Annotated in this window: 56 protein-coding genes and 1 pseudogene (1 of these 57 only partly in view); 25 read left to right on the top strand and 32 right to left on the bottom strand. The window is 63.4% G+C overall.

The features are described 5' to 3' along the window. Positions 1-731, top strand: partial view of a sensor histidine kinase gene (locus tag EA473_RS04635; RefSeq protein ID WP_124194499.1) — the 3' portion only. Its footprint begins 460 nt before the window's first position; the window shows 731 of its 1,191 coding nt (coding positions 461-1,191); its start codon lies beyond the left edge, outside the window; the stop codon is at positions 729-731. 17 nt (positions 732-748) lie between these two features. Here EA473_RS04635 and EA473_RS04630 read toward each other — a convergent pair whose 3' ends face one another. Next, positions 749-1,657, bottom strand: coding sequence for a cation diffusion facilitator family transporter (locus EA473_RS04630; RefSeq protein ID WP_124194498.1), 909 nt, complete (start codon positions 1,655-1,657; stop codon positions 749-751). A gap of 292 nt (positions 1,658-1,949) precedes the next feature. Here EA473_RS04630 and EA473_RS04625 point away from each other — a divergent pair, with 292 nt between their 5' ends. Together EA473_RS04625 and EA473_RS04620 are read left to right on the top strand one after the other, a co-directional pair. Then, positions 1,950-2,378 (top strand): fluoride efflux transporter FluC, encoded by a 429-nt coding sequence (locus tag EA473_RS04625; RefSeq protein ID WP_124194497.1) that lies wholly within the window; start codon positions 1,950-1,952, stop codon positions 2,376-2,378. Positions 2,379-2,548: 170 nt separating this feature from the next. After that, entirely contained in the window at positions 2,549-2,977 is a 429-nt protein-coding gene (locus tag EA473_RS04620; protein WP_124194749.1) for a fluoride efflux transporter FluC, read from the top strand. A gap of 106 nt (positions 2,978-3,083) precedes the next feature. Here the strand turns inward: EA473_RS04620 and EA473_RS04615 are convergent, their stop codons facing one another. From EA473_RS04615 to EA473_RS22170, 3 genes are all read right to left on the bottom strand, one after another. Continuing rightward, positions 3,084-3,524: a universal stress protein gene (locus EA473_RS04615; protein ID WP_124194496.1), complete on the bottom strand. Its 441-nt coding sequence runs from the start codon at positions 3,522-3,524 to the stop codon at positions 3,084-3,086. Positions 3,525-3,586: 62 nt separating this feature from the next. After that, positions 3,587-4,621: a magnesium transporter gene (gene mgtE, locus EA473_RS04610; RefSeq protein WP_124194495.1), complete on the bottom strand. Its 1,035-nt coding sequence runs from the start codon at positions 4,619-4,621 to the stop codon at positions 3,587-3,589. Further along, positions 4,608-4,775 carry a hypothetical protein gene (locus EA473_RS22170; protein ID WP_165875203.1) on the bottom strand — a complete coding sequence of 56 codons (168 nt, stop codon included), beginning with the start codon at positions 4,773-4,775 and terminating at the stop codon, positions 4,608-4,610. Before EA473_RS22170 ends, mgtE begins: the two co-directional genes overlap by 14 nt. Positions 4,776-4,976: 201 nt before the next feature. On the opposite strand from EA473_RS22170, the gene EA473_RS04605 reads away from it, so the two are divergent. The 3 genes from EA473_RS04605 (at position 4,977) to EA473_RS04595 (ending at position 7,175) form a co-directional block, all read left to right on the top strand. Further along, positions 4,977-5,549, top strand: a complete 573-nt coding sequence (locus tag EA473_RS04605; RefSeq protein WP_124194494.1) for a magnesium transporter — start codon at positions 4,977-4,979, stop codon at positions 5,547-5,549. Next, the gene (locus EA473_RS04600; RefSeq protein WP_124194493.1) at positions 5,549-6,127 is read left to right on the top strand and encodes a magnesium transporter; all 579 of its coding nucleotides are present in this window, start codon (positions 5,549-5,551) and stop codon (positions 6,125-6,127) included. The genes EA473_RS04605 and EA473_RS04600 overlap by 1 nt, the downstream gene beginning before the upstream one ends. A gap of 196 nt (positions 6,128-6,323) precedes the next feature. After that, positions 6,324-7,175, top strand: coding sequence for a proline dehydrogenase family protein (locus EA473_RS04595; RefSeq protein ID WP_124194492.1), 852 nt, complete (start codon positions 6,324-6,326; stop codon positions 7,173-7,175). 179 nt (positions 7,176-7,354) lie between these two features. On the opposite strand, the gene EA473_RS04590 is transcribed toward EA473_RS04595, so the two are convergent. From EA473_RS04590 to EA473_RS04575, 4 genes are all read right to left on the bottom strand, one after another. Continuing rightward, entirely contained in the window at positions 7,355-8,371 is a 1,017-nt protein-coding gene (locus tag EA473_RS04590; protein ID WP_124194491.1) for a GNAT family N-acetyltransferase, read from the bottom strand. A 169-nt stretch (positions 8,372-8,540) separates the two neighbouring features. Further along, complete coding sequence (locus EA473_RS04585; protein ID WP_243645183.1) at positions 8,541-9,809, bottom strand: antibiotic ABC transporter permease; 1,269 nt, start codon at positions 9,807-9,809, stop codon at positions 8,541-8,543. Next, on the bottom strand, positions 9,802-11,019 hold the full coding sequence (locus tag EA473_RS04580; protein WP_124194490.1) for a carboxylate--amine ligase: 1,218 nt from the start codon (positions 11,017-11,019) through the stop codon (positions 9,802-9,804). Before EA473_RS04580 ends, EA473_RS04585 begins: the two co-directional genes overlap by 8 nt. A 106-nt stretch (positions 11,020-11,125) precedes the next feature. Then, positions 11,126-12,334, bottom strand: coding sequence for a potassium channel family protein (locus EA473_RS04575; RefSeq protein WP_124194489.1), 1,209 nt, complete (start codon positions 12,332-12,334; stop codon positions 11,126-11,128). A gap of 112 nt (positions 12,335-12,446) precedes the next feature. On the opposite strand from EA473_RS04575, the gene serS reads away from it, so the two are divergent. Next, on the top strand, positions 12,447-13,826 hold the full coding sequence (gene serS / locus EA473_RS04570; RefSeq protein WP_124194747.1) for a serine--tRNA ligase: 1,380 nt from the start codon (positions 12,447-12,449) through the stop codon (positions 13,824-13,826). A 46-nt stretch (positions 13,827-13,872) separates the two neighbouring features. Here the strand turns inward: serS and EA473_RS04565 are convergent, their stop codons facing one another. The 5 genes from EA473_RS04565 to EA473_RS04545 form a co-directional block, all read right to left on the bottom strand. Further along, the gene (locus tag EA473_RS04565; RefSeq protein WP_124194488.1) at positions 13,873-14,397 is read right to left on the bottom strand and encodes a hypothetical protein; all 525 of its coding nucleotides are present in this window, start codon (positions 14,395-14,397) and stop codon (positions 13,873-13,875) included. 150 nt (positions 14,398-14,547) lie between these two features. Beyond that, a complete protein-coding gene (gene cofG / locus EA473_RS04560) occupies positions 14,548-15,732 on the bottom strand; it encodes a 7,8-didemethyl-8-hydroxy-5-deazariboflavin synthase subunit CofG (RefSeq protein WP_124194487.1) in 1,185 nt (394 codons plus the stop codon). An 88-nt stretch (positions 15,733-15,820) separates the two neighbouring features. Beyond that, positions 15,821-16,465, bottom strand: coding sequence for a class I SAM-dependent methyltransferase (locus EA473_RS04555; RefSeq protein ID WP_124194486.1), 645 nt, complete (start codon positions 16,463-16,465; stop codon positions 15,821-15,823). Between the two features lie 178 nt (positions 16,466-16,643). Next, positions 16,644-16,901 (bottom strand): hypothetical protein, encoded by a 258-nt coding sequence (locus tag EA473_RS04550; RefSeq protein ID WP_124194485.1) that lies wholly within the window; start codon positions 16,899-16,901, stop codon positions 16,644-16,646. A 552-nt stretch (positions 16,902-17,453) separates the two neighbouring features. Continuing rightward, positions 17,454-18,170, bottom strand: a complete 717-nt coding sequence (locus tag EA473_RS04545; protein ID WP_124194484.1) for a hypothetical protein — start codon at positions 18,168-18,170, stop codon at positions 17,454-17,456. A gap of 198 nt (positions 18,171-18,368) precedes the next feature. Between EA473_RS04545 and EA473_RS04540 the strand changes: the two genes are divergently transcribed. Beyond that, positions 18,369-19,100: a DUF7117 family protein gene (locus EA473_RS04540; protein ID WP_124194483.1), complete on the top strand. Its 732-nt coding sequence runs from the start codon at positions 18,369-18,371 to the stop codon at positions 19,098-19,100. Positions 19,101-19,112: 12 nt separating this feature from the next. Here the strand turns inward: EA473_RS04540 and EA473_RS04535 are convergent, their stop codons facing one another. Further along, entirely contained in the window at positions 19,113-20,006 is an 894-nt protein-coding gene (locus EA473_RS04535; protein WP_124194482.1) for a bifunctional methylenetetrahydrofolate dehydrogenase/methenyltetrahydrofolate cyclohydrolase, read from the bottom strand. Between the two features lie 258 nt (positions 20,007-20,264). Here EA473_RS04535 and glyA point away from each other — a divergent pair, with 258 nt between their 5' ends. Both glyA and EA473_RS04525 read left to right on the top strand, forming a co-directional pair. Continuing rightward, on the top strand, positions 20,265-21,515 hold the full coding sequence (gene glyA, locus EA473_RS04530) for a serine hydroxymethyltransferase (protein ID WP_124194481.1): 1,251 nt from the start codon (positions 20,265-20,267) through the stop codon (positions 21,513-21,515). A gap of 371 nt (positions 21,516-21,886) precedes the next feature. Then, the gene (locus tag EA473_RS04525) at positions 21,887-24,049 is read left to right on the top strand and encodes a hypothetical protein (RefSeq protein ID WP_124194480.1); all 2,163 of its coding nucleotides are present in this window, start codon (positions 21,887-21,889) and stop codon (positions 24,047-24,049) included. 2 nt (positions 24,050-24,051) lie between these two features. On the opposite strand, the gene EA473_RS22165 is transcribed toward EA473_RS04525, so the two are convergent. Continuing rightward, positions 24,052-24,192: a hypothetical protein gene (locus EA473_RS22165; RefSeq protein ID WP_165875202.1), complete on the bottom strand. Its 141-nt coding sequence runs from the start codon at positions 24,190-24,192 to the stop codon at positions 24,052-24,054. A gap of 382 nt (positions 24,193-24,574) precedes the next feature. On the opposite strand from EA473_RS22165, the gene tbsP reads away from it, so the two are divergent. The 7 genes from tbsP to hflX all read left to right on the top strand — a co-directional run bounded on the left by tbsP (position 24,575) and on the right by hflX (position 30,618). Further along, positions 24,575-25,393, top strand: a complete 819-nt coding sequence (gene tbsP / locus EA473_RS04520) for a transcriptional regulator TbsP (protein ID WP_124194479.1) — start codon at positions 24,575-24,577, stop codon at positions 25,391-25,393. A gap of 255 nt (positions 25,394-25,648) precedes the next feature. Beyond that, positions 25,649-26,353: an RNase P subunit p30 family protein gene (locus EA473_RS04515; protein ID WP_124194478.1), complete on the top strand. Its 705-nt coding sequence runs from the start codon at positions 25,649-25,651 to the stop codon at positions 26,351-26,353. Beyond that, entirely contained in the window at positions 26,337-26,999 is a 663-nt protein-coding gene (locus tag EA473_RS04510) for a class I SAM-dependent methyltransferase (RefSeq protein WP_124194477.1), read from the top strand. The genes EA473_RS04515 and EA473_RS04510 overlap by 17 nt, the downstream gene beginning before the upstream one ends. Before the next feature lie 4 nt (positions 27,000-27,003). Then, positions 27,004-27,489, top strand: a complete 486-nt coding sequence (locus EA473_RS04505) for an Rpp14/Pop5 family protein (RefSeq protein ID WP_124194476.1) — start codon at positions 27,004-27,006, stop codon at positions 27,487-27,489. A 4-nt stretch (positions 27,490-27,493) separates the two neighbouring features. Beyond that, on the top strand, positions 27,494-28,255 hold the full coding sequence (psmA, locus tag EA473_RS04500; protein WP_124194475.1) for an archaeal proteasome endopeptidase complex subunit alpha: 762 nt from the start codon (positions 27,494-27,496) through the stop codon (positions 28,253-28,255). 107 nt (positions 28,256-28,362) lie between these two features. Continuing rightward, positions 28,363-29,088 (top strand): ribosome assembly factor SBDS, encoded by a 726-nt coding sequence (locus EA473_RS04495; RefSeq protein ID WP_124194474.1) that lies wholly within the window; start codon positions 28,363-28,365, stop codon positions 29,086-29,088. A gap of 228 nt (positions 29,089-29,316) precedes the next feature. Then, complete coding sequence (gene hflX / locus EA473_RS04490; protein WP_124194473.1) at positions 29,317-30,618, top strand: GTPase HflX; 1,302 nt, start codon at positions 29,317-29,319, stop codon at positions 30,616-30,618. A 16-nt stretch (positions 30,619-30,634) separates the two neighbouring features. On the opposite strand, the gene EA473_RS04485 is transcribed toward hflX, so the two are convergent. The 3 genes from EA473_RS04485 to EA473_RS04475 all read right to left on the bottom strand — a co-directional run bounded on the left by EA473_RS04485 (position 30,635) and on the right by EA473_RS04475 (position 33,484). After that, positions 30,635-31,738 (bottom strand): threonine synthase, encoded by a 1,104-nt coding sequence (locus tag EA473_RS04485; protein WP_124194472.1) that lies wholly within the window; start codon positions 31,736-31,738, stop codon positions 30,635-30,637. Position 31,739: 1 nt separating this feature from the next. Continuing rightward, positions 31,740-32,696, bottom strand: a complete 957-nt coding sequence (locus tag EA473_RS04480) for a succinylglutamate desuccinylase/aspartoacylase family protein (protein WP_124194471.1) — start codon at positions 32,694-32,696, stop codon at positions 31,740-31,742. A gap of 188 nt (positions 32,697-32,884) precedes the next feature. Next, positions 32,885-33,484 carry a riboflavin synthase gene (locus EA473_RS04475; RefSeq protein ID WP_124194470.1) on the bottom strand — a complete coding sequence of 200 codons (600 nt, stop codon included), beginning with the start codon at positions 33,482-33,484 and terminating at the stop codon, positions 32,885-32,887. A gap of 123 nt (positions 33,485-33,607) precedes the next feature. Here EA473_RS04475 and EA473_RS04470 point away from each other — a divergent pair, with 123 nt between their 5' ends. Both EA473_RS04470 and EA473_RS04465 read left to right on the top strand, forming a co-directional pair. Then, entirely contained in the window at positions 33,608-33,862 is a 255-nt protein-coding gene (locus EA473_RS04470; protein WP_124194469.1) for a DUF7533 family protein, read from the top strand. A gap of 174 nt (positions 33,863-34,036) precedes the next feature. Then, positions 34,037-35,128: a hypothetical protein gene (locus EA473_RS04465; RefSeq protein ID WP_124194468.1), complete on the top strand. Its 1,092-nt coding sequence runs from the start codon at positions 34,037-34,039 to the stop codon at positions 35,126-35,128. Between the two features lie 414 nt (positions 35,129-35,542). Here EA473_RS04465 and EA473_RS04460 read toward each other — a convergent pair whose 3' ends face one another. From EA473_RS04460 to EA473_RS22705, 4 genes are all read right to left on the bottom strand, one after another. Beyond that, positions 35,543-36,712, bottom strand: a complete 1,170-nt coding sequence (locus tag EA473_RS04460) for a M24 family metallopeptidase (protein WP_124194467.1) — start codon at positions 36,710-36,712, stop codon at positions 35,543-35,545. A gap of 16 nt (positions 36,713-36,728) precedes the next feature. Continuing rightward, positions 36,729-38,597, bottom strand: a complete 1,869-nt coding sequence (locus tag EA473_RS04455) for a UvrD-helicase domain-containing protein (protein ID WP_124194466.1) — start codon at positions 38,595-38,597, stop codon at positions 36,729-36,731. 302 nt (positions 38,598-38,899) lie between these two features. Continuing rightward, the gene (locus tag EA473_RS23355) at positions 38,900-39,058 is read right to left on the bottom strand and encodes a DUF7563 family protein (RefSeq protein WP_449289210.1); all 159 of its coding nucleotides are present in this window, start codon (positions 39,056-39,058) and stop codon (positions 38,900-38,902) included. A gap of 180 nt (positions 39,059-39,238) precedes the next feature. After that, complete coding sequence (locus EA473_RS22705) at positions 39,239-39,424, bottom strand: HVO_0416 family zinc finger protein (protein WP_124194465.1); 186 nt, start codon at positions 39,422-39,424, stop codon at positions 39,239-39,241. Between the two features lie 158 nt (positions 39,425-39,582). Between EA473_RS22705 and ubaA the strand changes: the two genes are divergently transcribed. After that, on the top strand, positions 39,583-40,434 hold the full coding sequence (gene ubaA, locus EA473_RS04445) for an SAMP-activating enzyme E1 (protein ID WP_124194464.1): 852 nt from the start codon (positions 39,583-39,585) through the stop codon (positions 40,432-40,434). Between the two features lie 551 nt (positions 40,435-40,985). Here ubaA and engB read toward each other — a convergent pair. Next, the gene (gene engB, locus EA473_RS04440) at positions 40,986-41,603 is read right to left on the bottom strand and encodes a GTP-binding protein EngB (RefSeq protein WP_124194463.1); all 618 of its coding nucleotides are present in this window, start codon (positions 41,601-41,603) and stop codon (positions 40,986-40,988) included. A 133-nt stretch (positions 41,604-41,736) separates the two neighbouring features. Here engB and EA473_RS04435 point away from each other — a divergent pair, with 133 nt between their 5' ends. Next, entirely contained in the window at positions 41,737-43,041 is a 1,305-nt protein-coding gene (locus EA473_RS04435; protein ID WP_124194462.1) for a TIGR00341 family protein, read from the top strand. Between the two features lie 112 nt (positions 43,042-43,153). On the opposite strand, the gene EA473_RS04430 is transcribed toward EA473_RS04435, so the two are convergent. Then, positions 43,154-43,459 carry a hypothetical protein gene (locus tag EA473_RS04430; protein WP_124194461.1) on the bottom strand — a complete coding sequence of 102 codons (306 nt, stop codon included), beginning with the start codon at positions 43,457-43,459 and terminating at the stop codon, positions 43,154-43,156. 656 nt (positions 43,460-44,115) lie between these two features. On the opposite strand from EA473_RS04430, the gene EA473_RS04425 reads away from it, so the two are divergent. Further along, a complete protein-coding gene (locus tag EA473_RS04425; protein ID WP_124194460.1) occupies positions 44,116-44,448 on the top strand; it encodes a hypothetical protein in 333 nt (110 codons plus the stop codon). 73 nt (positions 44,449-44,521) lie between these two features. Here the strand turns inward: EA473_RS04425 and EA473_RS04420 are convergent, their stop codons facing one another. Both EA473_RS04420 and EA473_RS04415 read right to left on the bottom strand, forming a co-directional pair. Further along, the gene (locus EA473_RS04420) at positions 44,522-44,854 is read right to left on the bottom strand and encodes a DUF7521 family protein (RefSeq protein ID WP_124194459.1); all 333 of its coding nucleotides are present in this window, start codon (positions 44,852-44,854) and stop codon (positions 44,522-44,524) included. A 1-nt stretch (position 44,855) separates the two neighbouring features. Beyond that, positions 44,856-45,197 (bottom strand): winged helix-turn-helix domain-containing protein, encoded by a 342-nt coding sequence (locus EA473_RS04415; RefSeq protein ID WP_124194458.1) that lies wholly within the window; start codon positions 45,195-45,197, stop codon positions 44,856-44,858. A gap of 105 nt (positions 45,198-45,302) precedes the next feature. On the opposite strand from EA473_RS04415, the gene EA473_RS04410 reads away from it, so the two are divergent. Beyond that, positions 45,303-47,393, top strand: coding sequence for a serine hydrolase domain-containing protein (locus tag EA473_RS04410; RefSeq protein ID WP_124194457.1), 2,091 nt, complete (start codon positions 45,303-45,305; stop codon positions 47,391-47,393). 80 nt (positions 47,394-47,473) lie between these two features. Here the strand turns inward: EA473_RS04410 and EA473_RS04405 are convergent, their stop codons facing one another. The 6 genes from EA473_RS04405 to EA473_RS23190 form a co-directional block, all read right to left on the bottom strand. Beyond that, a complete protein-coding gene (locus EA473_RS04405) occupies positions 47,474-49,159 on the bottom strand; it encodes an aldehyde ferredoxin oxidoreductase family protein (RefSeq protein WP_124194456.1) in 1,686 nt (561 codons plus the stop codon). A gap of 144 nt (positions 49,160-49,303) precedes the next feature. Continuing rightward, positions 49,304-49,879 carry an anthranilate synthase component II gene (locus EA473_RS04400; protein WP_124194455.1) on the bottom strand — a complete coding sequence of 192 codons (576 nt, stop codon included), beginning with the start codon at positions 49,877-49,879 and terminating at the stop codon, positions 49,304-49,306. Beyond that, positions 49,876-51,381, bottom strand: a complete 1,506-nt coding sequence (gene pabB / locus EA473_RS04395; protein ID WP_124194454.1) for an aminodeoxychorismate synthase, component I — start codon at positions 51,379-51,381, stop codon at positions 49,876-49,878. The genes EA473_RS04400 and pabB overlap by 4 nt, the downstream gene beginning before the upstream one ends. Beyond that, positions 51,368-51,655 carry a hypothetical protein gene (locus EA473_RS04390; RefSeq protein ID WP_124194453.1) on the bottom strand — a complete coding sequence of 96 codons (288 nt, stop codon included), beginning with the start codon at positions 51,653-51,655 and terminating at the stop codon, positions 51,368-51,370. Before EA473_RS04390 ends, pabB begins: the two co-directional genes overlap by 14 nt. A gap of 163 nt (positions 51,656-51,818) precedes the next feature. Beyond that, positions 51,819-51,971, bottom strand: a complete 153-nt coding sequence (locus EA473_RS23195) for a hypothetical protein (protein WP_207890140.1) — start codon at positions 51,969-51,971, stop codon at positions 51,819-51,821. Continuing rightward, entirely contained in the window at positions 51,971-52,219 is a 249-nt protein-coding gene (locus EA473_RS23190) for a glycosyltransferase (RefSeq protein ID WP_394341295.1), read from the bottom strand. The genes EA473_RS23195 and EA473_RS23190 overlap by 1 nt, the downstream gene beginning before the upstream one ends. A gap of 290 nt (positions 52,220-52,509) precedes the next feature. On the opposite strand from EA473_RS23190, the gene EA473_RS04375 reads away from it, so the two are divergent. Both EA473_RS04375 and EA473_RS04370 read left to right on the top strand, forming a co-directional pair. After that, positions 52,510-55,800: a hypothetical protein gene (locus EA473_RS04375; protein WP_124194452.1), complete on the top strand. Its 3,291-nt coding sequence runs from the start codon at positions 52,510-52,512 to the stop codon at positions 55,798-55,800. Positions 55,801-55,882: 82 nt separating this feature from the next. Beyond that, positions 55,883-56,073: pseudogene (locus EA473_RS04370) on the top strand (IS4 family transposase); the annotation flags it as partial.

The raw sequence follows: 56,073 nt of genomic DNA, 5'->3' as shown, positions 1-56,073 counted from the left end.
ACGAACGCGCACTCCTGTTGTACCTGAACGATCTCCTGCGACACGAAGTGCTCAACAGCGCCCAGATCGTCGGAGGCCACGCCTCGTTGTTACTCAACGGCGACAGGGACGAACAGACGCGTCGCCGCCTCGAGACGATCGAGCGGGAAAGCGACGCGCTCACGTCGGTCATCGAGGACGTCCGCCTGATGCTCGAGGCAAACGAGCGACCGGATCGGATGGCGACCATCGATCTCTCCGAACTACTCCGGACGGAGGTTACGGCGGCTCGAGACACACACGACGACGCCGAGATCGACGCTACCGTTCCGGACGGCATCACCGTCCGTGGCAACGCCGGAATCAAGCGGATCTTCTCGAACCTGCTCGAGAACGCGATCGTCCACAACGACGGGACAGTGCGCGTCGAACTGACCGCGGAGACGGCGTCCGACACCGTCGTCGTCACGGTCACCGACGACGGCTCAGGCATTCCGACGGAGTGGCAAGAGACGCTCTTCCAGCGAAAATCACGCCACCACGGGCTCGGACTCTACCTCGTGCGAGTCCTGACGGAGAGATACGGCGGCACCGTCGAACTCACCGATACCGGTCCGCAGGGAACGATAGTGACCGTGACGCTACCCCTGGCGTCCGATCGGTCGGCCGACCGAAACGCCGACACGTCGACCGACGTCGGTTCCGAGACCGACGATGCGTCGAACCCGCTGGAATCCCAGAGTGTGACGTAGCGACCCCAGCGTGCGAATCACGATCCGTCCGGTTGCTCTTTCCACTCGCCGATTCCGGACGGATCGAGGTGAACGTGTGCGTCCCCGACGTCTTCGATCGCCCGTAACCGATCGACGAGGTCGGACTCGACGTCGTGGGCGCGACGAAGCGGGATGTCGCCGTCGATCTCGACGTGAACCTCGACCTCGAGGACGGGGCCGTCGTAGAAGACCGTCAGATCGTGGACCCCCTCGACGTCGGGGTGGTCCCGCAGCGTTCGTGCGATCTCGTCGCGCTGTTCGGCGTCCGCCGCCGCACCGATGAGGTAGTCGACGTTCTCGCGGCCGATCTCGACGCCCTGATAGATGACGAGCACACTGACGAGTCCGCCGGCGAGAGGATCCAGGATCGGATGGCCGAGCAGGACCCCGATGACGCCGACGACCGCGGCGAGCGAGGTGTAGATGTCGTTGAGACAGTCCGTCGCGAGCGCCTCGAGGGCAGTCGAATCGAGCGTCTCGTTGACCCGCGTGGTGTACCAGTAGACGAGATACATGTCCACGATCGCGAACGCGAGAGCGCCGAACAGTAACGGACTGAACACGACCTCGACGCCGACGACGAGCCCCTGTGCGGATTCGTACAGCAGATTCAGGCCGAGCAACGCGATGACCGCGCCGACGAACAGCGCCGTCAGGGGTTCGATCCGGTCGTGGCCGTGCGGGTGGGTGTCATCGGGTTCGTCGAACGAACTCCGTCCCCAGACGAGGACGACGATGCTCGCCACGAGGTCGGCAACGGAGTGTGCCGCGTCCGCGAGCAGGGCGACGCTCCCGAAGGCGAGCCCCACGGCTCCCTCGACGACGATCTTCACCGCGTTCCCGAGGACGTTCACCCAGGAGGCTCGAGTGAATCCGCCTTTCCCCGCTTCGACGCGGTCGTCCATACGGCGATTAGATCCAGTCTAAACTTGGATCTTTTCCTTTTTCTTCCGAAATCCTCATGGCGATTCCCCGAGAAGGCGGCCGTATCCGGGCGAGGGGCCCGCCCGACTCGACTGCCGACTTCGACTCGGCGGATCGGTCACCGGCTCGGTTCGAGAGGCCACACGCCTCCCGGGCTCTGATACGGTTTACTGTACGTCATTGCCGGCGCACCCGCGATCCGGGCGGCGGGTGCGTCGGTAAACAGGGACAGTAATCCGTATGAAACGGCCGAGGCTCCCGTGACTTTCAGCCATGGTAGACGACCACCTCCTCGCCCGACTCGAGACGCTCGCCCTGATCGCCATCGGGGGCTTCGCCGGAGTGAACCTCCGTTTCTTCGCGATCGAGCTCGTGCCCGAGATTCCGGCCATCCTCCTCGTCAACGTCCTCGGCAGCTTCGCGCTCGGTTTTCTCGTCTACGAGGCCCAGTACACGGGACTCGTCGACCGAACCTCACGGATCGTGTTCACGACCGGGTTTCTCTCCTCGCTGACCACGTACAGCACGTTCGCCGTTCAGACGGCGGTCACCGCTGGTCCGTCCGAACCGGTCCTCCTGATCACCATCGTCGCGGCCAACTACGGGCTCGGGTTCGCCAGCGTCCTCGCGAGTCGGTCGGTCGCCCGCCGAATCGCCGGCGGGGTGGAGCCGTCGGCGAGTGCCGGGGGTGAGACGGCGTGATCGCCGCGGGATCGATCGGGTCGCTCGAGAGCCTTCTCATCGCCCTTCCCACACTTGGCGAGAGCCTTCTCATCGCCCTTCCCACACTTGGCGAGAGCCTTCTCATCGCCCTTCCCACACTTGGCGAGAGCCTTCTCATCGCCCTTCCCACACTTGGCGAGAGCCTTCTCATCGTCCTCCCCGCGCTCGTCGGGAACCTTCTCGTCACCCTTCCCGCGCTCGTCGAGAGCGTCACTCTCGAGCCCGAACCCGCCCACCTCGTCGGAGTCGGCGGCGCGATCGGTGCCGTACTCCGCCACGGCGTCTTTCTCGCGCTCTCGAGCGATCGATTCCCGTGGCCGACGCTCGTGGTGAACGTGATCGGGAGTTTCGTCTTCGCCGTGGCGATCTTTGCGGGTGCCGGCGAGTCGACGATTCAGCTGCTCGGAATCGGAGCCTGTGGCGCGTTTACGACGTTCTCCTCGTTTTCGGTCGAAACGGTGCAGTTGTACGAACGCGGCGATCGACTGCTCGCCGTCGCAAACGCCTGTGGGAACCTCCTCCTCTCGATCGTCGCCATCGGACTGGCGTGGCTCGCGGTCTCCGCGATTCCCGTCTGATCCGGACGCGTCTCGATTGACAGACACTGCGAACGGTCTAGGGCTCCGGCAATGGCGACACCGGACCGAACGCATCGTCCGCCGGTCCGATTCCACACGAGCCCGGCTACGCACCGTCCGATCCGCGGACCACGGTGACCGGGACGCGGGAACGACGGACGACTTGCTCGGCGACGCTTCCGAGCAGTACTCTCGCCGATCCCTTTCGACCGTGGCTACCGATGACGATCCTGTCGACGTCGGCGTCGTCGGCGTACTCGAGAATCGTCCGGGCCGGCTCCCCGTGCTCGAGTACCGTTTCGACCGTCGCGTCGTCCGGGCAGGCTTCGTGACTCGAAGCGAGAATGGCGTCGCCCTTCTCTCGCTCGGTGCCGTACTCGTCTTCGTCCGTGTAACCCGGAAACGCTCGCTGACGGCTGTAGTCGGCCATCGGATCGACGACGTACAGCAGGGTCAACTGCGCGTCAGGGACCTCCTCGCAGGCGAACTCGAGCGCTGCGCGAGCGGGATCGGACCCGTCGATCGGAACGAGAACGTGTCGTGACATGGGTGTACTTCGACGTCGGTCCTGAAAAAAGAGGCCGAAAGTGTCTGCGGATCGACCGCCGCTCAGAGCAGTTCCGCCAGCAGTACTGCCGCGAGGCCGAAGTAGATCAACAGCGCCGTCACGTCCTTGACGGTCGTGATCAGCGGATCCGAGGCGGCTGCGGGGTCGAATCCGAGTTTGTTCATCACCCACGGGATGACGTACCCGACGACCGAGGCGACGACGCAGACGGAGACGAGGCCGACGAAGACCACGATCGCCAGTTCGGTCGCGTACGGTTCGTTCATCTGCCAGACGTACGCCGCACCCGCGCCGATAGCGCCGATCATGAGGCCGATCAGGAGTCCAATAAAGCCTTCACGAGCGAAGTATTTCGCGGCGTTCCGATCGTCGATGTGTCCGAGTGCGAGCCCGCGGACGAAGATCGTCGACGCCTGCGTGCCGACGTTGCCGCCCATGTCCATGATGACCGGAACGAAAAACGCCAGGGCGACGACGCCGGAGAGCGTCTCCTCGTGGTAGTCGATGACGCCACCCGCCAGCAATCCGCCCGCCAGTGCGACGATGAGCCACGGCAACCGCAATCGAAGGATGCGCGGAATCGACGACTCGAGGATCGCCGAACTCCGGGACTGCTCGACGTCGGTGAAGGAAAACCCCGCGCTCTTCAGAATGTCTTCGGTCGCCTCCTCTTCGACGACCTCGAGCATGTCGTCGGTTCGGAGAACTCCCACGAGGACGCCGTCCTCGACGACCGGGAGGGCGGGAAACTCCCGTTCGGCCATCTCGTCGGCCGCGTACTCCGGGTCCGCATCGGCGTCGATCGTGACGAGATCGGTCACCATGTGGTCTTCGACGACGTCGTCCTCGGGCGCGTTGAGCAACTCCCGCAGGGACATGACGCCGACGAGTCGATCGGAGTTATCGACGACGTAGAGGTAGTAAACCGTCGTTTCGTCGGACACCGGTTCGAACGCGCGGAACGCGTCGATCGCCATACCCACGAACGTATCCTGGGTAACCGAGACGTACTCGTCATCGGTCACCTCGGCGACGCGGTCCGCGTGAAACTCCCCGATCCGTTCAGCAGCCCCCATACACCTCACCTCGAATGTGGGACCGAATGACGCCTGCGAACTCGCCTTCAAGCAGGTCGAGAACCAGTTCCTCGAGCGTACGGCCGCGCTCTCGGGCCACGTCGTTGATCGTCGTATCGATGCCGAGTCGCTTGCTGAGATCGAATTCCAGCATACGCCAACCCAATATTAGCTGTCTCTAAAAATATTCTCCTTCTATACTAATAACGAGTTTTACTCACATACCATTCGTTCGCACACCTCGACGTAACCAGTCCGCCGGTTCAGACGACCTGCAACTCCGACGGGCGCTGTGTTCGACGTGCCGCCGAGTCATTCCCGGTAAACTTAACAGTCGACTGGGTGATTCACCCATATGAGCGTTCGGCGTGACATCTGGTCGATCTATCGGGAGGCGCTTCCGGTCTTGCTCATCGCGCTCGGCGGCGGGCTCTTCGCCGGCCTGGTGCTCGAAGGAATCGTCGAAAGCGTCGAACAGTTTCCCGGCTTGCTCGTGATGGTCCCGGTGTTTCTGGCCACCCGCGGAAACGTCTACGGTGCGCTCGGCGGCCGTATCTCGAGCGGTCTCCACCAGGGGTTGATCGAACCCAACTTCTCGTGGGACGACCGCCTCGTCAACGCCGTCGTCGCCTCGTTCGTCAACGGGATCGGCATCTCGATCGTCATCGGGGTTATCACGTGGCTCGCGCTCGTGATACTGCCGGGGTGGTGGCCGGCCCCGGTGTACGTCCTCGTCGGAATCATGCTGATCGCCGGGGTGTTGACCTCGGTGGTCCTCATCTTCGGCCTGCTCGCGCTGATCTTCGCCGGCTACAAGCGCGGCTACGACCCCGACAATCTCGTCGGCCCGATCGTCACGACACTCGGTGACATCTTCGGGATGCTGTTCATGCTGCTTTCGATCGGTCTGGTCGAGGTGCTCGTCTGATGGTCGTCACCGGCGGCTCGCTCGGTACGTGGAACTGGCGACGCATCGTCGGCAACATGTTCCCGCTTTTGATCATTCTCTCGATCATCGTCCTCTGGGCCGGCATCACGCTCGAGAGCGCCGAAGAGATGCTCGAGCAGTACGCTATCCTCGCAGTGATGGTGCCGACGATGGTCGACATGGGCGGGAACCTCGGCGCAATCTTGAGTTCTCGCCTCTCGAGTCGGTTCCACCTGGGGACGACCGAACTCGATCCGAGCGATCGCGTCCTGTGGGCGAACGTCCTGGCCATCCTCGCGCTCGGGGCGACGATCTTCACCGCGCTCGCGGTCGGTGCGTACTTCCTGGGAATCGTCATCGGATCGACGCTCCCGCTTTCGGATCTGCTGGTGATCTCGCTGGTCAGCGGGATGTCCGTCGCCGTCATCGCCATCCTCTTTAGCTTCGCCGCGACCTACGGCTCCTACCGACTGGGGATCGACCCCGACGATACGACGATCCCGATCGTCACCAACGTCGTCGACGTCTTCGGAATGGTCATCTTCATCGGCGTCTCCGCGCTCGTCGTCGGATTCTAGTGGCGTTCCAGGCCTGGACTGACGACGAAATCCTGCGATGTAGTCCGGTTTCGCTCGTCAGTCGACGTGTGAAACGGTACGAACCCTTTTCGGCACCGATCGGAGGAGTTCAGTGACGCGGATGGACGCTGGAACACCCCGCCTTCCCGTACGAAACGACCCCCTAACTTTCGTCCGACCGATCGATCGTCGAACCGTGATTCCACCAGTCGCGAACCGGTTCGTCGCCGGCGAAACGGCGGCCGAAGCGATCGAGTACGCCCGCCGACTGGACGAGGACGACCTCGAGCCGATGCTCAACCTGCTCGGCTCCCACCACCGCGAGCGCTCGAGCGTCCGTGCCGACGCCGCCGCATACCGCGCGCTCGTCGACGATCTCGGGACCCTCGAGGGGGACGCAGCGATCTCGGTCAAGCCGACCCAACTCGGTCTAGACGTCGACGAATCGCTGTTCCGAACGACGCTCGCGGGGATCGTCTCCCGCGCCGACGACCGGGACGTCTTCGTCTGGCTCGATATGGAAGAACACGGAACCGTCGAACCGACGCTCGCGGCGGCGATCGATCTCGCGGACGAGTACGGTGCCGTCGGCGTCTGTCTGCAAGCCGACCTCTACCGGACCCTCGAGGACCTCGAGCGAGTCGCCGGGACCGCCGCGAGCGTCCGACTCGTCAAAGGCGGCGCGTACGCGCGCCCCGAGGCCATCGCACACACCGACGACGCTCGAATGGACGAGGCCTACCGACGACTGCTCGAGGCGGCGTTCAAGCGCGTCGACGACGGACTCGCCGTCGCCACGCACGACCCCGCGATGATCGGCCACGCGCGGGAACTGGCCCGCCGGCACGACACCGACTTCGAGATTCAGATGCTGATGGGCGTCCGGCCGGACGCCCAGCGTCGGCTGGCCCGCAAACACGACGTCGCGCAGTTCGTCCCCTACGGCGACCGCTGGAAACGGTGGGTCATCAACCGAGGAAAGCGAAACGTCGGGTTCGCGGCTCGAGCGGTCGGCGAGACGGTACTTCCCGGCGGTCGCGTGTCGTGATCGGGAAGCCGCGTGGGCGACAGCCTGGCGTGGTGGAGTGGTCGGGGGAGAGGCGGTCAGCCCGCCGCAACCGACGGGCGGAGCCGGGACACGCACGCTCGAGCGAATCGCGTCGAGGTTTCGGTCGACCGCCATCTGGCGGGTCGGTCCTCGAGAGCGGACACCGAAACCCGCCGCTATCAGGACTCGAGTCGCCTCGAAATCGTCCGTCCCGCGTTCAGTACCGGAAGCGCTGGTGCAGGATGGCCGCGCTCGTAGACCAGCAGCGGGATCGTCTCCGCGCCGAAGTACTCTTTGAACCGGAAGACGCCGTTTCGGAAATCCGGCGGCGACCCGCGCAGTTCGTAGGTGTCGTAGCCCTCCTCGATCCCCCACTTGATCGCGTGCTCGTGGAGCAGTTCCGGGGCGTGGTACTCGAAGTGGTCCTCCGTGACGGCCGTAAAGAGGTGCTGAAGCGTGGACTGTTCTTCGTCCAAGAGGTACATGTACCTGCCCTGCGTTCCGCCGTCGACGCGCAGCGAGAACACCACGATCCGGTCGTCGAACCCTCGCAGTTCCCTGAAAAACGAACGCGGGTGCGTCGGGAGGCCGACGCGGTCGGCCACGGCCGCGTAATCGCGGTAGAACTCCTCTAACGTTCGCCCGTCGAGATCCTCCTCAGCGACGTCGAACTCGGAGTCGTGACCGCGTCTGATCCCACGGCGGCGCTCGCTGTCCATGCCCTCGAACAGTTCCTCCCATCCCCGGGAGAGATCGAGCGTGAACCGACAGGTGAGGATCGTCGGCCGATACCCCTTCGCCTCGAGAAAGTCGTGGTACCGGACGTAGTTCTGGTCGTAGGTCCGGAGTTCGTCGAAAAGAATTCGACCGGTACAAAGCTCTTCGACCGCGTCGAGGAGGAGTTCGAGCGACTCCTCCTCGTCGGTCATGGCGATCGGTCCGCCGTAGCCGGGTCTGATCGAACTCAGTCGGTTGACCCGCCCGAGTTCCGTGACGAAGTTCGGCAACACCGCGATCGGGTTACCGCTTTTCGACACCACGACGTGTTTCGGTTCGTGGGAGAGTCCCTCCTCTACGGCGCGAAGCCACTCGTATCGGTGGTAGACGCAACTGAGATCGGACTGGTCGACGACGTTGTTCCACTGGTTTCGGTTGACGGCTTCGATACTCCCTACGTGACGAACGTCGAGCCCCATCTAGACCGACCGGTTCGACGACGGGCCACATAATTACGAACCGACTTCTGAGAGTACAGTCGGCTTACATTATCGGAGGCGCTGACAGCACCTTCACTCGAGGCGGGACCGGCGATTCCGTCACCGGGGTGCGATCGAGGGTCATCTGGCAGTGTCGTCGCCGGTCCAGTTACTCGAGGTCACGTCGACGTCGGAGATACCGCGAGAGGGCAAACGCCATCCACCCCTGACACCACCGCATCAGCGTGAATCGCTTCGTATAGAACCGGCGTTGCTGGTAGTAGAATCGGCCGTTTCCGGCGTGGAGCGCCTCGATCGTCCAGTCGACGATCCGTCTGGTGTACTCGAGGTCGCCCAGTTCCGAGAAGACGACGATCCCCTGTGCGGCCGCGTGGATGTCCCGGGGATACGTACTCGATTCGTCCCACCGGGGCGCACCGCCGTCGAACAGCCGGTCGCGGTAGAACTCGAGTGCGCGCTCGAGCGATTCTTCGTATCGAGTCTCGCCGGTCACCTCCCGGTGGCGAAGCAGCGATTCGACGATGAAGCCGTTGTGGAAGCTGTCCATCGAGAGGTGCGACGCCGTCGGCGGATCCGTGTACATCCATCCACCGAGGGCCGTCTGCTTGCTGGCGACGTAGTCGAGGATCGCCGTCGCCGCCTCCCGGAATCGATCGTCGCCGAAGCGGTCGAACAGATCGAGCAGGAGGCGAGCGCCGATCGCGTTCGCGTTGAGCGTGTACGAATCGCCGCCGCCAGCGGAACCGTCTCGCGAGACGGTGTAGTTGATCCGCGCGCCCTCAGCGATTTCGGTGTACTCCAGGTCCTCGAAGACGAACTCGCTGGCCGTTCGGGCGACGGTGTCGTATTTCGGTACCGAGAGGAGGTCGGCCCCTCGAAGCAGCGCCCGGACGGCGTAGGCCGTCGAGACGACCCCGGAGACATCCCCCGGCGTCGACGCCGTCTCGCTCGAGAGCGACTGGAGCGGGTGTCTGTGACCGCCGCCCCCGAAGCCCGTACACCAGTCGTTCGCGTCCTCGAGCAGCCACTCGAGGAGCGCCCGCGCCTCCCGCGCGTACCGATCCTCGCCCGTGAGCGCGTGAATCTCGAGGTTCGCCAGCGCGAACAGGGCCGCACCTTTGTAGTTACGACGCTGCTCGACGCGAAACAGCGGCCGCAGGTTGACCGGCGCGCGTTTGACGCTCTCCTGGACGGCGAGGTTGAGGTATTTGTGTTCTACCGGAAGACGTCGAACGAACGCGCTGCTGAGTCCGTCCGCGTAGTCCCAGCCGGTGTAATCGCGTTCGCTCGCGTACGCGAGCGTCTCCCGACAGAGTCCCAGAAGCGGGTCGGACTCCTGTGATCCGTCGGAAGGGGCGAGTGTGCCGTGGCTGTACCGGGAGTGGAGCCGGGACCGTTTCGTCGCTCGCTCAGCCATGCATCCCCCCTCGGACAGCGGGTTCGGAGCGCGTTCGCGAACCGGACGGATCGACGGTTGGCAGCTTCGAAACGAGGGACATCGGCGGCATCAGCCACGCGCCGAGGTCTCGACGGTCGACGTCCCACGCCGCCGACGGTTTGCACATTGTCGTGACGTACTCCGAAAGCGACGCCTCCGATCGGTTCTCGATCTGGAATTTCAACTCCCTGAGCGGGAAGACCATCTCGCCGCTTCGTTGGGGGGTGCCGACCGGGAGTTCGACCTCGAGGTCGAGCCGATCCGCGACGATCGTCGAGGCGAACCGATAGCCAAAGCGGCTGGCGAGGGCGTACGACGCCCAGAACTTCGGGTTGATCTCCATGAGGACGAACGTTCCGTCCCGTCGGCGTTTGAACTCCACCAGGGCGACGCCGTTCCACCCGATCGAGCGGAGCAACCGCCGCGCGTCCCGCTCGAGGCCGTCGTCTCGACCGAGGCGGAGGTGCGTCCCGCTGCCGCCGTGTCGGGGCACCGACCGGAGTTCCTCGTGGAGACACGCGAGTTCGACCTCGTTGTCGAAACAGAGCAATCCGCATCCGTACGTCGAATCGGATCCCTCGACGTACTCCTGGACGAGCACGTCGCCCCCCGGCGCGGCCGCCGCGATCCGGTCGTAGGTATCCCAGAACGACGCCGGATCCTCGACGGGTGCCGTCGTCGCCGACCCGTTCTCCCTACGCGCCTTCAAGAAGAGGGGAAACGGGAGACGATCGGCAACCGGCGGTCGTCCGTCCGCCTCGAGATCCCTGACCAGTGTCGAGTAGTCCGCCGGGGTATCGATTCCGAGTCGTCGTCCTCGCCGGAGCGTCGCCTCCTTGTCGACCGCAGTCCGGAACGATTCCGGGGGTGGAACGCAAAGCGAGACGCCGTCGGGAATCTCCGATCGGATTTCGTCGACGCTCGCCATCGATTCGTATCCGACTGGAAGGACGATATCCGGCCGAGACGAACGAACGACTCCGAGCAGCGCGTCCTCGTACGCGGGGTCGTCCGACGGCGGAACGATCGCGGCGTACTCGCAGTAGTTCGATCGGAGAAGCCTGCTATACCGCGTGGTGCCGGTTCCGACGACCGTCGCCTCGAGATCCTCGGTGAGCTCGCTCGCGATCACGAGGGAGGTATCGTAATCCCCGTCCAGCAACAGCACCGTCGGCCCATCCGGATCCATAGCAGTGTCACCGTCGAGAACGTGTAAAAGTATACAACTGCTATGCGTTCGGGTCCGACGATACGGATACCTTATTCCGGAGACAGGTTCCGCCTTCCGCTCCAGATCAGGCTGCCGACAGCGATTCGAACGCTTCGCCGGCCGTTCGCGTCCCCTTCGAGATCAGGACGTCTCCGGGTCTGAGTTCGACGTCGGAGTCGCCGACCAGCAACCACCCGTCACCGGGTCGGCGAATCGCGATCACCGACATCGTCGACTCCACGTCCGGAACGCCGCTGGTCACTGCGGTCCCATCGAGGGCGCTGCCGGCTTCGACTTCGACCCGGGTGATGATCTCGTCGCTCTCCTGGACGGCCAGTTGGACCACCGGGTGAACGTCCAGATCACGGAGGACGCCCTCGCTGATGTCGACGGCGGCGTCGCTGATGACTTCCGTGCTACTCCCGAGGTGTATCAGCCCCCGGAGTGCGATGGGGTCTTCGGCGTCGGCGGCCGCCCGGAGCGTCCACGCTTCGAATCGCGACTCCATCGCGTCCACCTCCACCTCGAGATTTCTGACTTCCTCGGCGAGGTACTCGCTATCGAAGAGGACGCTGCTGTACGCGAGATCGACCGCGAGTTCCGAGAGATTCTTCATGTGGACGATCGTGTCGACCGCCCGTTCCAGGTCCTCGAGATCCGGTGCTTCGATAGCGGGCGATTCGTAGGCGACTCCGGTCAGGCGCTCGTAGACGTCATCGATCGCCGGATCCGGCCCGCGGAGGAACGCGACGTCGTCGCTCTCGATGGTCGTCTCCGGGCCGGGGTTGAGTATCCACTCGTCCCCTCGGCGAAGCGCGATCACGCGAACGCCCGTCTCCGACTCGAGGTCGATCTCCTGAAGCGTCTGACCCGTGTACGTGGAGCCGCCGTCGACGACGCCCCGGACGAGCGTTTCGGTCGCCTCCGGCAGCGCCGCACGCATCGCATCGGGCAATCCAACCTCCTCTAAGACGATCTTCGCGATGTCGCCGGCCGCGTCGCTTATGTCGCCGGCCGCAGCGACGATCCCGAGCACCGGCGCGAGCTGTTCGGCGTCGTCGGGATTGCGTACGGCCATCATCAGGCTCATTCGGGCCTGTAGTTCGAGGACGTCCATCCGCTCTTCGAGGCGGAGCACCTCCCTCGCCAGATCCTCGTTGCGATGTAACACCGCCGAGTACGAGAGGTCGATCAACAGCTCGGCGGTGTCTTTCATCTCGACGAGTACGTCTTTGACGCTTACGGGCTCGTACTCGACCGATGCCGACGACGCTTCCCCCTCGAGCGGGTCCATACCCGAAACGAGCGTTCCCCGTCGAAAAAAGCGTTTCCCGTGCGGGCTGTCCGATCTCCCGGAACGCAGGCATCCGACACGGTTTTGGACGGGCACAATGAATCCACGGCCAATGCTCGACCGGACCTACCTGCGAGAGAACACAGAGGAGGTACGTAGCGCCCTCGAGAACCGGGGCGCGGACGTCGACCTCGACGAGATCCTCGATATCGACGAACGATGGCGGGAGCTGAAAGCCCGCGGCGACGACCTGCGCCACGACCGCAACGAGATCACACAGAAGATCGGCGAACTCGTCGCCGAGGGGAAAGACGAGAAACGAGAGGAGGCGATCGAACGATCCAGGGAGCTCAAAGACGAGATCGAGACCGTCGAGTCGGAGGCAGGCGAACTCCAGACGGAGCTTCAAGAGCGGCTGCTCGAGGTGCCAAACGTCCCCCACGAAAGCGTCCCGCTTGGCCTCGAGGAACGTCACAACGTCGAGGACCGCCGATGGGGGTTCGACGACCTGCGCGAACTCCCCGAGGAGATCACCCCCCACTACGACCTCGGCGAGGAGATGGACATCATCGACGAGGAACGAGGGGCGAAGACGACTGGATCCGGGTTTTACTTCCTCAAGGGCGACGGCGCGCGCCTGGAACACGCCCTGATCCAGTTCATGATGGACGTCCACCGCGAGCAGGGGTACGTCGACCTCTTCCCGCCGATTCCCGTCAAGAGCGCGTCGATGCGCGGAACCGGCCAGCTTCCCAAGTTCGCCGACGACGCCTTCCGTCTAGGCGGGAGCAACGAGGAGACCTACGACGAAGAGGACCTCTGGCTCTGTCCCACCGCGGAGGTTCCCGTCACCAACATGTACGCAAACGAGATCCTGCTGAAAGACGACCTCCCGCTCAAACACCAGGCGTACACCCCGAACTTCCGGCGCGAAGCCGGCGAACACGGCACCGAGACCCGCGGTATCGTCCGCGTCCACCAGTTCAACAAGGTCGAACTCGTCAACTTCGTCGAACCCGAGGAGAGCTACGACCGCCTCGAGGGCCTGCTCGACGAGGCCGAAGAGGTCCTCCGGCGACTCGGCCTTCCCTACCGCATCCTCGAACTCTGTACCGGCGATCTCACCTTCTCGTCGGCGAAGACCTACGACATCGAAGTCTGGGCCCCCGGCGACGACTTCGAAGACGGCCCCGAGGAGGGCGGGCGCTGGCTCGAGGTCTCTTCCGCCTCGAACTTCGAGGACTACCAGGCCCGTCGTGCCGGCCTGCGCTACCGCCCCGAGCGCCACGAGTCTGCCGAGTACCTCCACACCTTAAACGCATCCGGGCTCGCGCTGCCCCGCGTGATGGTCGCGATCCTCGAGTACTACCAGAACGAAGACGGGACGGTGACGATCCCCGAGGTGCTCCGTCCGTACATGGGTGACAGGGAGGTTCTCGAGAGCCTCGAGAAGGTCGGCGAGAGCGCGCTGGGTGCCGGCGAGCGCGAGTGACGGTCGCTTCCGAAGGATCGACGCGAACGGCGGTTGGCGCGTGACGTTATCGATCGGCGGCGTGTCGACCGTCGGTGTTCCGCTCGTCTGTAAACGATGATACCTCGGCCGCGTCGTCGTACGCGGCCCCGAGCGCGATGAAGAACCCGACGATGGCGGTCACGACCGCGACCGCGCCGACCGCCACGACGCCGATCGAGAAGATCGGCCCCGAGAGGACCTGGGCCGACGTCAGGAGCGCGACGGCGGTTACGGCGGCGATCAGCGCGAGCAGGCGGCCGAACCGGCCGCTGTCGAACCCGTCCTCGGGACCCTCACCCGTGTCGAACAACTCGTTGATCACACCCCGGTACTCGGCGTCGGGTCCGACGTTACCAAGCGAGTGAATCGAGTGGGCGACCCACAGACCGGCGGTGAGATTGAGCAGGGCGACGAACGAGACGGTTCCGATCTCACCGCCGACGACCAACCCGGCCAGGATGGCGTTTGCGAACGCGATAACCATGATCCCGTGGATGACCAGCGACCGCGTGCCGAACTCCTCGAGCGACTGTACGTGTGCGATCTTCATGGACTAGACGTTAGAGCCCAACGGGCATAGCGGTAGTCCCTAACTAAGACGGACTGCTCTAACTGGGATGGACCACTGGAACTCGTCACCGATGGGACCGCAGTGCGGTCGAGGCCCCACCGGTAATTCATTAGTTCGGCTCGAGCTTCGTTAGTTCGACTCGAGCACGGCCCGATACCGCCGGCTGGCCTCGTCGTCGGCCGAAAGCGCCGCCCGGATCGGCGGCGAGATCCACTCGCGCTCCCCGGCCGCGTCGCCGCCCCGTCCGTCGCTCGTCGCGTCCGTTGTCGTCCCCTCGGCCGGCACCCCGTCGAAGCCGTCCGTTCGCAACTCCGGCGGCAAGAACCGCTCGTACACCGGGAGTCGTTCGCCGAGCGGGACGCCCGCGCCGTCGGCGATCTCCTCGAGTTCCCGCAGCGCTGGCCACTCGTACTCGGGGTTGATGTGATCGTCGGTGACCGGTGAGACCCCGCCGAGATCGTCGACACCGCAGTCGATCAGCTCTCGAGCGGGCGCGAGGTTCGGCGGGACCTGCACCGAAACCTCCTCCGGGAGAGCGACGCGGGCCATCGCCGTCACCCGGCGCATCGTCTCGAGGTCGGGAGTCCCACCGGACCACCGCTCGTTGGCCACCACCGGCTGGACGATCACCTCCTGTATGTGATCGTACCGCTCGTGCATCTCGGCGATAGCGAGCAAGCTCTCCGCGCGGTCGCGCCAGGACTCGCCGATTCCCACGAGAACCCCCGTCGTGAACGCCACGTCGAGTTCGCCCGCGGTTTCGATCGTGCGCAGGCGCTGGCCGGGTTCCTTTCGCCGCGGACCCGCGTGGGCGTCCACCTCGCCGGTCGACTCGAGCATCACGCCCATGCTGGCGTTGACGTCGGCGACCGCGGCCATCTGCTCGCGGGTCTGGTCCCCCGGATTCGCGTGAGGTAGGAGTCCCTCCTCCAGGGCGACCTCACAGGCCTCGCGCAGGTAGGTGTGGATCGAGTCGTGACCCCACTCCTCGAGCCGGTCGTAGATCTCGACGTAGCGCTCGTCGGGATCGTCGCCGAACGTAAACAGCGCCTCCGTACAGCCGGCGTCCGCCCCCCGTCGACAGATCTCGCGGACCTCCTCGAGCGAGAGCAGCGAGGCCTGTCCCGGCGGGTCGAAGTACGTGCAGTACGTACAGGTGTACCGACACGCCGTCGTCAGCGGGACGAACACGTTCCTGGCGAAGGTGAGTTCCGACGGCGGATCGACGTCTGCGGGGCTGGTATCGAGGAGGTCGTCGATCGCAACCCCATCGATCGAAATGTCGACGCCGTAGTCGGCCGCCCCCGGAATCATTACCTCGGAGTGGCGTCGCTCACACCATAAGGGCTTCACTTCGACTCGAGAGATGTCGGCGAGCGAGCGACACCGCGCCGTTTCACACTCACCGCTTGACCGGAGTCGCCGTTCCCCGAACGAACGTTCTGATCGGCCAGTGACCGACCCGTCGCCGTTCGACGGTCTCGATTCGGACGGAGTCGTTCTCCTCGAGGGTCGGCAGGATGCGTCGGTCGAGGTGACAGTTCCCGCCGATCCGTCGCCACAGCGGAGTCAACGCGTCCTGGCTGTAACCCAGGAGGCCGTTCGATCGGACGTGATCGAAGAACCGAAACTCGCCGTCCGGTTCGAGAACGCGTCCGATCTCGTCGAGAACCGTATCGATCGACGGGACCGAACAAAAGAGTCCACACTCGAGCACGTAGTCGAACGTGCCGTCGTCGAACGGCAATCGCTCGCCGCGTCCACAGATCACCTCCATCGGGACGTCGCGCTCCTCGATCGCGGCCTGGCTCCGCCGCCACATTCCGGGGTCGGGTTCGACGCCGTAGATTCGCGTTCCGTCCTCGACGGTGTCCTCGTAGTAGGGGACCATCGCTCCGGTACCGACGCCGATCTCGAGGACGGTTCCCTCGAGACCGTTCGCCAGGTACGTTCGGTGTGGCGGGGCCTGAAACCGTTCGAAGTAGACCTGGATCGGGTCGTAGAGGGCGGCGACGGCCGGGTGGAAGCGGATGTCGTCTCGTGACATGTACGAAACACTCGTGATCGGTCGTTCGGAATCGGCGTCGTCGGTCGGTGTATTCCCGAATCGGTCGCGTTACTCGCCAACGCACGAGCGAGGACCAGTAGGGGTCGAACCGAAACCCGCGAACCGACGCCTCGAGCGGGCGCTCGGGACCGGCGGTGAACGTCGGGTCTGGTCGCCGTTAGGCGTCGCTGCTGAGGTCCGCGTCGACGCGAACCTCCGAGTCGGTGATCGTCTCGATGTTCTCGGCCGGAATCTCGAGGTCGTCATCGCCGGCACCGCCGCGGCCGAGGCTCTGGATCCAGGCGTTCGTGAGGGTCGGTTCGGGGTCGACGTACGCGATCTGTTCGATCGGATCGATCTCGGTGACGATCCCGATCTGTTCGCCTCGAACGTCCATCAGGAACTTGCCTTCGTCTTCCGTAGAGAGGACTGACATCGGTACTCGAACAAGGAGGGTTCGTCGCAAAGTAACTATTGATGTCGACGGCCGGAGGGTTTGGGTAAGAGAAAGACACCGATCGAATATATAGTGATCCTTGGTACGGTTTGCTGTAACTGCTTCCCGGAGCGACCGGACGCTTTCCCGCGGTCGCTCCGGAAATGACGCACAGTAAACCGTATGAGACGATGGGAGCCACTGGAAGTCACTTCCGCTTCGGTGGTACCGATCCATCGTCGGGGTCTGGAGGACTGGTGGTTCCGACGGTGGCGTCGGCCGGGTTCCGGAACACGGACGAACCGGTTCGCGCCGACGGCACGCACCGATTCGGGACAGCATAGTAGCCACTGCACGTCACTACAGATCCGATCGCCAGACTGATCGGCGATCGGTGTGTGAATCGTTTCAGTTGACACTATAGCTCCGAAGACCGGTATCTTCCGTCGAAAAAGCGGAAACGGCGTGTTATCGCCGATGGGACGGTCGGATCAGACGGCGAACCGATACGTCGATCGAATCGGCCGGAACGAACGACTCCCGTCGTTCGCTCTAGATGCCGTCGTCGTTTTCGTCGTCGTTCTCGTCGTCTCCGTTCTCGTCGTCCATTTCGTCGTCCGCTTCGGCTTCCTCGCCGAGAGTGAGCGTAATCTCCTCGTCCGCGCCGTCGATCTCGACTTCGTCCTCGGCTTCGTCGCCCTCGTACTCTGCGTGGACCAGGTAGTCGCCGTCCTCGAGGTCCTCGAACTCGGCCTGGCCGTCTTCGTCGGTCTCTTCTTCCCACTCTTCGTCGTCTTCGTCGTCCAGCCCGTTCTCGTCGTCGTCCATCCCGTCGTCCTCTTCGTCGTCCATCCCGTCGTCCTCTTCGTCGTCCAGCCCGTCGTCCTCTTCGTCGTCCATCCCGTCGTCCTCTTCGTCGTCCAGCCCGTCGTCCTCTTCGTCGTCCATTCCGTCATCGTCCATCCCGTCTTCTTCGACCGTGACGGTCGCTCCTTCGACGGGTTCTTCCTCGTCGTCCTCGACTGTGACGGTCAACGCGTAGGCCTCTTCTTCCTCTTCTTCGTCGTCATCCTCGTCGTCGTCCATCGGATCCTCGTCGTCGTCCACTGGATCCTCGTCGTCGTCTACCGGATCCTCTTCCGGATCGTCGTCGATTCCGTCGTCTTCCTCTTCGCCGGGACCTTCGTCGGCACACCCCGCCAGAACGAGCGCACTCGTGGTACCTGCCGCAGCGATGAACTTCCGTCGGTTGAATCGTGGGTGGGACATACACCTGGATAGAACGTTCCCGCTGGTTTCATTGCGGCCTGCAACTGCCGTACGTTAATGACCCATTGAGGATCGTCCGTTTGTTCGTTCCTGTTCGAGCGGGAAACGATAGATTCCGACTCGAGAGGACCAGCACAGCCGAACGATCCGCCGCTCGTCACCGGTGGGACTTTCCAGACGCGCGCCATACCCTCGCGTATGAAGGTTCGCGGGGAGCGCGAGTGCACGGAGTGTGGAACCCGCTGGTCGTACTACGAAACCGGAAGCGTCGGCTGTCCTGCCTGTGGAAGCCTCCACAGCGTCGGTATCGACGAACGAACCGAACACACGGACGTTCGGGTCGAGTTCGATCTCACCCCCGTTCGTGCCGACGTCGACGACGCGTCGGTCGGCGAACTCGCCGATCGCACTCGCGACCGCTGTCGCGAGTACGCTAGACGGCGAGGGTTCGTCAACGCGGGCGAGCTCCGTGAGCTCGACGATACCTACCTCGCAGCCGCGGAACTCCGACACGTCGCCGACGACGTCGTCCGCGACGTCCGTCCGTCCGAACGCGAGGAGTTGTACTTCCTCTCGCTTTTGCGCGACGCCGACGACGGAAAACGACCGCCGCCGGACGCTGTCCCGTCGGCACTTCGAGCGAGTCGCGGACTCGCGTACGCGAACGCGGTCCGGGAGTACCGACGCGAGATCAGAACCTGGGGGAAGAATCGTGAATTCACGTCGAGCGAACGAAGCGCACTCGAGACCCTCGGCGAACACGTCACCCGGCTCCGGATGCTCGACGGAGACGTTCGTCCGGAGACGGCCGAACGACTGCTCGAGGCGACGCGGGACCTCGCGAACGGCCTTCGCGGCGACGAACTCGCGTTCGGGCGCGCACAGGATCGCCTCGAGGGCCTCGAGTTCTCGACCGTCGATGGGCCGTGAGACGGACTCCGTTCAGGGGAGGTCGACGTCGACGTCCTCCTGAATGCTCGCGGCTTTGACGGTGTTGTACAGTAACATCGCGCGCGTCATCGGGCCGACGCCGCCGGGAACCGGCGTAATCAGGCCCGCCTTCTCTTTCGCACTCTCGAACTCGACGTCGCCGACGAGTTCGTATCCCTTCTCCGTGTCGGTCTCGACGCGGTTGATACCGACGTCGATTACGGTCGCTCCCTCGCCGATCATCGAGCCGTCGACGAATTCCGGGACGCCGACGGCTGCGATAACGATGTCGGCGCTTCGTGTCTTCTCGGCCAGGTTCTCGGTTCGCGAGTGACAGACCGTCACGGTCGCGTTGCCGTCGTCGGCTTTCTGGATCAACAGGTTCGCGAGCGGCTTGCCGACGATTCGAGAGCGGCCGACGATCGTCACGTCTTTCCCTTCGGTATCGACGTCGTACGCCTCGAGGAGTTTCTGGACCCCGTGGGGTGTACAGGGACGAAACCGGTCGTTGCCCGCGACGAGACGCCCGACGTTTTCGGGGTGGAAGCCGTCGACGTCCTTCGCCGGATCGATTCGGTGGATGACTTCCCTGTAATCGATGTGATCCGGGACGGGAGACTGCACGAGGTAGCCGTGAACGTCGGGATCGGTGTTGAGATCCTCGAGCGTGTCGTACAGTTGTGCGGGCGAGGCGTCGCCGTCGACGTCGACGTGGGTCCCCTCGATGCCGACCTCCTCGCAATCGCGTTGTTTCATGTTCACGTACGTCTCGCTCGCGGGATCGTCGCCCATCAGGACCGTCGCCAGTCCGGGCCGTGCACCCGCGTCCGCGAGCGTTTCGATCGCATCCGTGAGGCTCTGTCGCACGTCGTCCGCAACCGCGTTCCCGTCGATGATTTCGGCCATTACTCGGGTACCCTCTCGCAAGGCTAATCAAGCCTCGGGTTCGAGCCGGATGCCGCCGTTATCCGCCAGAATTACACTCGGTTCCGGGTAACGTTTCCGACGGAATCGATTGCGACCGGGCCGACGAGGTCGCTTTTCGGTCGCCACGCCCTCGTCGCACCCAGTGTGCCTTCAACAGACGGTGTGTTCGGTCAACATTAATGGCTCGGACGTTCGGGGAAAGGTAGACTTATACACACGTCGGACCCCACATCCGGCATGGAACACGAGCACGTCCGGGAGGTCGATCCCGCCGTCGCCGATGCGCTCGAGGCGGAAGTAAAACGCCAGCGGTCATCGCTACAGATGATCGCGAGCGAGAACCACGCCAGTCGCGCGGTTCTCGACGCCCAGGGGAGTGCCCTGACGAACAAGTACGCGGAGGGATACCCCGGATCCCGATATTACGGCGGCTGTGAGTACGCCGACGAGGTCGAACAGCTGGCGATCGACCGCGCGACGGAACTGTTCGGGGCCGAGCACGTCAACGTCCAGCCCCACTCCGGGACGCAAGCGAACCAGGCGGTTTACTTTGCGACGTTAGAACCCGGCGACAAGATTCTCTCGCTCGATCTCACACACGGCGGCCATCTCAGTCACGGCCACCCGGCGAATTTCGTCGGCCAGCTGTACGACGTCGAACAGTACGAGGTCGACGCGGAAACGGGGTATCTCGACTACGACGCCCTCGCGGATCAAGCGGCCGAGTTCGATCCGGACATGATCGTTTCGGGCTACTCCGCGTATCCCCGCGAAATCGAGTGGGGACGCATCCAGGAGGTTGCCGAGTCGGTCGACGCGTTCCACCTCGCCGACATCGCCCACATCACCGGGCTGGTCGCCGGCGGCGTCCACGAGTCACCCGTCGGCGTCGCCGACTTCGTCACCGGATCGACACACAAGACCATCCGCGCCGGCCGCGGTGGTATCGTAATGACGAGCGAGGAGTACGCCGACGACGTCGACGCGGCCGTCTTCCCCGGCGGACAGGGTGGACCGTTGATGCACAACGTCGCAGGAAAGGCCGTCGGGTTCAAGGAAGCGCTCACGCCCGAGTTCGAGGAGTACGCCCGCCAGACGGTCGCCAACGCGAAGGCGCTTGGCCAGTCGCTGGCCGATCACGGCTTCTCGCTGGTCTCCGGCGGGACCGACAACCACCTCGTGCTCGTCGATCTCCGGGAGAGTCACCCCGACACGAGCGGCGGCGACGCCGAGAAAGCGCTCGAGGACGCCGGAATCGTTCTCAACGGGAATACGGTTCCCGGCGAGACGCGCTCGCCGTTCGACCCCAGTGGCATCCGAGCCGGGACGCCTGCGCTGACGACTCGAGGGTTCGATCAGGACGATTGTCGAACGGTTGGCGACCTCATCGCTCGCGTCGTCGACCGCAGCGAGGAGGACGTCATCGCAGACGTTCGCGACGAGGTCGAGTCGCTGTGTGAAGCGAATCCCCTGTACGGAGACGAGTAAGCCACGCGAGAACGACCCGTTCCTGCCGACGGGAGACGAGCACCAGCGTTCCTGCCGACGGGAGACGGACGTCAGTTGTCCACGACTGAAGTCGTGAGCTTCGTTCCCGGACCCATGTGAGCTGTCACTTCTGGGAGAATCACCCATCCTCCCGAATTTCGATCGGGAGCCGGTCGCGCTCGACGATCAGTCGATCGAAGTACCGGCCACAAACGGCCGAAAAGTGTTCACGGATCGCTCGACTCGTAAATATTAATACTCGTAACTACCATACCTAATTGAGTGTGTATTAATCCATCGATAGGAATACCTAACGAAAAAGGTGACATTCCGATACAACTAACTTATCGGGGCACCATTCGACCTATCGAATGATAGAGTGGGAGGTGGGAGACCACGCTCTTCGCGTCACCGACGCGGACAACGCCGAACTGGTCGTCGTCGGCGAGGAATTCGACGTCGACGGCACCGACGCCGACGTCCCACGTCCCGTCGACGATTCGATCGCCGCGAAAGCGACCGAACTCCGATTTCCCCACGCGATCGTTTACGCGTTCGGCCTCGACACGCCGGAACGACACGAACTCGATCCCTGCGGGGAGACGCTTTCGCTTTCGGCCGGCGAGTACGTCGTCGACGTCGACACGGACATCAAGACCTACCTCCGATTTTCGGGGCCGGCGACGATCGAGCGATCCGATACCTTCGACTCCGTCGTGATCACCTTCCCGGACCGAACCCCCCTCGCCATCGGGTTTCGAAGCCGCCACGAACTCCCGACCGGAACGATCACCGTTCCCGACTCGCCTGCAGACGTAGCCGAGACACTGACTCACCTCGCGTCGGCTTCCAAGACGACGGGCCCGGATCGGACGTATCCGACCCTTCGCGGCCATCCACCGCTGGTCGAAACCGGGCCGACCCTCGAGATACCCGAGAGGATCCGTACCGAGACGCCCGACTCGGGAATCGAACTGCTCGTCCCCTCGGCGTACGAACCGCTTTTCGTCACTGCACCGCTTGCGTATTACCTGCAGGCACACGTTCGAACGCTCGAAGACGCCGACATCAGCCGCGATCTCGACCGACCACGGATCCGACTCACCGACCCGGCCCTCGAGAAGCGACTCTCGCCGATGCCCGACCTCGAGCGCGACGTCGAACGGATGCTCCGAAAGGTCTTTTTTATGGACTGTCTCGTCCGTAACGCGGGCCCGTACGGAACGAACCTCGCCTCGAGGCACCTGCTCGATCCGCTCGACCTCGATCCTGTCGATCTGTACGAGGCGTCTCCACAGCACCGGCTTTCGACGTATCTCGACGTCCCCTACGCCACGATCGAACACCGACTGCCGGACTGGCACCTCTCGACGTACGTCACGCCGACGTACGATCGCGTCGAGACGTTACCGTTTCTGCTCGATCGGTTGAGCATGATCTACAAACCGCGAACGTCCGAACTCGACGGCAAGGAGTTAGTCGAGCGATCGCTTACCGACTTCTACCGTGGCGAAGAGTCATCCGGAGCCAGACAGGGATGGGAAACCCGAACTGACGATTCCGGATCCGAAGTCGGCCAGCGAGCGAGTGCGGGACGGGTCGCGTCGGTGGACATCGTCAAACCGGAACTCAGAAACGGGCGGGTTCACGGCTGGCTCGCAGAGGGGGTCCCGATCGACGTCTTTAAATCCGCACCGGAGGCCTACCAGAACCGACTCGAGTACGTGACCCGATCCAGCGACGCGATTTCCGTCCACGTCGTCCTGAACGATCCCGACATGAGCGGCGAACACGACACCGTCGCGAAGATCTACCGACAACGATCCCAGGAGGTTCCGATGCACGTCACCGTAGAGGAGTCCCTTCGGGCGGACGAACTCGCGCGAATCTTCGAGGGAGAACACGATTTCGTCCACTACATCGGTCACTGCGAAACGGACGGGCTCCGATGCTCCGACGGCTATCTCTCGACGGCGAGTCTCGACGGATGTAACGCACAGACGTTCTTTCTCAACGCCTGTGGCTCGTTTTTCGAGGGACGAACGTTGATCGAAAAGGGCAGCGTCGCCGGCGCAGTGACGGTCAGCAAGGTGTTGAACGATCACGCCGTCAAAGTGGGGTCGACGTTCGCCAAACTCCTCGTTCACGGCTTCAGCATCGAGCGGGCGATGCGACTCGCACGAAGACGCATCATGATGGGGAAAGATTACGCGGTCGTCGGCGACGGAACGCACTCGCTCGTGCAGGGCGAACACCGACTTCCGACGACGGTGATCGTCGAGGAACTCGAGGACGAACGTGAGAACCGTGATCGATTCCTCGTGACGTTCGACTGTTACTCGACCAGGGAGACGGGTGCGTACTACTTCCCGCACACGGAAACCAACGAATACGCCTATCTCTGCGGCCGAGAGTCACACTTTACGCTCTCTCGGTCGGAACTCGCAGACGTACTCGAGGAGACGGACGCATCGGTCATATACAACGGAGACGTCTACTGGTCTGGAGAACTCTGGTCCCGGTTCGCTCGGTAACGTCAGGGCCCGCCGTACGTGCTCACTCGCTTTGCACGCATGGTTTCCCGTCCGACCCACCGATCGGCATCCGTCGGTGACGCCAACTGATCGTCGACGACCTCCACTGGGTCCCACTGGAACTGATCGGAGCTAACACCCATACGATACTGTAATACAATGACACGTATATATAGTTATTGTCAGTCTCGAATCTATTTCGCGGCGACGGTTCGTTCGTCACAACCCGTCCACCGATCTCGTCGGTTTGATTCAGATCCGGAGCGGGTCGGATTCAGAGCGGACTGTGGGGTATTCTCGTCCGACAGCCGCGGCTGTGGTCACTCGAGCACCGCGGTACACTCTCCGGGCACCGTCGGAGAGGATAATATTCATTATATGTGTTCCGTTACCACCCTCCAGCACAGGTCGGGAAAATAACATATTGGGTGCCAAAAATTACCTGTCTGCGCAAAGAGTAGAAGTTCTGGTGTGCAAACGGCCAGCAAAATTAAGTGATATGGGTGCGTTTACTTGTGTATAGGCATGACCTCGAATTTACTCAACCACCAAATTGACGATATCCTCGGGTCAGTTCTCGAGGATGCAAGCGGAGACGTGTACATGATCAACCCCTCGCGAGACGCCATCGAGGAGTTCGTCAACGTCGCGACGGACTTCGGAGGATCGTCGCCATCGATCCGGATGCTGGCCGACGAGCGGACGCTCAAAGACGTCATGGACGATTTCATCGTCGCGTCGAACGCCGCCGACCTCATCGCCGACGGAACGCTTTCCCTTCGGACCATCGACGAGGCACCCGAAAACTCGCTGCTGATCACCGACGACCGCGTCGTCGCCGTCGTCCACGCCGGCGACCGCGTCGGCGGACTCGTCACCGACGACGACGGGTTCGTCGAGGACACCTACGAAACGTACACCGAACGATGGGAGGGTGCCACGTCGTTCAACCTCCGGACGCCACCGATTACGGACGTCCGGGAGACGCTCGCCGAGGAGATCAGCCCCGAAGCTGAGGAAGATTTCACCTCGATCCTCAACTCACTCGAGACGGCTCGCGGCGACGGCGACGGGCTGGACGAGGTAACCATCTCTCTGCTCGTCGCGGCGAAAAACGAGGCGCTGCTGTACGACATCAGCAAGTGGGGCGAAGACGTCGGCATCGCCTCGAAAGCGACGTTCTCGCGTACCAAGACCAAACTCGAGGACATGGGCCTGATCGACACCGAGAAGGTCCCGATCGACGTCGGCAGACCGCGTCTGCGCCTGAAAATCGGCGACGATCGACTCCGCGAGGCTGACAACGGCCAGCTCGCGACCGTCGCACAGAGCATTCTGAACTAGAAGCCGATACGTCTGCTATGGGCGTGACGGACCACGCCCCGCTGAAATCCTCACGAGAGCGCCAGCACTCGCCGTCTTCTGCGAGGGCCGAAACTCGAGGAATCACAGATTCCGCTCGGTTTCGCTTTCCAGCACGGAAAGACGGCTCGCGTCTTCCCAGTTCTCGGCTGCGAACTGCGATCGTCGCAGTCGAGGCGAGTGTCTCGCTCCGCCGCGTGACGCAAACCCCAAGTCGTCGCCGTGAGATGACCTGGTATGTACGAGGCCGTCCACGCCCACCCCGACGGAGAGAGTACGGTCGCGAGGTTCGCGAAGACGGCGGCCGACTACGGGTACGAGGGCGTGGTCGTGCGCAATCACTCCGACGCTCGAGGGTCGTACGAGCCGGAGCGGATCCGCGAGGAGTACGAGATCGACGTCGTCCGCGGAGTCGAGGTTCGGGCCGACGATCCCCACGGGGCAAGCGGCGCGGTGGGCAACTACCGAACCGACGAGACGGTCGTCGCCGTCGAGGGCGGGACGAACGCCCTGAACCGGTTTGCCGTCGAGAACGAGAAGGTCGACGTCCTGGCCGCTCCGATAGCCGGCAACGGCGACGTCAATCACGTCCTCGCCAAAGCCGCAGTCGAAAACGGCGTCCGTTTCGAGTTCGACCTCTCGGACGTCCTCCGGACCCACGGGGGGAGACGCGTCCGACACGTGCAGTCGCTTCGCAAACTCGAGGAGATCGTCGACTACTACGACGCCCCCTACGTCGTCAGCGCCGATCCGTCCTCCCACCTCGAGCTTCGGACACCCCGCGAACTGCTGGCTCTCGGCGAGGAGATCGGCCTCTCGAGTGAGTTCATCGAGGAGGGACTGCGGGAGTGGGGCCGACTCGCCGAACGAAACCGACGGATCGACTCCGAGTCGTTCATTGAGCCTGGGGTCGAACGTGGCAGATATGAAGAAGAGTCTTGAGGAACACGCGGCGAGATTCGACGACGAAGCGACCGAGTACGACGACTCGAGTTCGGAGGAGTACCGCGCCTGTGCGGGCCTCGTGATCGAACACGCGAGACGGGGGAGCGATGACGTCGTCCTCGATCTGGGAACGGGAACCGGTGCGATCGCGCTCGCGCTCGCGCCCGAGGCAAAACGGGTGGTCGGTCGTGACATCAGCGAGGGGATGATGACGAAAGCCGAAGAGAAGGCGGCCGAGGAGGGCCTCGAGAACGTCGAATTCGGCTACGGGACGTTCCGGGAACCCGAGTACGACGAGACCGTCGACGTCGTCACCTCGAACTTCGCGATGCATCACCTCTCGGACGAGGCAAAGCGGGAGGCGATTTCGGTGATCGCCGATCTGGGCCCCGAGACGTTCGTCCTCGGCGACGTGATGTTCTTCGACGAGCCGGATCCCGAGGTGCCGTTTTACTCCCCCGACGTCGACGACCCGGCGACCGTCGGCTTTCTCGCGGACGCCTTCACCGACGTCGGCTTTTCGCTGACTGCCGTCGAGCGAGTCCACGATCAGGTCGGCGTTCTCGTCGCCGAGCGGACGCCAAAAAGCGTCGCAGAGACGCCCGGACAGATCGAGGAAACCGCCACCGACGGATCCGAGTGACTCGATGAAACACCTTCCAAAACACCTTCAGCCGCGCTGGCGGTACCTCGCGGTCGGCCTCGAGGCGTGGCCGGACGCGTCGATCGATAGACGCGGTTTCCAGCGGGAGTGTTGGTACGCGGGCCAGAACCTGCTCGGCGATCCGGGCAGCGCTCGAGCCGATCTGACGGTCGTCAGGTTCGATTTCACCGACGGAGTGGGCGAAGCGATCGTCAGGGTCCGCCGCGGCGAAACCGAACCAGCACGCGCGGCGATCGCCTGTATCGACGCGGTCGACGGCGCTCCCGTTGGAATTCGAGTCCGCGGTATCAGTGGCACGATCCGTGCCGCTGAAGAAAACTATTTAGGACGCCGTGGGCAAGTCACGGAAGAGAGAAACGTCGTGTTCGGGAACGAAGAGCGAGTCGCCGTCCTCCGCAATGGATCCGCAGACGTGCGACTCGATGAGGCGTTCGCGGGCGCGACGGACCTCGATTACGATTTAGCGTGATACTATGCAGGGACAAGCCCAACAGCAGGCGTACGACCGAGGTATTACGATCTTCTCGCCGGACGGTCGACTCTACCAGGTCGAGTACGCCCGCGAGGCGGTCAAACGAGGTACGGCTAGTATTGGTGTGCGAACGGCGGACGGCGTCGTCCTCGCAGTCGACAAACGAGTCCCGTCGCCGCTGCTCGAGGACTCGAGCGTCGAGAAGATTCACAAGGCCGACGACCACGTCGGCATCGCGAGCGCGGGCCACGTCGCCGACGCCCGCCAGCTGATCGACTTCGCGCGCAGACAGGCCCAGGTGAACCAGCTCCGATACGGGGAACCGATCGGCGTCGAGACGCTGACGAAAAACGTCACCGACCACATCCAGCAGTACACGCAGGTCGGCGGCGCTCGCCCGTTCGGCGTCGCGCTCATCGTCGGCGGCATCGACAACGGCGAACCGCGCCTGTTCGAGACCGACCCCTCCGGGACGCCCTACGAGTGGAAGGCACTGGCCGTCGGTGCCGACCGCGGCGAACTCCAGGAGTACCTCGAAGAGAACTACGAGACGGAAGCCGACCTCGACGGCGGAATCGCGCTCGCACTCGACGCGCTCGCATCCGTCAACGACGGATCGTTGCTCCCGAGCGAGGTCGGCCTCGCGACGGTGGACGTCGAAACCGAATCCTTCGAGCAGTTCGAGCAGGATCGGATCGGTGAACACCTCGAGGAGAACGACCTCCTCGACGAGGGCGACGACGAAGACGAGACCGACGAGTAACGTAATCGAGCGCCCCGAATCGACCAGCGCCCGGTCGCCAACCAGTTTTCCGCACTCGCCGTATCGTCAGGAAAAGCTCTTTTACCCGGCCGCGGCTACTCCCGAGTATGATATCGCTTGACGAGGCGGTGACGGCGCGACTCGAGTCACACGGCGCGCGCTTCGAAGTGCTGGTCGACCCGGACGCGGCCCTCGCGATCAAACGCGGGGAGTTCGATGGCGACCTCGAAGACGTCATCGCCGCCGAAGACGTCTTCGAGGACGCTTCCCGGGGCGACCGTCCCGCGGAAGCCGATCTCGAGGACGTTTTCGACACCACCGATCCCCTGGAGATCATCCCCGACGTCATCACGGACGGCGAGATCCAGATCACGGCCGACCAGCGCCGCGAGATGCAAGAACAAAAGCGCAAACAGCTGATCGATACGATCGCGCGCAACGCGGTCAACCCCCAGATGGACAACGCCCCCCATCCCCCCGACCGGATCGAGAACGCACTCGAGGAAGCCGGGTTCACCGTCGATCCGATGGAGCCGGTCGAAGAGCAGGTCGACGACGCGCTGGAAGCGCTCCGACCGGTGATCCCGATCCGGTTCGAGGAGGTGACGATCGCCGTCCAGATCGCCGCCGAGTACGCGGGGAGCGCTCAGGCGAAGGTTCGGCAGTTCGGCGATCTCGAGCGCGAAGAGTGGCAACCCGACGGCTCGTGGATCGGCGTGTTGACCTTTCCGGCTGGAATGCAAAACGAGTTCTACGACACCGTCAACGAGCACACGAGCGGCAACGCCGAAACGGAGATCATCAAGGACAAAGACGACCTGAAAACGCGATAGGAGACGGCACGAATCGCCACGGGATTGAAGACGTTCGGTCGCGTACGAACGATCATGACTGTCGACTGCCGAACGGAGGTGTTCGACCGCCATCGATAGCGTATCCGGGCGCGGACTTCGCCGTCAGTCGTCCGCGAGCGCCGATCGGTCGCGGGTCGTCGCCAGTCGAGTCGAGGAGGGACCCCTCTCGAGGAGCCGACACTGCCCGACTACAATCAACCCACTGTTATGAGAGCGATCATCGCAAAGCGCGTCGATTCCGGAACGCCCGATACGAACGAGATCCGCGAACTCGCGGCGGCAGCCGGCTACACCGTCGTCGGCGAGGTCACACAGTCGCGACAGGCCGATCCGGCACTCCAGTTGGGCGAGGGGAAAGCCGAGGAACTCGCCGCGAGAGTGGCACAAACGGACGCGACGACCGTCGTCTTCGACAACCGGCTCGGTCCGTACCAGACGTACAACCTCGGCCAGTTGCTTCCCGACGGCGTCGAGGTTATCGACCGGTTTACGCTGATTCTCGAGATTTTCGGCCAGCGCGCCCAGACGCGAAAGGCCCAGCTTCAGGTCGAACTCGCCGAACTCCGGTACGAGCTTCCGCGCGCGGAGGCGAAGACGAGCCTCGCCAAGCGCGAGGAACATCCCGGTTTCATGGGACTCGGGGAGTACGACGAAAGTCGAGAACAGGACATCAAAGCCCAGATCAGTCGCATCAACGACGAGCTCGAACAGATCGAGCAGACGGAAGAACACCGGCGGGAGCGACGTCGCGACTCCGGGTTCGATCTGGTCGCGCTCGCGGGATACACCAACGCGGGCAAATCAACCCTGCTGCGGCGGCTGTCGGAGGGACTCGACGTCGACGAGAACGAAGGGCTCCACCGGGACCTCGAGGCGACGGCCGAGTCCCAGGACAAACTGTTTACGACGCTTGGAACGACGACCCGCCGGGCGGACATCGAGCCGCGGGACGTGCTTGTGACCGACACCGTCGGGTTCATCAGCGACCTCCCCCACTGGCTCGTCGAGTCGTTCAAGTCGACGCTCGATTCCGTCTACCGGGCGGATCTGGTTTTGCTGGTCGTCGACGTCAGCGAAGCGGTAGACGAGATTCACGAGAAACTCGTCACCTGCCACGACACCCTTTACGAGCGAAACGAGGCCCCGATCGTGACCGTCCTGAACAAGACCGACAAAGTCGACGAAGACGAACTCGCGGAGAAACGCGAGGCGCTCTCGGCGCTCGCTCCGAACCCAGTCGCCGTCAGCGCACGCGAGGGGACGAACGTCGACGCGTTGCTCTCACGAATCGACGAGGAACTCCCGGACTGGGAACAAGAGCGACTCGTGTTGCCGATGACCGAAGAGACGATGAGTCTGGTATCCTGGATTCACGACAACGCAAACGTCGACGACGTAACCTACGGCGACGAGGACGTCCTCGTCGATTTCCAAGCCCGTCCGGCGGTGATTTCGCAAGCGCGCTCGCGTGCGAGTGAACTCCACACTGCACCGGCGGAGTCGACATAACTATAGTAGCCAGCAGTCACAGCGTTTTTAATCCACTCCCGGTCAAGGGGACGACGACGTCTTCGTCGTCCGCGAGCACTCCCGCATCGCGATACTGCTCGAGCGCCGCCGGGGCGACTGCGGACGTCGGTTCGACGTAGAATCCGTCGCGGTGGAGGCGGTCGAGTGCGCTCTCGATCGGGTCGTCCCCGAGGGCGATCGCGTCACCGCCCGTCGCGTCGATCGCCTCGAGAATCTCGTCCCCCCGTGCGGGGGTTGCGATCTCGATCCCGTCGGCGATTTCGGACTCGCCGTCGGACTCCCCGAATGGGTCCCCACCGACGCGTTCGACGATGGGGGCGTGGCCGGCGGCCTGTGCGCCGAGCAGTCGCGGGACGCCGTCGACGATGCCGGCTTCGTCGAGGAGGCGAAACCCCCTGTAGGCACCGAGAAATAACGTCCCGTGGCCGACCGGCAGGACGACCGCGTCGGGGATCGTCCAGTTACACTGAGCCGCAACTTCGAACGCGAAGGTCATCGTCCCCGCGTAGAAAGCGGGGTTCCAGGCGTGGCTCGCGTACCACCCGTCACCGGACTCGACCGCGTCGATACAGGCGTCGGTGACGTCCTGGCGACTACCGTCGATGCAGACGGGGCGGGCGTCGGCCCGCTGGATCGTCATCAGCTTCGACTGTTTGACGTCCGCCGGAACGTAGATGTCGGCCTCGAGGCCGGCCCGAGCCGCGTAGGTCGCGATCGACGCACCGGCGTTTCCGGAGGAGTCCTCAATCACCCGCTCGACGCCCAGTTCCACGGCTCGAGAGAGCGTCGTCGTCGCGCCGCGATCTTTGAACGAACCGGTCGGAAAGACGTACTCGAGTTTGAACCGTGCGTTCCAGTCGCCGGCTTCGACCATCGGGGTAAAGCCCTCGTGAAACGTTACGTGCTGTTCGATCGGGAGGAACTCGAAGAAGGTCCACAGACCGGCGCTGGTGTCGAGTCTGGACAGCGGTAGCGGATCGCCGCTGGGATAGGGTCGGTCGACGAACTCGAGGGGGTGGCCACAGCCACAGCGCCAGGGTTCGTCTGGACCCGCCTCGTACACCCGCTCACACGCCGGACAGACGAGATCCGACGGCATATCAGAACGAATCGACGTCCGTGCCGACCGAGCAGACGTACTCGCCGGTTGCGACCTGCGGGAGCCGGCGAGTTCGCCAGAGGATCCCGTCGCTGTCGGCGGTGACGGTCGCTTTCGATTCGCCAAACGGCGTCGTCACCTCGAACAGCTCCTCGTCGTGGGCCACCTGCTCGCCGAGGTCCCGTTTCATCGTCACGAGACCTCCGTTCGGCGCGCCGTACTGTTCGAACCCGTTCGCACGGGTCTGGCGGTTCAGATCGACCGTCCCCTCGAGAAACCCGTAGTGGGTGAGGACGTTGAAGACCCCCTCGACGCCCTTTCGAACGCTCGTTTCGTCCCAGCCGATACAGCCGCCGAGTTCGGGGTCGACCGTCGGAATCCCCTCGTCGGGTGCCGCTCGAGCGAGTTGTCCGTCGGGTCCCTTCTGGTCGAGGACGTAGCCACAGTCGAAGGCCTTCGCGAGTTCGAGACAGTCCTCGTAGAGGCGATGGCGTTTCCCACACCTCACCCGAACTTCGTCGATCATCCGGCTCGTCGAGCCCTGGTGGAGATCGAGGATCAGGTCGGCGCGGGTCGCGGCCTCGAACGTCGTTGCGGCGATGCGCTCGCTCGAGGTACCGTTCTCGGAGCCGGGATAGGCGCGGTTCATCTTCGTATCGTCGATCGGATTGCGGTGTTCGGCGACCTGAAACGCGTGGTAGTTGACGATCCCGACGATCAGAATCGTCCCGGAGAGTTCGGCGGGATCGAGTCGGGGAACGACTCGCTTGATGACGCCGACCCCGTTGAGTTCGTCGCCGTCGCTCGCCGCCTGCAGGTAGAGCGTCTTCCCCGGTTTCGCGCCGTTGATGACGGCGACGGGGAGCCCGAACGGGCTTCCATCCCGGGTCTCGCCGACCTCGAGACGGCCCGTGTCGATCTCGCCGGGTTCCGCGCTCGCCGTTCCGAGCGTCGTCATGTCACCCACGACGGACCGGTTGGTCTTTATACTGTCCTTTGTCGTTGCCGACGGCACGGGCCGTCGCCTCATCCAATGACGGCCATCGAACGTGTCGAACGGGGAGAACGACGGCGTTCATCGACGATCGGTACCGGTCACCCGTGCCGAGCGGGACTTCGGTCAGGCCCGGGTCCCGGGCGCCCCCGTCACTCGAAGTGGGCCTCGAGCAGCCGTTCGACGTACTTCGCGAGCACGTCGACCTCGAGGTGGATCGGATCGCCCGGCGCTTTCGCCGACAGCGTCGTCACGTCGTAGGTCGTCGGGACGATGGCGACGGTGACCCGCCGCTCCTCGAGATCCGCGACGGTGAGGCTGATCCCGTCGAGGGTGATCGACCCCTTCTCGACGACGTAGCGCTCGTACCCCTCGGGGAGTTCGAACTCGAAGAACCAGTCTTCGTCTACCGACTCGACGTCCGAGACGGTCGCCACCGCGTCGACGTGTCCCTGAACGACGTGGCCGTCGAATCGCCCCTCGGCCGGCATCGCCCGCTCGAGGTTGACCGCATCGCCCTCGGCCAACTCGTCGAGGTAGGTCCGGTCGACGGTTTCGCTCGCGAGAAACACCTCGAACCACGCCCCGTCCTCGTACCGTTCGACCGTGAGACACGCGCCGCTGACGCTTACGCTCTGTCCGTACTCGAGTCCCGTCGCGACCTCGTCGGCCCCGATCCGCAGTCGAAGCCCGTCCTCGCCGCGCTCCCGGCCGACGATTTCGCCGGTCTCCTCGACGATTCCCGTGAACATACTCGGTGGTGGCCGCCGAGGGATAAATCCGTTCCGAGTCGGGTACGCGTCACGGTTCTGTGATTCGGTGTTCTCGAACCGACGTCGCTGCGTTTTTGCCCCCTGGCTCGCTATCGGTAGTCGATGGCAGGCATCCTCGACACGATCAAACTCGCGGGCGTGCTCGTGCTCGCAATTCCAGCGGCCCTCGCCGGCCTCGAGTTTCTGCTCGTTCGCGGGGAGACGGTCACCGGGTCGGTTCTCATCGGCCTCGCGGTCGCACTCGTGCTCGTCCAGCGACGGCTCACGATGCCGACCGACGTTCCGGGACTGATCGCAAAACGGATCGGGTCCGCGGCGACGCCGGATACGAAATCCGAATCCGACGAGAACGAGTGAGACGGACTGCCCTGACGATGCCCCGCACAATCGCGAACGGTCTGGGGCTGTGCCGTAATGGCATATTGCTGACCGGGTGAGCCGTAACGGCGTAGAGCAGATCGGATGAACCGCGTTCGACCGGGCAGAAGCACCGCAATCCTATTTATCCGTGGATCCTGTCGGAACGCCCCGATGGTCGATGTCGATTGGGTGAGACGGTCCGTCTGGAACCGTATCAACACGTCGGGGAGACCGGTCGACCGCTCGAGCGAGAACAGGATCAAGCGGTGGATACTCTTCGACGGCAATCGCGAGCGAGTGGCGACCGCGTTACTCGCGGCCGTCTTTGGCGTGTTGCTCGTCATGGGAGGGATCTGGCCGATCGAGTATCAGGAACTGCTGAGCGAGACGACGATGATACAGACGGTGTTCAACACCCTGCTAAGCGGGACGATTCTGCTGGTTTCGATCGTAGTTTCGATCGCCGCCGTCGGCATCTCTCAGGAGCTCACCTCGTTGAGCGACCAGTTCGAACGGGTCGACACCACCATCGACTTCCAGAGTCAGATCGAAGATCACGGTATCGTCGACGTGAGCCCGGCGCGACCAGGGCAGTTCACCGCAGTCGTCCTTCGATCGATCAAGGAGCGAGCGGACGAACTCCAACGCCTCGAGGAGTCCGGGAGCGGGCCGTATCGAGACGAGGTCGATCGGCTCCGATCCGACATTCATGAAAACACGGAGGAGGTGCTGACGACGTTCGCACGGGTTCCAAGCGGTTCGACGGACGAACTGCTCACGGGGTTGAACTACGACTCCTCCTGGCAACTCTACCAGTCGCGGCGAATACTCACGGAGTACGGCGAACAGCTCACGAGCGAGGAGCGCGCGGTTATCGAGGACATCGTGGACACGCTCCATACGCTCATGGTCTGTCGGGAGTACTTCAAGACGCTCTACTACAAGCTCGAACTCTCGGACCTCTCGACGACGCTGCTGACGGTCTCGTTACCGATTATCGTCTTTATAACCTACGTGCTTCTCGCGCTCGACACGGGCATGTTCCCGGACGTTACGCTCCTCGGCTACACGCCGCTTACGGTGTTCATCAGTTTCGCGTACACCATTTCGCTCGCCCCGTACGCCGTCCTCACCTCGTACGTATTGCGCGCTGCGGCTGTAACCAAACGGACGCCCGAAGAGGGCCCGTTCGTGCTGGACGCGGATCGGGAGACGGCGTACGATACGAACGGTGGTCGCGAATCAGAGGACGATAGCGAGTGAGCCGCGTGGATCTGCGCAGTTCGAGACGGTATCGGCCAGTGTGTGATCCCCCGTCCGGGCCGGTTTCGTCGGTTTCACTCGTCTCCGAGACGAGCTACCACTGTGTATCGGTTCGACTGCAGCCGTTCGCGCTCGCGCGGCCCCTGTAGATTATCGTCACGATGCACCGGAAGTCCCGACCCGTACGGTCTACCGGAACCGACTGGCAGTTGACTCTATCTTTGAGCAGCGAGGAAATCCCGTCGTTCACGACGTCGACGAGAGCAGAGCTTTCGTTCGCACATCAGAACGCTTTGCGTTCTGCAGACGGGCGTGAATCAGCAGACACCGGCCGAAAAGTCGCCATCCGGAAGACGTCCGTCAGTCCCTCCCCGTGGGCGACGACCGCGACGGTGACTCGAGGGGGGGAAGATCTCACTCGAGGACGGTCGTCGGCTCGAGCGACCGCGAGGGTGCCTCGAGAACCGCCGCGCCGTCGGCGGTCTTCTCGATCGAATCGGCGATCCGAACCCATACACCGTCAGCGAGCCTGGTCGCAGCCTCGAGTCGGACGATCGTCCCCGGTTCGACGTCGTCACTCCCCTCGAGGGGACGTTCCGCCGTCTCGAGACCGAGGCCGGACACTCGCGTCTCGATCGGTCCGTCCTCGCCGAACGCCCGGATTTCGGCCTCGAGGTCGGCCTCGACGGCCGTGACGGATTCCGATCCGGCGGTGAGCATCGCTCGTGCGGACCGAAGCGCCTGCGTGACTGCGACGTGTGCGCGTCGTTCCCGCCCGCCGTCGGCGTCGACGACGAGCGTCCGGGCGAGCGCCCCGTGGTAGCCGGTCGGCTCCCGCGGTGCGACCTCGAGGACGATCGGCTCGCCGGGCCGAAGTTCGCCGGCGTCGGTGCCGGACTCGACGACCGTATTCCCGGCCGGATAGCCCCCGGCGGAAACGATTCCCTCGTCGATCGCGATCCGCAGGCGCTCGCGCGTCAGTTGCGTCTCCTCACGTCGAAGCCACCCGTCCTCGACCGTCGCCTCGGCGAGCGCCGACGCCGCGCGCCGGATCCCGGCGGCCGCCGCTCGCTGGGCGGTCGCGATTCGCTCGCGTTCGGTTGGCGCTTTCTTCGCCCGAGCGCGAGCGAGAACGTCCGTCGACGCGAGCGAGAACCCCTGTCGCTCGAGGAAGAGAGCTGCATCGTGTGGAATCCGCGCCGGCGTCAGCAGCGTCTCGCCCTCGAGGCGGTCGGCGAGTTCTCCCGCGAGTCGATCCGCGGGTGCGGAAGCCGGGAGTCCCGACTCGAGAGACCACCGATCGCCGTCGAACGCGATCGCAATCGCGAGACCGTCGGCCGCCTTCGACCTCGAGAGCGAGTCGGTCTCCAGCGACCCGGATGGCGAGTCGATCTGCCCCCACCTGGACCCCGAGTCGCCTTCGGCTGCGGCGGCCACACAGTACCGAAGGTCCGGGACACGGTTCGGTCCGGCGTGGACGAACGCCGTCCCGTCCCGAGCGTCGAGTTCCGCCTCGAGGAACTCCTCGAGTGTGCAATCACCGTCGTCCCGGCCTCCGGATCGGCCTGTAGAGCCCTCGGTCACGTCGTTTCGGTCCCGATCACGTCGCTCCGGCTTCGATCTCGTCGCCGTCTACGGCTTCGGGCTGTTGGGCCTGCTCGACCAGGTCCTCGAGGCTCGTGTCGGTGAGGCGGTTGTGCAGGAGAACGTCGATCGGGAGCGTCGGGGCGCCGTCGACGAGGTTCTCGAGGAGAACGAGCCGTTCGCGGGCTCGGGACATGCCGACGTAGAAGACGCGGCGTTCGTTGTCGGTGAGGACGGGAACGGGCGAGGTGGTTTTGGTGAACTCCTCGCAACCGGGGATCTCCGTCGGATCGTCGACGGTGGCGACCATCTGTTCGACGACCTTCTCGGTGAGATCCGTGGCGACGATGACGTGGTCTGCCTCACGACCCTTCGCGGAGTGGATCGTTCCGACGCGGATCTGGTCGGTATCCATCCCCTGGTACTCTCCGATCGCGAAGTACGAGCGGACGCTTTTCTTCTGGAAGTTGGTCACTTTCCGGACCATGTCGGCCGCGGAGGCCGGGCCGGGCATAAACGGCGCGTGGTCCTCGACGACCTGGCCGGGGATCATCAACTCCTGGAGGTCGTCGATGCCCGCTTCCTCCTGTCGCTCGTCGATGGTGTCGAAAAGGTCGTCGCGTTCGTTGCTCCCGAACGCCGACTCCTGGAGCATATCGGCGAGTCGACGGGCCTGCAGTCCGGTGACGTCCTCGCCGGCGTCGATCGCTTCGACCGCGCGGACGTACTGGGTAAGTCGGTCGGTCCACATCCGCTGGTCGGTCAACGACGTAAACGGCATGCCTTCAGTGATGAACTCGTCGATGAACTGGAACATCTGGTATCGCGCCCGGAACAGCACCATAATGGTGCCGTCGTCTTCGGCGAGTGACCGACGGACCATTCGGACGACGTCGAGCATCGAGGCGTTTCGGCGGGCCTCGACGGCACCGCCTTCTTTGCGTGGATTGAGGTCTTTGTCCTGTCGGTGATCGATGTGACGGATCTCCTGATTGACCGCGTTGAGGACGTTGGAGGGAAGTCGATAGGAGTTCGGCAGAATAACGTCGTCGTCGACGTCCTCGTCGAGCAAGAGCGCGGGGTCGGCACCCTGCCAGGAGTAGACGACCTGATCGTCGTCTCCGGCGATCAGCACTTGCTCCATGTGTGGTTTCCACTCCTCGTAAACGTCGTACTGGAGGGTCGTGATGTCCTGAAACTCGTCGATTACGAGGTAGTCCACGCTCGGGAGCAGCGACCGCTGTTTGACGCGCTCTAACATGTCGGCGAATCCGATCTTCCCCTGCTCGCCCTTGTAGGTGCGCCAGGCACGGATCGCCTCCGGAACGTCGATCCGATCGTCCGCGGCGGGCCAGGTCGGGGTGTACTTGTTCCCCTCCTGTGCGTTCGGATCGATCTCCGGTGGGAGACGAACCTCCTCGACGTTCCACTGGAAGGGAACGTCGTACCAGTCTGAAACCTCGCGGCGGGTCCGCTGGAGCCACTGGCTCGTCGCGATGATCTTGTTTCCGATCGTCGTCGACCGGGCGGTTCGACGTCCGGCACCGCTGTACTCGTCTTCGAACTCGAGACCGTACTCCTCGCAGAACTCCTCTTTGTCGGATTCACCGATGACGTCGCTTCGAGAGAGATCGAGCAGGTCGTAGGCCTTCGCGTGCATCGTACAGACGTTGCCCTGGAGCGCACGGGGGCTCTCGTCGAGTCGCTCGGCCAGTCGTTCACGAATTTCCTGTGCTGCGGCTCGCGTGTACGAAACGACGAGGATGTCCCGAAACGTAACGTCGTCCTGCTCTAAGATCTCTTCGACGTGGTCGAGAAGCGCCGTCGTCTTCCCGCTTCCCGGACCACCGAACAGCCGGGTCACCTTCGTCTCCGTAGTAGCCATTATAGCTGTTCAGGAGCGCGATACTCATAAGTGACGTGGGTTTTCGTCGATAGCTGTAGCCGATAAACAATAGCCTGACGGCTACCGATTGCGCGACGATTCGATGGCGGCCACAGATGGCCTTCGGCCGACTACTGACGTGAATCGGTGGGACCGGAACTGGAGGTGGTTCCGTCCTGCTTGTGTCCCGTACCGTCGGGGTCATACGGCCTCGAGTCTGCACGTCGACAGGTTCCCGAGGGTCTGCGGGTTCGTCCGGCCTCGGATTCGCGCGTCGGCGACTGGACCAGCGACTCGAGCGTCTACGGGTTTCGTGGTGATCGGGCGGATCGGACGTCGGCACCGTCGCGGATCTTGTCCTCACACTCCGGGCAAACGCGCGGTTCGCTAACGTCGCTTGGGGTGAATACGCGGGCGTAGGCGTCAGTGACGAAGGCCTCACAGTTCTGGCATTTCGGCAATCTCTCTCACCGTTGAGTTAGTGTCGTCCCAACCATTATAATTGTGTCGTGACCTCTGTGTAAAAATGAGTGAACAACGTCGTCGTCCGGACCTGCCGACGTCGAGTCGATCAGCACAACAAGCCGACGTCGGCAGTTTGCCGGCGGGAAAAGGCCGTCTGCAGTCCGGACACGTACTTGCTACGGCGTCGGTTCCCACCCGCAGACAGTACAGGTAGTCGCAGACGTCTCGTGGAGGCCGCCGCAGTCGGGACACTGTTTCTTGTTATACTCCCGTTCCCACCCGACTCGTTCTACTGTGTGGCCGTGGTCATCGAGAAATTGGTCAAAAACGTCGTCACCGGCACCGTTGGGTGAGGATGCCATAGGTATGCTGTCGCACACCACAGTATTAAATCGTTGGGTAGGCCGAAAGACTGCCGCAACCATGATAGAGGATAACACACTTCGTGTCGGCCGCGTCGCGACAGAACGGAGTCACCCCGACCCGCGGTCTTTTCTTGCTCTCGGCCCAACACGGTCCCATGAGCGACCTGCGCCTCGATGCGACGCAACTCGATCGGTACTCGAGACACGTGATCATGGACGAGATCGGTCCCGACGGACAGAAGCGGCTCCTCGAGGGAAGCGTGCTGGTCGTCGGCGCGGGGGGACTCGGATCGCCGGCGATCCAGTACCTCGCGGCGGCCGGCGTCGGTCGGCTAGGGATCGTCGACGACGACGTCGTCGAACGGTCGAACCTCCAGCGCCAGATCGTCCACGGGGACGCCGACGTCGGCCGATCAAAGGTCGAGAGCGCGGCCGACTACGTCGCGGCGCTGAACCCCGACGTCGACGTCGACACCTACGAGACGCGTCTCACCCCCGATACCGTCGGCGAACTGGTCGAGGAGTACGACGTCGTCCTCGACGCCAGCGACAACTTTCCGACCCGGTACCTGCTCAACGACCACTGCGTGCTGACCGGAACGGCGCTTTCCCACGGTGCGATCTACCGGTTCGAGGGACAGGTGACGACGTTCACGAACGACCGGAACGAGGACGCCGGCGACGAGGCGGCTGATCCCCCCTGTTACCGGTGTCTGTTCCCCGAAGCCCCGGAGCCGGGCACCGTTCCCGACTGTGCGACGACCGGCGTCCTCGGCGTCCTCCCCGGCACCGTCGGCTGCATCCAGGCCACGGAGGTCGTCAAGTACCTCCTCGAGAAGGGAGAGTCCCTCGAGGGACGCCTGCTCATGTACGACGCGATGGACATGAGCTTCGAGACGGTCGACGTGCTCGCGAACCCCGCGTGTCCGGTCTGTGGCGACGAGCCCGAGATCGAATCGATCGAGGACGCGAGTTACGAGGGGAGCTGTTCGCTGACTGCTGACTGAGACGGATTATCGTCGCCTCCCGGAGGGCTCGAAACCGGGCGTTCGACACTGTGTTTCGGTTCTTCAGCGGGAAACGATGAACTCCGACGATAATCCCTGTGAGACGGACGGTCGTAGTTCTTTACCGGTCGAAAGGAAACAGCGAGCGTCCCACGGGTCAGACGTTCCGCTGTACGAACCCGGACTGTCACGCCGACGCCGTCGCCAACGCCCGCTCAGTCGCACCGATTTCCGACTACCCCCATCGAACGACACCAGCCACGAGAGCGTCATCGGCTCGAGAACGTGAACCCACTCGACCCCCGAAAACCCTGTCCGACCCCGGTGAGTGCTGTGGCCGGGAGCGCGCCTCGAGCAACTGCGAGAGGCGCGCGACCCGGGGAAGGGCAGGCGAAACACCGGGTTCACCGCGAACGGCAACGCCGTGAGCGGGCCGACGACCGACCCAAAAGCCGCGCTGTGCGCGGCTGGCGGGGAGGGAGGAGTGCTTTTCATCGAAGTTTTCCCGAGTGCGGTCGCTCCGCGACCGCACGCAGAGGAAAAGTTCGGTTCTAGAAGAACTTGAACAGATCGTCCCGCTTTTGCTCGTGAAGGTGGTCGCGAACGGTCTCGTTCAGGGGGTCGATGGTTCCGTTCTTGGCCGAGATCGGTGCGATGGTCTCTTGCCACTGCTTCCACGGCGGCAGGAGTCCGAGCCGATCACAGAGGTCGTCCAGTCGCTCGTCGCGGTCGTCGACCTTGTCCATTTTGTTGACGGCGACGACGGTCGGAATCCCGAGATCGCGGAGGAAGTGAAACATCTCGACGTCGTAGGGGATCTCGTCGGGACCGGAGTGGCGGTCGATGATGTCGATAACGCTCTTGCCGTCGACGACGAGAATCGCGACGAGGACGTGCTCGGCGTACTCCTCCAAGTAGCGGACGATGTTCGTCTTGATCTGTTCGCGATGATCCTCGTGGACGCCGCTCATGAATCCGAATCCGGGAAGGTCGGTGATGACGAAGTCCTCGGGCCCCCAGTCGTAGTGGTTCGGTTCGCGGGTCACGCCGGGTTTCCCGCCGGTGTCGAAGCTGTGACCGGTCAACTCGCGCATGAGCGTCGACTTCCCGACGTTAGAGCGGCCGACTAGTGCGACTTCGGCCTCGCGGTCGGGACGTGTATCGAACATACCGGCCGTAGGACCGTCTCGAGGAAATATGTAGCGTCACGGCGAGAGGGGACTGTCCGTCGTTTCCGACGTGCCCTCGATGTTCACCGTGGATGACCGAAAGTTATGACCCCTCCCCGTCTCAGGGAGTGGTGTGCGGCTCGTACAGCTGACGGTTCCGACGGGCAGGCGGGAGACGATCCTCGAGACGCTGGACGATCGGGGGATCGACTACGTCGTGACCGACGAGGACAGCAATCGCGACTACACGGCGGTCGTCTACTTTCCGTTGCCGTCACCGGCGGTCGAAGGCGTCCTCGACGAACTCCAGGAGGCGGGGATCGACGACGACGCCTACACGGTCGTCGTCGACGCGGAGACGGTCGTTTCCCGTCGGTTCGAGGTGTTGCGCGAGGAGTACGAAAACGGCGACGTCGAATCCGATCGGATCTCGAGACAGGAGCTCCAGTCCGAAGCGGAGTCGTTGACGCCGACGTTCGCGGTGTACGCGATCATGACGGTAATCAGTTCGGTGGTCGCAACCGCCGGCCTCCTGCTCGACTCGCCGGCGGTCGTCGTCGGCTCGATGGTGATCGCACCGCTTATCGGACCGGCACTGGGTGCGAGCGTCGGGACGGTGATCGACGACGAGGACCTGTTCTTCGAGAGCGTTCTCTATCAGATCGTCGGGATCGTCCTCGCGATCGCGGCCGCGGCCGTCTTCGCCTGGATGGTCAGGGTGACGAACATCGTTCCGCCGGGGCTCGCGATCGGAGACGTCGACGAGATCTCCGAACGGCTCGCGCCGGATCTGCTCTCGCTTGTGATCGCACTGGGTGCCGGCGTCGCGGGGATCATCAGCATTGCAACCGGAACGTCGGTCGCGCTCGTCGGCGTCATGATCGCCGCAGCGTTAATCCCGCCGGCGGCGGCCGCCGGTATCGCCATCGCCTGGGGCCAGCCCTCGGCCGCGGTCGGTTCGACCGTCCTCGTACTGGTCAACGTCCTCTCGGTCAACCTCGCAGGGTTGCTCACGCTGTGGTACGCCGGCTACCGACCCGAGAACCTGTTCTCGCTCGGCCAGACCGAAGAACGCGTCCGCCGACGGGTCGTCGGGCTCGCGGTGATCGTCCTCGTCTTCGCCGTCTTCCTCGGCGCGATCACGTACTCCTCGTTTGCCGTCGCGACGTTCGAAGAAAACGCCCGCGGCGAGGCCGAACTCGTCCTCGAGGACGAGGAGTTCGCCCAGTATCAACTGCTCGAGTTCGAGGTCGTCATGGACCAGGAGTATCCGTTCCTCGGCCCCGAGCGGGTCGTCGTGACGATCGGCGGTCCACCGGGCGAACCGGCACCCGGACTCGCCGATACGTTACACGAGCGGATCAATCAGCACGCCGACGATCCCGTCGACGTCGAGATTAGGTATCTCGGTCTCGTCGAACGGGAGGATAACGGATAACGGCGGGGTGACCGCCGCCTGTCGGAGGCGGTACTGGCCCAGCCTGAACTGATGAGCGAAATCATGCGGTGTGGGCCGATTTCGCTCGTAATCGACGCTTGGATGGGAAGGACTAGAGGATGGACGATCCGTCGAACAGCGGTTCGTCGAGAACGTCATCGACGACCACGTCACCGATATCGTCGGGGACGATTGGCTCCGCTACTTCCTCGTGTTCGACTTCCGTAGCGACCGAGACGTCCTCGGATACCTGTTCGCTGACCGTCTCGACCGAGTCCTCGTACGACGTGTACTCTTCTGACGTTTCCTCGGCATCTACCGCCGCCCCGATGCCGGCAGTCATCGCAATCAGGACCGTCCCGACGATCACCGCCGCTGCGAGCCGTCGGCCGACTGATCTGTGGTTTGTATCGCGCATAGCTGATCTACCCATACCGGGCATCGACGTATCAATCCGCTCATCGATAAACCCGGGAACCGTTTTCCCGTCGAAGCTGATGTTTATCGGTGCAATTGTGAACTGGTCGCCGTCGGCACACGAGAACGACTCGAGCCGAGACGCGTAAGCCGTCACTGTCACGGTATAGTAACAACTGGAACTATTCACAAACTGATCGCACAGCTATCGTGCGATCAAGTGTGCATTGACTTCCAGTGGCTACTATAGGTTCAGCATAATTCGGTGGCGTACGGTAGTCAGTGCAATTCGGCACCTCACGGTCGGATCACCGCAATTCGGTGCCGACCCCGACTCTTCACGAACCGCGTTTCTCGAGGGCGTCTCGACCGGTCTGGATCTCGGGGTCCTGATATTGTCCGATTGGGTGGCGGGTCGTGCCCCCTCGGTGTATGCCATGTTACTTTCTGACTGGATTCAAATGTCCATATTGTTACCGAACGTGGATTGTGTCGGCGTCGCCGGATTCACTCCCGGTGGCCAAACCGAAGGTTTTCGATGCCCATCAGCGCGCTCCGCGTTCTGAGGACGTCGGTTTACGGCTGGATTCTCTCCGTGCAGAAAGAGAGCGTCCCAGCATGGCTGCCTGTTTAGTACACTCGAGCCGTAGACCCGATATGGACACGATCTTGCTCGTGGTGATCGTGGGGATTCCGCTGGCCTGGCACCTCGGCCTGACGGCGTTTACCTACTACGACGCCGGCCGCGTCGGACTCGAGCCGCCGCGCAAATGGGCGGCGATCACCTTCTGTATCCCGCTGTTCGGTTTTTTCATCTATCTCTTCGAGCGCAGCGAGCTATCGTACGATCCGGAAACCGATCCGTACAGGGGGCACAACTTCAACATTCATCCGTCTCGAGCCGACGACGCGCCGCTTCGTTCGCGCGGGGACGATCGAGAGCCACCGTCGGACCGGGCTGAGGACGACGAAAACCGGACCGATGGGTGAGTGCGGGACGACACGGAAAACTGGACTGAACCGGCAAACGGCGCGAGAGCGCAAGACGCGACGGACGGGAACCTCACATTCGGAGGGCGTAGACGATGACGAGCAAGCCGATAAGCTGGCTGAGTTCGGAGACGACGACGACCCCTTGCTCGGCAACCGGCGGCAGGTCGACCGCCGCGACGAGCGAAATCGCCACAGCGAAGGAGACGAACGGAACGGCGAGGAGGAGGATAAATCCGGTCGAGATGTACAGCATGGGCCGGCTCTCGTTGCGCCGGTACCCCCGGTACGCGATGTAGGCGATCACGAACCCGAGTATCCCCTTCAGGAGGTTGATCCCGAGCATCGCCAGTTCGAACTGATCGGCGCGAAACACCTCGCTGACCTGGAGCGGCGTCTCGAGCATCTTACATCCCCTCGATCAGACGTGTGAACCGATCGGCCATGTTCTCCTGTCGATCGATCCGGAAGTCGATGCCGTCGTCGTCTATCTCGACGACAATCCGCTCTAAGTTCGTCGCGTACACCGTGTGATGGTGTCCCCCCTCGGGATCCGGACGCGTCCGTTCGACGAGCAGATCACATCGTCGCAGATCCTCGAGCCGGCGGTACACTGTCGGTTTCGACGCGCCACACCGTTCGCTCAACGTGTTCGCTGACATAGGTTTCCGGTACGTTTCAGTAAGGATGCGCCGCGCCGTCTCGTCTTCGAGCAGGGCAGCGAGGTCCTCGAGACGCTCCTCACTCACGATGGGTACGTGCAGGGAGAGCGGATATAAAATCGTACCGACGACTTCACCCCCTGAAGCCGTGCTCGAGGCGCTTTGACGGTTCCGTGCGAGGGGACGAACGAGATGATCCGTTCACCCGCTCGCCGATCCGACCGGAGTCGGGCTATCGGTCGATCGGCGCTTTCGTCCGGCCTGCTGGCTGCAGTCGTCGTGTCGCTTCTGATCGCAGGCGTTTCTGGCCCGGTACTGGCTTCCGGCCCGGCCCTGGCCGCGGGTACCCCGACCGGAGCGCAGGAAACAGACGCTCCATCCGACGAAGTAGTGTTCGACGACCCCGAGGAACTCGAGGCGCTGGTCGACGAGGTGATGGCCGAAGAGATGGCCGACGGCGACGTTCCCGGCGCGACGGTCGCCGTCGTCGAGGGCGACGAGACGGTCCTCGCGAAGGGCTACGGCGAGGCGGACCTCGAGACGGGGGAACCGGTGCGGGCGAACGAGACGGCATTTATGACCGGTTCCGTGGGCAAACTCGTCACCTGGACCGCCGTGATGCAGGGCGTCGAGGACGGCACGCTCGACCTCGACGAGGACGTCAACACCTACCTCGAGGATTCGGCGGTCGAGATTCCGGAAACGTACGACGACCCCGTGACGCTGCGTCACCTCGGCACGCACACTGCCGGCTTCGACACGAGGCTCAACCCGGGGCTGGCCGACGATCCGGACGAGGTGACGTCGCTCGAGACGGCGCTGGTCGAAACCCAACCCGAGCGCGTCTCGCCACCGGGAGCGGAGCCCCGCTACTCGAACTGGGGGACGATGCTCGCCGGCCACGTCGTCGCCGAGGCCCACGACACCACGTTCGAGGAGTACGTCCAGTCCGAGGTGTTCGAGCCCCTCGAGATGGACCACAGTACGTTCGCCCAGCCAGTCCCCGAGGACCGTCCGGGGGAACTCGCGGCACCTCACGAGCCGACCGCAGACGGCGCCGAACGGGCCGACCGACTCTACATCAACTGGCGGCCGGCCGGCTCGATGAGCGCGACGTCGACCGACATGGCGACGTTCGCGAGCGCCCACCTCGGCGACGGTGCGGTCGGCGACGCCCGAATCCTCGAGCAGGAGACCGTCGAGACGATGCACGACGTCCACCACGAGCGCCACCCCGAGATCAACGACTGGCGCTACGGCTTCTACGAGTACGGCCCGCCGGAGGACGACCTGATCGCCCACTCGGGCGGGTTACTCCACGCGACGAGCAAACTCGTCCTCGCGCCGGAAGAGGACGTCGCCGTCTTCGTCAGCTACAACGTCCGGAACGAGGAGGCGTTACCGTCCGACGCCGCCGACAGGATTCTGACGGCGTACGACCTCACCTCGACAACAGACACACCCGAAGAAGCGTTCGGTGAAGACGACAACGCGGGCGAACGGGCGGACGCGGTCGCAGGCGAGTACGACCTTTCCCAAGTGCCGGACGACGGGCCCGAGCAGGCCCTCGGTGTCGTCACCCGGCTATCGGTCGACGCGGTCGGCGACGGCCGCCTCGAGAGCGACACGCTCGGGTTCGATGAACAGGAGTGGGTCGAAACCGAGCCGTACGTCTACCACGAGGTCGGCGGCGACGACGTCCTCGTGGCCGAGGTCGACGACGGCGAGGTCCAGACGCTCCACCTGAACAGCCTGCCGGTAGTCACGTTCCAGCCGGTCCCGCTCTCCGAGCGGACGCTCGTCGTGGGCGTCGCCGTCGGTGCCCCGCTCGTCGGCTTCGCCCTATCGGTCCTCGGGTGGGCCACCCTCGCGGTCTGGCGCGGCTGGCAGCGACGTCGAGTACGAGCGCGCGCCGAAGCGGACGCCGACGCCTCGATGACGATCCGAGACGGCCTCGCGTCACGACTCCGCAGTCGGTCGTGGCTCGCTCGAGCCGCCGGCGTCGGGCTCTGCGTCGTCTCGCTCTCGTTCGTCGGGCTGTTCCTCGCGGGGTTCGCCGCGGCGGGCGAAATGGCGTTCGTGACCATGCCGCTCTCGCTTCGCGTCGCGCTCGTGCTTCCGCCAGTCGTGGCGTTGCTCGCGGCCGCGACGGCCGTCGGAAGCGCTCTCGCGTGGTCCGACGGTGACTGGTCCGGTCGGGCGCGTCTCCACCAGACGGCGCTGGCCGTCCTCGGACTCGCGTTCGTCTGGGGACTGTTCCAGCTCGGTCTGCTGGGCCTCTGAGACGGCCCACTGTCCGTCGTTGCGGTGGGATCCGAGTCGAAAACGAGCGTCAGACGCGGCCGCTGGCGACGGGCGGCCGATCAGTCGTCGGCCGGGACACCGCTTTCGTCGCCGATCGCCGCGTCGGGGACCGTCCCGTCGTCGTTCCAGCCGCGTTCCTCGTAGTACTCCGAGAGTCCGTCGTCGAAGCCCGGGACCTCGTACGGAAGCCTGTCGTCGCCCCGGTCGAAGCCGCGCTGGTTGTTGAAGTGACGCTCGAGGGCGACGACCTCGCCGCCGATATCGAGCAACTCGTCGTACTCCGCGTCCAGAAGCGTCGAGAGACGCTCTTCGTCGACGAAGCTCCGGGAGAACTTACAGAGGACGGCGCTGTCCTTGATCGCGTTGACGTTCTCGAGTTCGACGATCTTCGGCGGCTTCTCCTCGAGGCCCTCCTTCTCGAACGCCTTCTCGGCGTCGACGAGGGGGTACTCGTACGGATAGAACTCGGCGTACATGTGGTCGGCTCCGCGATTCGACGTGGCGAACGCGAGCCCCTGTCCGTTCAACGTGCGCCCGTCGTGAGCGGAAAACTCCATGCCCTTGACCGACCAGTTCTCGACGCCGAGTTCGTCGTGGATCCGGTCTACCCCCTCCGCGAGCGTGTCGCCGATCCCCTCGCGGTAGGCGATCTTCTCGACCGTCTCGTGGATCAGTTCGGCGTTGCCGAACTCGTCTTCGCTCGCGAGGTAGGCCGCGACGACGTCGCCGGCCGAGATCGTGTCGAGGCCGAGTTCGTCACACAGCTTGTTCGACTTCATCACGTCGACGATGTCGTCGACCCCCGAGTTCGACCCGAACGCCATCAGCGTCTCGTACTCCGGGCCCTCCGTCTCGAGGCCCGACTCCTCGTCTCTGGTCGGCAGTTTGCAGGCGAACGCACAGGCCGAACACGTCCCCTTCTTGTACTTTTTCTCCTCGACGCGGTCGCCTTTGATGTCGTCGATGTGTTCGAAGGAAAGCTCCGAGAAGTACCGCGTCGGCAGGGCGTCGACGGTGTTTGCGTACTCCGCGACGGAGGTGGTCCCCTGACGTTTCATGACGTGATCCGACCGGCCGGCCTCGCCGTGGATCTCCATCTGGAGCGGCGGAATCTCGACGTCCCGGGTCGAGTCGCCGTCGAACGTGATCGCCTTGACCCCTTTCGCTCCCAGGACGGCACCCAGCCCGCCCCGGCCGAACGCCCGCTCTTCGGAGGTCATGATCGAGGCGTACCGCACCTCGTTCTCGCCGGCGGGACCGACGACGACCGTATGTTCGGACCCGAGGCCGTGTTCGTCCTCGACGTACGCACAGGTTTCGGAGACGGTTGCCTCCGCGAGATCCGGAACGGGCTCGAACTCGACGCCCTCGTCGGTGACGTGGACGACGACGAGTTCGTCGCTCGCGCCGGTGACCTCGACTGCGCTGTATCCAGTCCCGGTGAAGTTCCGCGAGAGGAAGCCACCGGCGTTCGAGGAGAGCAATCCGTCGGTCAGTGGCGAGAGCCCAGTCGCCGACATTCGGCCGGTGAAACTCATCGTCGAGTGCTGGAGCGGCCCCGTCGCGAAGTACAGTCGGTTTTCGGCACCCAGCGGATCGGCGTCGAAGGGGATCCGGTCGTGGGCGAGTCTGGTACCGAGCGCCCGTCCGCCGATCGAACGCTCGAGGACGTCGTCGATCTCCTCGCTCTCGGATCGATGCTCACCCAGGTCGATCGTGAGGAGTGGGCCGTGAACGTGTTTCATCGATCCAGTCTATAACCTGTATTCGCAAAATGGTACCGACACCGGAACCCCTCGTATCGAACGTGGGCTGACCTACCCCACAACAGTCCGGATCGGTGACGCTGGGAAACAGTTCTGACCAGTGACACCGGAAAACAGTTCGGATCAGTGACCAGCGAGCCGCTCACAGAAGTTTCGGACCAGCGTCGATCCGTCCTCGGTGAGGATGCTTTCGGGGTGAAACTGCACGCCGACGTGGGGTTTCTCGCGGTGGCGAACGGCCATCACGGTCCGTCGGTCGTCGGCCGTTCGAGCGGTCTCGACGAGCGTCGGCGGGAGATCCTCGCGACGAACCGCGAGGGAGTGATACCGGCCGGTTTCGAACGGATCCCTGACGCCGTCGAAGATCCCCGCTCCGTCGTGTGTGGTCTCCGAGGACTTTCCGTGGACGACCTCGTCGGCGTGGCCGACGGGAACTCCCTCGGCCGCACAGAGCGCCTGATGGCCGAGACAGACGCCGAGGGACGGGATTTCGGTCCGTTCGAAAATCGGGATCGAAACCCCGGCGTCCCGTGGCGTTCCGGGTCCGGGCGAGACGACGATACCGTCCGGCTCGAGTGTCCGAATCTCCTCGACGGTGATCTCGTCGTTCCGGCGGACGGCGACGTCCTCGGCGAACTCGCCGACGTACTGGACCAGAATGTACACGAACGAATCGTAGTTGTCGACGACGAGAATCATCGTCGTGACCCTCCGATGATCGTCCCATCGTCCACCTCGAGCGGTTCGTCGATCGCGTCGCCGATCGCATCGATCAACGCCCGGCCCTTGGCGAGGGTTTCGTTGTACTCCCGGTGTGGATCCGAGTCGTGGACGATCCCCGCACCGACCCGGAGGTGATACTCGTCACCGGTCCGCACGAGCGTTCTGATCGTCATGTTCACCGTCGCCCGCTCGTCGTAGCCGAACACGCCGATTCCGCCGGTGTACGGGCCGCGCCGGGTGTCTTCCAGTTCGTCGATGATCGCCATCGTCCGGGGCTTCGGAGCGCCCGTGATCGTCCCGCCCGGAAACACGGCTTCGACCGCGTCGGCGACGCTTTCCTCGTCACGAAGCGTCCCGGTGACGACCGAAACCGTGTGCATCACTTCCGAGTAGCGATCGACCCGGCGGAACTCCTCGACCGCCACCGTGCCGTAGGCCGCGACTTTTCCGAGGTCGTTTCGCTGGAGGTCGACCAGCATCGCGTGCTCCGCGCGCTCTTTCTCGCTCTCGAGGAGTTCCGTCTCGAGGCGTGCGTCCTCGAGTTCGGTTTCCCCTCGCGGCTGCGTTCCGGCGATCGGTTCGGTCCGTAGCCGATCGCCCTCGACGTCGAGCAGGAGTTCCGGACTGGCGCTGACGAGGTCCACGCCGGGAAACTCGAGCAGCGCGGAGTACGGTGCCGGGTTGGTCCGGCGCAGTCCACCGAACACCGTAACCGGGTGGACGACCGCGGGACCGACGAGTCGCTGAGAGACGTTCGCCTGAAACGTCTCCCCATCCCGAATGTACGCCTTCACGCGCCGGACGCGGTCCGCGTACTCCGGTTTCCCGCATTCGCTTTCGAACGTCGCGGTTCGTCGGTCGGACGGCGGATCGCCGACCCCGGGGCATCCGGAGACGGCCCGGTCGGCGAGGTCGAGTGCGTTTCGACGCGCGGTTTCGTAGCGCTCTTCAGGATCCGATTCGGGCGTGATCTCGGGACAGGACGTAATTCGAAGCGTCGTCGATCCGTCTCGAGGCTCTTCCCAGGCGGCGACGGTGTCGTACGTCGCGAGCTGTAGGCGGGGAAGTCCGCGGTCGTCGACGGTCGTCCCCGGAAGCGACTCGAGTTCGCGCGCGATATCGTAGGACAGCCAGCCGAACGCCCCACAGGGAAACGGGACGTCGACTTCGCCTCGAATCAGTTCGGTGTCCGTGAGCAGCCCCTCGAGCACCTCGAAACTGGTTCGATTGTCCGTCGACCATCGCGTTATCCAGTCGGCGGGCTCGACGCCGAAGTAACTCCACCCGTCGTCGCCGCCGGACGTCTCGAAGAAGACGCCGCCCCACCCATCTCGAGCCCGTCTGTACGCGAGAAACGGATCCGAGACGCGAACCCGAACTTCGACCGGGACGCGAGCGTTCGGCGGCGCGTCCTCGGCGAGCGAGCGAAACGCCTCGAGATCCGTACGGACGACGGGGTTCCCATCAGTCGACGTCATGGGTGACGCGAGCGCGTCGGATCGCCGCACTCGGAGACGGGTGAGACGGTTTACTGTCCGTCGTTTCCGGAGCGACCGAGCGACGTTCCGCGGCCTCGGGTACACAGTGACGGCAATCCGTCCGAAAGGCGTTCTTCGGGGATTGTCCCCGTTCGACGCTCGAGAACCGTCGACGGCGACGAGAAACTGCCTTCTGATGGCCATTTCCGCCTGCTGGTTGTCCGGACTCCTCGAGGCCACGGTCCACCGGGAGGGTCGCTGCTACGTCACTCATCACTGTTGTCCTGTGAACCTCGAGACAAATAAGAACCTTCCGACATTTAGACGATTGAAATAGCACGTAGCTCGATCGAATACCGGTTCCATCGTGAGGGTTCGATCGATTACCAGTTCCATCGTGACGGCTCGATCGAGATCGACACACCACTCGGTCCCGATCACGCCGCAGGAAGTGCGTTGTAGAGGGTCTGTAGCTGCTCGAGTGAGTGCTCGACCGAGATCATCTCGCGGCGGCGCAGACAGAGATCGCTCAGTCGTCGCTGGTCCGCCAGTGTCCGTTCGATCGTCTCATACGGTTTACTGTAAATCATTACCGGCGCACCCGCCGCCCGGGTCGCGGGTGCGCCGGTAAACAGTTACAGTAATCCGTATCACAGAGTGCGAAGACGTCCCCCGGTGGATAGTGATAGCCGGTTTCACCCTCGAGAACGGTATTCTTCAACGCGCCAGCATCAGCGGCGACGACAGGCGTTCCGCAGGCGTTCGCTTCGAGCGCGACGAGTCCTTGTGTTTCGATAGCAATCCGATCGACGGAATCGGGCTGTCGTGGTCCGGTCATCGATAGTACTCCCGGTAGCGCGGGATCGGCGATACCGTGGCAAATCTCGAGTGCAGGGACGAGCGGTTTCGTCCGACCGCTGCGGAATCGACCGCCGATCAGCACTGCTGGAGCGGGAATTGGCTGTTTCTTTCCGTACTATCCGTTATCCTACTGATCTCTCCGAAAGTCATATTCATACTGTCATTACTGCCAGGAATGGTCCAGCGTATCGGTGTCGATCATCTCATCTCGACCGAATTCACACACATCCCAAAATTTACTTGTTCAGAATTTATAGAATTCGTGTAATGTCCGGGGGAGTTGAGGGGGAGATCGAGAGGGTCACCACCCAGAGCGGAAATCACGGAGAGGGGGACTCGGTGTGGGCGACGGCGGACGTAGCGAACACCGGCACCACGAGCCACACGTATTTTGTGGGATACTCGGTTCACGGACCAGATGGTGGGATCTACGACAACAACAGTGGAACGGGGCAAACCGCCTCGTTGCAGCCTGGTGAATCCCATCGAGTGTACCTGGAGTGGATCGTGGAGTCGGACACGCCAGAGGGAACGTACGACGTACAGGTCGCGCTCTGGGAGGAAAGCGACCGCGACAACCTCTCCACTCGCCTCGACGACGAGTGGGACAACGGCGCTTTCGAGGTCGAAGAGGAGAAAGCGGAAATCGACGGCCAGGTGAACTGGATCAGTCCCAGAACCGGAACGTATACTCACGGCGATTCCGTCGAGACGACTGCGAACGTCGAAAATACGGGATCCTCGAGTCACACGTACTTCCTCGGCTATTCCGTCCACGGCCCGGATGGGGAGATCTACGACAACGACGACGGAACGGGGCGACCGGTCTCTCTTAGCGAGGGTGAGTCCCGGACCGTCGACCTGGAGTGGAAAGCGGAGTCAGACGCCCCGGACGGCGAATACGACGTACAGGTGGCGTTGTGGGAAGAAAGCGACCGCGACAACCTCTCCACTCGCCTCGACGACGTGAGGGAGTACGACGCCTTCGACGTCGTCGAGGCGGAAGAAGAGATCGACGGCCACATACACTGGATCAGTCCCGACAGCGGCGAATACACTCCAGGAAGTACCGTCGAGACGATTGCGAACGTCGGAAACACCGGGAACGCGAGTCACACGTACTTCCTCGGCTACTCCGTCCACGGCCCGGATGGAGAGATACACGACAACGACGAAACCACCGGGAAGACGATCTCGTTGCAACCGGGTGAGTCAACGGAGGTTACTCTGGAGTGGACCGTCGAGTCGGAAGTGACGACGGGACACTACGACACGCAGGTTGCGTTGTGGGAAGAAAACGATCGTGACGGACTCCGGACCCGACTCGACGAACAGTGGGAGTACGAAGCGCTCCGGATCGAAAACGACGCACCTGAAATCGAAGCGGAGATCATCGACATCGAAACCCCCGATGGAACGTATTCGGACGGTGACCCGGTCGTCACTACCGCCACTATTCTCAACACAGGGACGGAGGCCCACACGTTCTTTGCCGGGTATACCCTCCACGACAGCGATGGGAACGCGTACGATAACGACGGTGAGACCGGGCAGCCAGTCACGGTACACGCCGGCGAAGAGCTCGCTCTCGAGTTAGAGTGGCTGGTCGAAGACGACGGGAGAGACGGCGAGTACGACGTTCAAGTCACTCTCTGGGAAGAGAGTGATCGTGACGATCTATCGACCAGGATCGATGACGAGTGGTCCGAACACGCGTTCCAGGTTTCCTCCGGGGAATCCGTCAGGTATACTGTCGACGTCGAAGACGCAAGAGGATCACCGCTTGACGACGCTGCGGTTACTCTGCGACCAGTTGATGGGGGTGATGAGATCAAACGCACTTCGGCAGACGGGGTCACAACCTTCTCGGACATACCTTCAGGAGACTACGAGTTAACCGTCCGATCACCAGAGGTCAACCAGACGAAAGAAGTCGGGGTGTATGTCGATGAGACTCACTCCCGACACCGCGTCGTATTTGACCCGGCCCGGCCTGTTGTTGGCGCTGTTATCGACAGTGAGGGGGCGGCGCTGTTCGATACGATCGACGTCCAGTTTGGAGGCGTAGACGAAGTAGCCACCACGAACGCGATGGGTCTGTTCAAAACGTCCTCACGAATTCCGCTGGGTGTACATAACGTGGAAATCGATGCAGAGGCGAGTGGAACGTCGGTCGCCTTCGATTTCCAGCCCGGTCAGTTGCCGGTGTTCGATCCGATACCGTCCCTGACTATCGATCGAGACGACTATCCGCTGTCTCTGCTCGATGCGAACTCGTTCACGTCGCTGTATATGCAGTACGTCCGATCTACAAAAGAGTACGACAGCCAGCTTCTCGCTGCAGCCCACGGGTGCATCAAGGGGCTGCTCACCGGGTTTAGCGATTTCGTCGACGGAGTCACGAGTCTCAAAGACGTAATCGTGTCGCTCGCTACGATTGATCTGCGGGTCGTCTTCGACGGATTCCTCTCGCTGTTCTCCGATCTCCTCGGCAATCTACAAGCTGCAGCGGGGTACCTCGTCGCCGCACTCAAAGGGATTCCAGACAAATACTGGGAGACCGTCGACGGTCTCGTTGAAAAACAAGACGACGACAATCCACACCGTCGGCCGGACGACACGTACATGCCGTTTGCCGTCATGTGGTATCTGGGGTATTCGGCCGGCGGACTCATCATCGGCGGGGCGTTCGCGCGTCTCGGTTCGATCGGCCGTTCCATCCTCCAGAGAGCAGACCGCTTTGAAGAGGCAGTAGAAGCAGGTGCGCGGACCCTGCGGCGAGCCGACGAGCCAGACGGAGTCTCGCCCGGGTTGGTCGGGACCTTCCAGGACACCACGCCAGATTTCGGGCGGAGCGTCGACGATCTTCCACTTCGTGGTAGTTATCTCGACGTACAAATCGTCTCGAACACGATTACTGAAGCAGCAAAGAAGGGGGCCAGAGCCCACGACGTGGCTGAAACCTCGATCCAACCGCTTCTCACGGAGTTCGTCTTTTCAGCGTACTACAGAAATCATTGGCAGAGAGGAAAACACAGCCCAACCGACCCGGCAGCGGACAAGCGGGAGAACGGAAAAATCGTCCACGATATGAAGGGGAACGTAAACGAAGAACTCGTCGCCGCAAGCCTACTCAAAGGCAGTGGAACCAACCGCCTGAAGATAAACCGCAACGACCTCAGCCTCGAGGACCTGCAGGCAGACTACGTCTGGAACGAGTTTCAACCAGCCCAGTTGGGGAAAGGGGAGTCTGCACTGATCCAGAACTACAAACCCGATCGAGACATCGCCGACGGGTTCGAACTCGATTTCGTCCGCGTGACCAGACCCGACACCACAGACGGGGAGCCTGCCCTGCCGGTCGTCACTCACGTCCTCGAGCCGACGAGCGACAACAGAAAATCCGCAAATCCGTCCCGGGGAACTGGGAGCGAACGACTCAAGAAAGCGAGCCACATCAACGAAAAAGTTCCCCAGCTAATCGAACAGGGGTACGAGTTCCTTCCGGGCACCAACCTCCCGCTTTATCCGTCTTTAGCTAAGCGTGAAACCACGTGACAGCGACAGCTTATCGTGGATACTTTTCGGAAGGAATGAGGAGGTATCGAGTGTGCACAACGAAACCTCCTCATCTCGGATTATGCGTCGGCTCACTACATTGTTTCCCTCCGAGTTCCTCGAAGAGCACGCCGAGGAACTCGGCGTGGTCGAACGCGACCGCAAGCTCCAGATTCCCGCATTCGTCTGGGCATTCGTGTTCGGTTTCGCCGCAGGCGAAAGCCGAACACTCGCTGGCTTCAGACGCAGCTACAACTCGACAGCTGATGAGAC

Source organism: Natrarchaeobius chitinivorans, from assembly GCF_003841505.1.
In the GTDB taxonomy this organism is placed as follows: domain Archaea; phylum Halobacteriota; class Halobacteria; order Halobacteriales; family Natrialbaceae; genus Natrarchaeobius; species Natrarchaeobius chitinivorans.
This window is presented reverse-complemented; position numbering and strand designations above follow the sequence as displayed.

Excerpts from the sequence above, each read along its gene's own strand:
- EA473_RS04545 (WP_124194484.1), bottom strand. The coding sequence starts at position 18,170 with ATGTCCCACCCACGATTCAACCGACGGAAGTTCATCGCTGCGGCAGGT.
- EA473_RS04630 (WP_124194498.1), bottom strand. The coding sequence starts at position 1,657 with ATGGACGACCGCGTCGAAGCGGGGAAAGGCGGATTCACTCGAGCCTCC.
- psmA (WP_124194475.1), top strand. The coding sequence starts at position 27,494 with ATGCAGGGACAAGCCCAACAGCAGGCGTACGACCGAGGTATTACGATC.
- EA473_RS04485 (WP_124194472.1), bottom strand. The coding sequence starts at position 31,738 with ATGCCGTCGGATCTCGTCTGTCCGGCGTGTGAGCGGGTGTACGAGGCG.
- EA473_RS04605 (WP_124194494.1), top strand. The coding sequence starts at position 4,977 with ATGAGCGTTCGGCGTGACATCTGGTCGATCTATCGGGAGGCGCTTCCG.
- EA473_RS04390 (WP_124194453.1), bottom strand. The coding sequence starts at position 51,655 with ATGAGTGACGTAGCAGCGACCCTCCCGGTGGACCGTGGCCTCGAGGAG.
- EA473_RS04475 (WP_124194470.1), bottom strand. The coding sequence starts at position 33,484 with ATGTTCACGGGAATCGTCGAGGAGACCGGCGAAATCGTCGGCCGGGAG.
- EA473_RS04565 (WP_124194488.1), bottom strand. The coding sequence starts at position 14,397 with ATGAAGATCGCACACGTACAGTCGCTCGAGGAGTTCGGCACGCGGTCG.
- glyA (WP_124194481.1), top strand. The coding sequence starts at position 20,265 with ATGGAACACGAGCACGTCCGGGAGGTCGATCCCGCCGTCGCCGATGCG.
- serS (WP_124194747.1), top strand. The coding sequence starts at position 12,447 with ATGCTCGACCGGACCTACCTGCGAGAGAACACAGAGGAGGTACGTAGC.
- EA473_RS04400 (WP_124194455.1), bottom strand. The coding sequence starts at position 49,879 with ATGATTCTCGTCGTCGACAACTACGATTCGTTCGTGTACATTCTGGTC.
- EA473_RS04430 (WP_124194461.1), bottom strand. The coding sequence starts at position 43,459 with ATGCGCGATACAAACCACAGATCAGTCGGCCGACGGCTCGCAGCGGCG.
- EA473_RS04580 (WP_124194490.1), bottom strand. The coding sequence starts at position 11,019 with ATGGATCCGGATGGGCCGACGGTGCTGTTGCTGGACGGGGATTACGAT.
- EA473_RS04420 (WP_124194459.1), bottom strand. The coding sequence starts at position 44,854 with ATGCTCGAGACGCCGCTCCAGGTCAGCGAGGTGTTTCGCGCCGATCAG.
- EA473_RS04590 (WP_124194491.1), bottom strand. The coding sequence starts at position 8,371 with ATGGGGCTCGACGTTCGTCACGTAGGGAGTATCGAAGCCGTCAACCGA.
- EA473_RS04455 (WP_124194466.1), bottom strand. The coding sequence starts at position 38,597 with ATGGCTACTACGGAGACGAAGGTGACCCGGCTGTTCGGTGGTCCGGGA.
- EA473_RS04615 (WP_124194496.1), bottom strand. The coding sequence starts at position 3,524 with ATGTCACGACACGTTCTCGTTCCGATCGACGGGTCCGATCCCGCTCGC.
- EA473_RS04410 (WP_124194457.1), top strand. The coding sequence starts at position 45,303 with ATGATCCGTTCACCCGCTCGCCGATCCGACCGGAGTCGGGCTATCGGT.
- mgtE (WP_124194495.1), bottom strand. The coding sequence starts at position 4,621 with ATGGGGGCTGCTGAACGGATCGGGGAGTTTCACGCGGACCGCGTCGCC.
- EA473_RS04465 (WP_124194468.1), top strand. The coding sequence starts at position 34,037 with ATGGTCGATGTCGATTGGGTGAGACGGTCCGTCTGGAACCGTATCAAC.
- EA473_RS04575 (WP_124194489.1), bottom strand. The coding sequence starts at position 12,334 with ATGGACCCGCTCGAGGGGGAAGCGTCGTCGGCATCGGTCGAGTACGAG.
- pabB (WP_124194454.1), bottom strand. The coding sequence starts at position 51,381 with ATGACGTCGACTGATGGGAACCCCGTCGTCCGTACGGATCTCGAGGCG.
- EA473_RS04600 (WP_124194493.1), top strand. The coding sequence starts at position 5,549 with ATGGTCGTCACCGGCGGCTCGCTCGGTACGTGGAACTGGCGACGCATC.
- cofG (WP_124194487.1), bottom strand. The coding sequence starts at position 15,732 with ATGATTCCGGGGGCGGCCGACTACGGCGTCGACATTTCGATCGATGGG.
- EA473_RS04405 (WP_124194456.1), bottom strand. The coding sequence starts at position 49,159 with ATGAAACACGTTCACGGCCCACTCCTCACGATCGACCTGGGTGAGCAT.
- EA473_RS04425 (WP_124194460.1), top strand. The coding sequence starts at position 44,116 with ATGGACACGATCTTGCTCGTGGTGATCGTGGGGATTCCGCTGGCCTGG.
- EA473_RS04550 (WP_124194485.1), bottom strand. The coding sequence starts at position 16,901 with ATGTCAGTCCTCTCTACGGAAGACGAAGGCAAGTTCCTGATGGACGTT.
- EA473_RS04495 (WP_124194474.1), top strand. The coding sequence starts at position 28,363 with ATGATATCGCTTGACGAGGCGGTGACGGCGCGACTCGAGTCACACGGC.
- EA473_RS04540 (WP_124194483.1), top strand. The coding sequence starts at position 18,369 with ATGAAGGTTCGCGGGGAGCGCGAGTGCACGGAGTGTGGAACCCGCTGG.
- ubaA (WP_124194464.1), top strand. The coding sequence starts at position 39,583 with ATGAGCGACCTGCGCCTCGATGCGACGCAACTCGATCGGTACTCGAGA.
- EA473_RS22165 (WP_165875202.1), bottom strand. The coding sequence starts at position 24,192 with ATGGGTGTTAGCTCCGATCAGTTCCAGTGGGACCCAGTGGAGGTCGTC.
- tbsP (WP_124194479.1), top strand. The coding sequence starts at position 24,575 with ATGACCTCGAATTTACTCAACCACCAAATTGACGATATCCTCGGGTCA.
- EA473_RS04375 (WP_124194452.1), top strand. The coding sequence starts at position 52,510 with ATGTCCGGGGGAGTTGAGGGGGAGATCGAGAGGGTCACCACCCAGAGC.
- EA473_RS04555 (WP_124194486.1), bottom strand. The coding sequence starts at position 16,465 with ATGTCACGAGACGACATCCGCTTCCACCCGGCCGTCGCCGCCCTCTAC.
- EA473_RS04535 (WP_124194482.1), bottom strand. The coding sequence starts at position 20,006 with ATGGCCGAAATCATCGACGGGAACGCGGTTGCGGACGACGTGCGACAG.
- EA473_RS04525 (WP_124194480.1), top strand. The coding sequence starts at position 21,887 with ATGATAGAGTGGGAGGTGGGAGACCACGCTCTTCGCGTCACCGACGCG.
- EA473_RS23195 (WP_207890140.1), bottom strand. The coding sequence starts at position 51,971 with ATGATTTACAGTAAACCGTATGAGACGATCGAACGGACACTGGCGGAC.
- EA473_RS22170 (WP_165875203.1), bottom strand. The coding sequence starts at position 4,775 with ATGCTGGAATTCGATCTCAGCAAGCGACTCGGCATCGATACGACGATC.
- EA473_RS04585 (WP_243645183.1), bottom strand. The coding sequence starts at position 9,809 with ATGGCTGAGCGAGCGACGAAACGGTCCCGGCTCCACTCCCGGTACAGC.
- hflX (WP_124194473.1), top strand. The coding sequence starts at position 29,317 with ATGAGAGCGATCATCGCAAAGCGCGTCGATTCCGGAACGCCCGATACG.
- EA473_RS04625 (WP_124194497.1), top strand. The coding sequence starts at position 1,950 with ATGGTAGACGACCACCTCCTCGCCCGACTCGAGACGCTCGCCCTGATC.
- EA473_RS04505 (WP_124194476.1), top strand. The coding sequence starts at position 27,004 with ATGAAACACCTTCCAAAACACCTTCAGCCGCGCTGGCGGTACCTCGCG.
- EA473_RS04515 (WP_124194478.1), top strand. The coding sequence starts at position 25,649 with ATGTACGAGGCCGTCCACGCCCACCCCGACGGAGAGAGTACGGTCGCG.
- EA473_RS04510 (WP_124194477.1), top strand. The coding sequence starts at position 26,337 with ATGAAGAAGAGTCTTGAGGAACACGCGGCGAGATTCGACGACGAAGCG.
- EA473_RS04470 (WP_124194469.1), top strand. The coding sequence starts at position 33,608 with ATGGCAGGCATCCTCGACACGATCAAACTCGCGGGCGTGCTCGTGCTC.
- engB (WP_124194463.1), bottom strand. The coding sequence starts at position 41,603 with ATGTTCGATACACGTCCCGACCGCGAGGCCGAAGTCGCACTAGTCGGC.
- EA473_RS04480 (WP_124194471.1), bottom strand. The coding sequence starts at position 32,696 with ATGACGACGCTCGGAACGGCGAGCGCGGAACCCGGCGAGATCGACACG.
- EA473_RS23190 (WP_394341295.1), bottom strand. The coding sequence starts at position 52,219 with ATGACCGGACCACGACAGCCCGATTCCGTCGATCGGATTGCTATCGAA.
- EA473_RS22705 (WP_124194465.1), bottom strand. The coding sequence starts at position 39,424 with ATGGCATCCTCACCCAACGGTGCCGGTGACGACGTTTTTGACCAATTT.